Here is a 54,627-nt window from a genome sequence, read left to right on the forward strand (position 1 = left end):
GACGGGGGCGTTATCGCCCTCTGACGTTTCCTCTGTAATCGAAAGGGGCGGGCGAGCGGATCGCCCGCCCTTTTTATTTGGGCGACCGTCTTAGTGAAGGACGCGACGCTCCGCAGGCAGGGCCTGCGATCGCATGGGCTGCGTCAAAGAGCGGCGGTTTCCCAGCGACAGTGCGAGTGCGGCGATAAGCGCCAGTGCAGGGCTCGCGCCCGAGGCGGACTGTTCCTGCAGAGCACCGGGCAGAGCTATGGTCGCCAAACTCTCCCCGTCCTGGCCGCGTGAGAGCAGGAAGCCGAGTGGACTGCCCAGCATCGCCATCAGTGCCGTATCGAATGCTTCGACGTCCACGAGCGCGCGAAGTCGATCAGGCGCGATCGCGTTGACCCCCAGCAGCATATGGGGCTCGGGCGCGAGCATAAGCAGGATAACCAGTTCGCTCAGCCTGTCCTTGGTCGCAGCGACCCCGCTGGCAGAGGCTACCAAGGCGAGTTCGTCCAGGGCACCGCGCCAGACTTTCGCCGAGAGGGCGGTGGTGTTGGGTGTCATCATGATTTCCGCCTCGTTCACGAACGCGGCTTAGGCGGACAATACCTCACAAGCCGCCAAGTCAGGCGTGAGTATTAATCCCAAGCCCCCAGCTCAATGACGGCCAACAGAGTGCCTCGGATAACAAAAAAGCCCCGGCTTGTGGCCGGGGCTGATTTGCATTCCACCTTGGCGGAAACTGTCTCAGTCGACGATTGCCACCATGTGCGGCAGCTTGGCGATCGCGCCGCGCACTTCGGCGGTATCCTCACGCTCGACGACGCGATGCATCTTGCCGAGGCCCAGACCGATGAGAATCTTCTTCTGACTCTCAGGGCGGCGGATCGGCGAACCGATCTGCTTGATCTTGATGGTTGCCATGTCGCTTACTCCGCGATTGCTTCGGCAGCGGCTTCAGCCTCTACCTCGGAAGCACCACCGCGGCCGAGCAGGTCGGCAACCTTCTTGCCACGACGCTGCGCAACCGACTTCGGCGAAGTCTGGCTGGTCAGCGCGTCGAAGGTAGCGCGGATCATGTTGTAGGGGTTCGAAGTGCCGACCGACTTGGTCACCACGTCATGAACGCCCAGGCTCTCGAACACGGCGCGCATCGGACCACCGGCGATGATGCCGGTACCCGCAGGCGCCGTGCGCACATTCACGCGACCAGCGCCGAAGTGGCCCTTGCCGTCGTGATGCAGAGTGCGTCCTTCCTTGAGGGGAACACGCACCATCTTCTTCTTGGCGGAAGCGGTCGCCTTGGTGATCGCCTCAGGCACTTCGCGCGCCTTCGAGTGACCGAAGCCGACACGACCCTTGCCATCGCCCACCACGACCAGCGCGGCGAAACCGAAGCGCTTGCCGCCCTTGACGGTCTTGGAGACGCGGTTGATGTGGACGAGCTTTTCGATCAGCTCCTCACCACCGTCATCGTCGCCACCGCGACCACGACGGTCGTCACGGCCACGGCCGCCACGATCGTTACCGCCACGGCCACCGCCGCGGTTGTCGCCACCACGGCCACGACTACCGCCGCCGCCACGGTTACCACCGCGACCGCCGCCCTGGCCGCCGCCGAAGCCGCCCTGGCCCTGGTAGCCGTTACCGGCTTCGGGCGCTGCGTCGACACCCTGGGGTGCTTCAGCCGCGATCGGCTGCTCGTTGTTGTTTTCGTCTGCCATCATCAGAACTCCAGCCCGCCTTCACGGGCGGCTTCGGCCAGCGCCTTGACGCGGCCGTGGAACAGGAAACCACCACGGTCGAACACGACTGCAGTGACGCCAGCAGCCTTGGCCTTCTCGGCCAGTTGCTGACCCACGCGGGTCGCGGCTTCCATGTCGGTGCCCTTGGCACCAAGCGTGTTGGCGGCAGCGAGCGTACGGCCCTGCGCATCATCGATGATCTGCGCATAGATGTGACGACCGGTACGGTGCACCGAAAGGCGAGGGCGGCTGCCTGAGCGCGCACGAAGCGACGTACGGACGCGACGCTTGCGGCGATCGAAGAGGTTGAGCTTGGCCATTACTTCTTCTTCCCTTCCTTGCGGAAGATGTACTCGCCACGGTACTTGATGCCCTTGCCCTTGTAAGGCTCAGGCTTGCGCCAGCGACGGATCTCAGCCGCGATCTGGCCGACCTTCTGCTTGTCGTTACCAGAAATCTCGATCGTGGTGTTGTCCGGCGTCTTGATCTCGATGCCCTCCGGCACCGCGATGTCGACATCATGCGAATAGCCGAGCTGCAACTTCAGGGTCTTGCCCTGCGAGTTGGCGCGGTAGCCGACACCGGTGATCTCGAGCGTCTTGGTAAAGCCCGTCGTCACGCCCTCAACGAGGTTCGAAACAAGGGTGCGCTGCATGCCCCAGAAAGCACGCGCTTCCTTGGTGTCGTTGGCAGGCTTGACCGAAATCGCGCCGTCGTCGAGCGTGTAGCTGATCTCGTCGCGCATGGTGAGGGTAAGGGTGCCCTTGGGGCCCTTCACCGAGAGGATACCGTCCTTGATGTCGGCGGTCACCCCACTGGGGATCGCGACGGGACGCTTGCCGATGCGGCTCATCAGAACACCTCCGCAAGCACTTCGCCACCGACGTTCTGCGTACGCGCTTCGGCATCCGAAAGCACGCCACGCGGCGTCGAGACGATGGTGATGCCAAGGCCGTTGCGGATCACCGGGAGTTCCTTGGAACCCGAGTAGACGCGGCGGCCCGGCTTGGAGACACGGGCGATGTGCTTGATAGCGGGTTCGCCCTCGAAATACTTCAGCTCAATACGCAGCTGCGGGTGGGCACCGGTAGCGTCATCACTGAAGCCACGGATATAACCTTCGCGCTGCAGCACCTCGAGCACGCGTGAGCGCAGCTTCGAAGCCGGCGAGAGGACGGAATCCTTCTTCGCCTGCTGGCCGTTGCGGATGCGGGTGAGCATATCACCCAGGGGATCGGTCAAAGCCATTTCAAATGATCCTTACCAGCTCGACTTGACCAGACCGGGGATCAGGCCCTTGTTGCCAAGGTTTCTGATCTCGATGCGGTTGATACCGAACTTGCGGTAGTAGCCACGCGGGCGGCCGGTCGTGGCGCAACGGTTGCGAACCCGGGTCGGGTTGGCGTTACGCGGGATTTCGGCCAGCTTGAGGCGGGCGATCAGACGCTCGGTCTCGTCGAGGGAGGTGTCGTCGGCAACGGCTTTCAGGGCCGCATACTTGCCGGCATACTTCTTGACGAGCTTCTTGCGACGCTCGTTCTTATTCACGGAACTCAGTTTCGCCATGGACTTAAGCTCTCTTCATTCGACCGCTCACGCGGCCTGCTTCTCTTCGGCAGCTTCTGCCGGGAACGGGAAACCGAACAGACGCAGCAGCTCGCGCGCTTCGTCATCGGTCTTCGCGCTGGTGGTGACGATGATGTCCATGCCACGCACCTTGTCGATCTTGTCGTAGCTGATCTCTGGGAAGATGATCTGCTCCTTCAAGCCCATCGCATAGTTCCCGCGGCCATCGAACGACTTCGGGTTCAGGCCACGGAAGTCGCGGATGCGGGGCATCGCGATCGTGACCAGACGGTCGAGGAACTCGTACATGCGCTCACGGCGCAAGGTGACCTTGCAACCGATCGGCATGCCTTCACGCAGCTTGAACTGCGCGATCGACTTGCGCGCCTTGGTGATCACAGGCTTCTGGCCGGCAATCGCCTCCATCTCGGCGGCGGCGGTCGTGACCTTCTTCTTGTCCTGGCTCGCCTCGCCCACGCCCATGTTGAGCGTGATCTTCTCGATCCGGGGAACCTGCATCACGTTCTTGTAACCGAACTTCTCGGTCATCGCCTTGGCGATCTCGGCCTCATACTTGGAGCGGAGGCGCGGAGTGTACTTATCAGCCATCGATCGTCTCCCCGGACTTCACGGCCACGCGGACCTTCTTGCCGTCCTTGGTTTCGAAGCGCACGCGTGTCGCCTTGCCATCCTTGGGATCGGCCAGGCCGACCTTGCTGATCGCCATCGGAGCGGGCAGGCGGTCAATACCACCTTGCGGGTTGGTCTGGCTGGGCTTGCGGTGACGGGTCATCACGTTGATGCCCTCCACCACGACCTTGCCATCCTTCGGCATGACCTGAACGACGGTGCCGGTGCGGCCCTTGTCCTTGCCCGAACGAACGACGACGGAGTCGCCCTTCTTGATCTTAGCGGCGGCCATTACAGCACCTCCGGAGCGAGCGAGATGATCTTCATGAAGCCACGGCCGCGAAGTTCGCGGACCACGGGGCCGAAGATACGAGTGCCGATCGGCTCCTCGTTCTTGTTGATCAGCACGGCCGCGTTCGAATCAAAGCGGATCACGCTGCCATCGGTGCGACGCACGTCCTTGCGGGTACGAACGATCACAGCGCGGTGAACGTCGCCCTTCTTGACGCGGGCGCGCGGTTGCGCCTCCTTGATCGACACCACGATGATGTCTCCGACACCCGCGAACCGACGCTTAGACCCGCCCAGCACCTTGATGCACTGGACGCGCTTGGCGCCGCTGTTGTCCGCGACGTCGAGATTGGATTGCATCTGGATCATAGATCCGGTTCCTTCTCAACGGCTTGCCGGAACAAGTCCGGCAGTTCCAAAAATACTTCGAGCCCGGCAAAATACCTGAATGGGCGCCGGGGAACGGCGCCCATAGCAGATTAGCGGGCGTTGTCCACGTCGAGGTTTGCCTCGAGAGCGGTACCCTTGCTCGCCTGCAGGCGATCGAGCACCTTCCACGACTTGGTCTTGGAGATCGGCTTGGTCTCCTCGATCCGGACCCGCTCACCAGTGTGGTAGGCGTTGTCCTCGTCATGGGCGTGGTACTTCTTCGAGCGCCGGATGATCTTCCCGTACAGCGGGTGCTTCACCTTGCGCTCGACGAGCACGGTCACGGTCTTGTCAGTCTTGTCGGAAACCACGGTCCCCGTCAGAATACGCTTGGGCATCGTTGGTCTCCTTACTTCGCCGCGTCGGCAGAGCGCTGCGTCTGCAGCGTCTTGATGCGGGCGATGTCGCGACGGACTTCCTTGATCCGAGCAGGACGCTCGAGCTGGCTCGTAGCCGCCTGGAAACGCAGGTTGAACTGCTCGCGCTTCAGCTCGGACAGATCGTCCTGGAGCTGGTCATCAGTCTTGGCGCTGAGATCCTCGAACTTTGCCATCACTCACCTCCCAGGTGCGACGTGTCGCCAAGGCGGGCGACGACCTTGGTCTTGATCGGCAACTTCATCGCGGCGCGGCTGAAGGCTTCAGCGGCGAGGGGGCCGGCAACGCCGTCCAGCTCGAACAGGATGCGACCCGGCTTCACGCGGGCTGCCCAGTATTCATTCGCGCCCTTACCCTTACCCTGGCGGACTTCGGCAGGCTTCTTCGAAACCGGCACGTCGGGGAACACGCGGATCCACAGGCGTCCCTGACGCTTGATGTGGCGCGTGATGGCGCGACGGGCGGCTTCGATCTGGCGGGCGGTAATCCGCTCCGGTTCCATGGCTTTGAGGCCGTAGGAGCCAAAGTTCAGATCCGTGCCACCCTTGGCGTTGCCGTGGATGCGGCCCTTGAAGGCCTTGCGGAACTTGGTCTTTTTCGGTTGCAGCATGGTGCTTACTCTATCCTACTGCTCAGCGTGCCGGACGGACGCCGGAGGTTTGAGCCTCCATCATCAGCCGGTCCGTCGCCATCGGGTCATGCCCAAGGATCTCGCCCTTGAAGACCCACACCTTGATGCCGATGATGCCATAAGCGGTTAGCGCCTCGGCTTCGGCATAGTCGATGTTGGCGCGCAGGGTGTGCAATGGCACGCGGCCTTCACGGTACTGCTCGACACGAGCGATCTCGGCGCCGCCCAGACGGCCACCGCACATGATCTTCACGCCTTCAGCGCCAAGACGCATCGCTGACTGCATGGCACGCTTCATGGCGCGACGGAACGCGACACGACGGATCAGCTGATCGGCGATACCCTGGGCGACGAGCTTGGCATCGACTTCCGGCTTACGGATCTCGACGATGTTGAGCTTCACGTCGCTCTTGGTCATCGCGGCGAGCTGCTTCCGCAGCTTCTCGATGTCCGCGCCCTTCTTGCCGATGATGACACCCGGGCGGGCGGCAAAGATCGACACGCGGCACAGCTTGGCAGGACGCTCGATCACCACCTTGGAGATCGCTGCCTGAGGCAGGGTCTCGATGATGAACTTGCGCATCTTGAGGTCTTCCTCAAGCATGCCGGCGTATTCACGACCTTCGGAAAACCAGCGGCTGTCCCAGGTGCGGTTGATCTGCAGGCGCAGACCGATGGGGTTCGACTTGTGACCCATGGCTCAGGCCTCCTCGACTTCGCGAACGACGATCCGCAGGCGCGAAAACGGCTTGAGGATGCGAGTGGACTTGCCGCGACCGCGAGCGTGGAAACGCTTCATCGTGATCGACTTGCCCACCGAAGCCTCGGCCACGACGAGCGCGTCGACGTCCAGGTTGTGGTTGTTTTCCGCGTTGGCGATTGCCGATGCGAGAACCTTGCGAGCCTCGTCGGCCATGCCCTTCTTGGAGAACGCGAGAATGTTCATCGCATCCTCGGCGCGGCGGCCGCGAATCAGGCCGGCAACGAGGTTGAGCTTCTGCGCCGAACCACGGATCGTGGTGTTGACGGCCAGAGCCTCCTTGTCACCGACGCGACGGGGTGCTGCTTGCTTGCTCATCAGCGCTTGCCCTTCTTGTCGGCGGCGTGGCCGGGGAAGCTGCGGGTGGGAGCGAACTCACCCAGCTTATGACCGACCATGTCCTCGTTCACCGCGACGGGGATGAACTTGTGACCGTTGTAGACCTGGAACGTCAGGCCCACGAACTGCGGGAGAATGGTGGAGCGACGCGACCAGGTCTTGATCGGACCAGCGCGGGTGCCGGCATCCTGCGCGACTTCGGCCTTCTTGAGAAGGTAGAGGTCGACGAAGGGGCCTTTCCAGACGGAACGTGCCATCGTGACTTACCTCTTCTTCTTGGCGTGACGCGAACGGATGATCATCTTGTCCGTCTGCTTGTTGTGACGAGTGCGAGCACCCTTCGTCGGCTTGCCCCAAGGCGTGACCGGGTGACGACCACCCGAGGTCCGGCCTTCACCACCACCGTGCGGGTGGTCGACCGGGTTCTTGGCGACACCGCGCGTCAGCGGGCGACGACCCATCCAGCGCTTGCGACCGGCCTTGGCGAGAGTCTGGTTGGCGTTGTCGGGGTTCGACACCGCACCGACCGTGCCCATGCAATCGCCGCGAAGGTAACGCTGCTCGCCCGAGTTCAGGCGAACGATGACCATGCCGCGGTCACGACCGACGACCTGCACATAAGTACCGGCCGAACGGGCGATCTGGCCACCCTTGCCGGGCTTCATCTCGACGTTGTGGCAGATCGTGCCGACCGGCATCTGCGCCAGCAGCATCGCGTTGCCGGGCTTCACGTCGGTCTTCTCACCGGCGACGACCTGATCGCCAACGCCCAGGCGCTGCGGCGCCAGGATGTAGGCCAGTTCGCCGTCTTCGTACTTGACGAGAGCGATGAATGCCGTGCGGTTGGGATCGTATTCCAGGCGCTCGACCGTGGCAGGCTGGTCCCACTTGCGACGCTTGAAGTCGATGTAGCGGTACTTTTGCTTGTGACCGCCGGCGATGCCGCGCGAGGTCACGTGGCCCTTGTTGTTGCGGCCACCGGTCTTGTGCTTGCCTTCGGTCAGCGCCTTGACGGGCTTGCCCTTGTGCAGGCTGGACTTGTCGACGAGGACCAGGCCGCGGCGAGCGGGGCTGGTCGGGTTATATTTCTTCAGTGCCATCGGTTAGCCCCGCACGCCTTCGGTGATGTCAATCGACTGGCCTTCGGCCAGCGTGACGATCGCCTTCTTCACGTCGCTGCGGCGGTATTCCTTACCGCGCCAGCGCTTGGTCTTGCCCTTGACGACGATCGTGTTCACGCCGGTCACCTTGACGGAGAACAGCGCTTCTACGGCAGCCTTGATCTCGGGCTTGCTTGCCTTGTCCGCCACTTTGAAGACGACGGCGTTATGCTCGGAAAGCATCGTCGACTTCTCGGTGATGTGGGGCGAGAGGATCACGTCGTAATGACGCACATCCACCTGCTGGTTCTTAGCCATTATTCAGCCACTCCCGTGGGGGCGAAACGCGCCTCCAGCTTCTCGACAGCCGAGCGGGTCAGCACCAGCGTGTCATGCTTCAGGATATCGTAGACGTTGGCGCCCACGGCAGGGAGCACGCTCACACCGACGAGGTTGCCGGCAGCGCGTGCGAAGTTCTCGCTCACGGTGTCGCCGTCGATCACCAGGACCTTCTTGCCCCAGTTCGCCTTTGCGAACTGACCGGCCAGAGCCTTGGTCTTGGCTTCGACGCCGTCCAGCGTGTCGACCACGATCAGGCCGCTCTGGGCCTTGGCTGAAAGAGCCATCTTCAGGCCAAGCGCGCGAACCTTCTTGTTGAGCGAAGGATTGAACTCGCGGCGACGGGCACCGTGAGCCTTACCACCGCCGATGAAGACGGGAGCAGCGCGGTCGCCGTGACGAGCGGTACCGCCACCCTTCTGGTTGCCGAACTTCTTGCCGGTGCGGGCAACGTCGGAACGCTCGCGCGTGGCGCGGGCAATGCCGCGGCGCTTCTCGAGCTGCCAGGTGACAACGCGGTGGAGGATGTCAGCGCGCGGCGCGAGGCCGAACACGTCGTCCGAAAGCTCGATATCGCCGTTGGCGTTCGAACCGTCGAGATTGAGGACCTGTACCTTCATGCGATCAGCCCTCCTGACCTTCGGTGGCCTCAGGCGCAGCGGTCTCTTCCGCAGGCGTGTTGGCAGCCGTGTCGTTGCTGTTGGCGGCCTGCTTCAGGCCGGCGGGGTAGGGCGCTTCCGCGTGACGGGAAACCTTGACGGCGTCCGAAACGGTCAGCCACGCGTTCTTCGAGCCGGGGACAGAGCCCTTCACGAAAAGCAGGCCGCGCTCGTCATCGACGCGCACGATCTCAAGGTTCTGCTGAGTACGCTGGCGGTCACCCATGTGGCCAGCCATCTTCTTGTTCTTGAAGACCTTGCCGGGATCCTGGCGGTTACCGGTCGAACCGTGGGCACGGTGCGAGATGGAAACACCGTGGGTGGCGCGCATACCGCCGAAGCCCCAGCGCTTCATGGCGCCCTGGAAGCCCTTACCCTGGGTGTGGCCAGCTACGTCGACCAGCTGGCCGGGGACGAAATGCGAAGCGGCGATGGTGGCGCCCACTTCCAGCACGGCGTCGTCTGCCACGCGAAACTCCGCCACGCGCTGCTTGAGCGAGACATTCGCTTTGGCGAAATGCTCACGCTGCGGCTTAGCGACGTTCTTCTGCTTGGCTTCGCCCGCACCGAGCTGGACCGCGACATAACCGTCGGTGTCAGATGTACGGACCGAAATCACTTGGTTGTCTTCCAGCGCCAAGACGGTGACCGGCACATGCCGTCCGTCCTCCTGGAAAAGCCGGGTCATCCCGACCTTTTTGGCGATCACGCCAGTACGCATGACCATAACTCCTAACAGAGGCCTGCCGAGACCATCTCGACAGGCGTGTCCAGCCCTGGTTCGATGCGTGCCCCCGTCCGGGCTGGGTGCCTCCTGGAACAGGCCGAAGCCTGCGGAAGCGAGACGGGGGACGCATTCCCGATCCGAAGACCGGAGGTATCCCTTGTGTCCGCGGCGGGTTTTGGTCGCTGCGGCTCTGTCTCGTAGCGCCGTTGGCGCCAGAGCCGGACTCGAGGAGCCCGGAAGGAATGTGGCCCTTAGGCCAAAACAATCGCGTCGGGAAGAGGCTTTATGCCAGCTTGATCTCGACGTTCACGCCGGCGGCCAGATCGAGCTTCATCAGCGCGTCCACCGTGGCAGCGTTCGGCTGCACGATGTCCAGCAGGCGCTTGTAGGTGCGAACTTCAAACTGCTCGCGCGACTTCTTATCGATGTGCGGACCACGGTTGACCGTGAACTTCTCGATCTTCGTCGGCAGGGGGATGGGCCCACGGATCAGAGCGCCGGTGCGGCGGGCAGTGTCGGCGATTTCGCCGGTGGCCTGATCCAGCACGCGGTGATCGAACGCCTTGAGGCGAATGCGGATGTTTTGAGCTTCCATGTCCCTACCGATGAGAAAGAGCAAAGGGGCGATGCCCCAGAAGAAATTCGAAGCGCGCCCTTACGTGCATGAAGGGATTCGCGCAAGGGTTGATCGTGAGAAATGTGGGTACGCCGGCAAGCACCCCGTCTCTCTATCGCTTCAGTATTCCGGAAATAGCGCGCGATGTGATGTCGGCGGGTTAGCCGGACAAGCAAAAAGCCCGGCCTCCTTTCGGAAGCCGGGCCTCTTGTTCGGTATGATCCGAAGAGCTGTGCTTACTTCGTGATCTTGGCGACGACGCCCGAACCCACGGTGCGGCCACCTTCGCGGATAGCGAAGCGCAGGCCGTCGTCCATGGCGATCGGAGCGATCAGCTTGACCGAGATCGTGACGTTGTCACCCGGCATGACCATCTCGGTGCCCTCGGGAAGGATCACTTCGCCGGTTACGTCGGTGGTGCGGAAGTAGAACTGCGGGCGGTAGTTGGCGAAGAACGGCGTGTGACGGCCACCTTCGTCCTTCGACAGCACGTAGACTTCGGCGTCGAAGTCGGTGTGCGGGGTCACGGTGCCCGGCTTGGCCAGAACCTGACCACGCTCAACGTCTTCACGCTTCAGGCCGCGAACCAGAGCGCCGATGTTATCGCCAGCTTCACCCTGGTCGAGCAGCTTGCGGAACATTTCGACGCCGGTGACGACGGTCTTCTGGGTGTTGCGAATGCCGACAACTTCGACTTCCTCGCCAACCTTGACGATGCCGGTCTCTACGCGGCCGGTCACAACCGTACCACGACCCGAGATCGAGAACACGTCCTCGACCGGCATCAGGAAGGGCTTGTCGGTCGGGCGAGGCGGCTGCGGGATGAACTCGTCAACGGCCTTCATCAGCTCAAGGATCTTCTCCTTGCCGATGTTGTCGTCGCGACCTTCCAGAGCGGCCAGAGCCGAACCCATGACGATGGGGATGTTGTCACCATCGAAGTCATACGAAGACAGCAGCTCGCGCACTTCCAGTTCGACCAGCTCGAGCAGCTCGGAGTCGTCGACCTGATCGACCTTGTTCATGAACACGACGAGCTGCGGAACGCCGACCTGGCGCGCCAGCAGGATGTGCTCGCGGGTCTGCGGCATCGGGCCGTCAGCAGCGTTCACAACGAGAATAGCGCCGTCCATCTGGGCGGCACCGGTGATCATGTTCTTCACGTAGTCGGCGTGGCCCGGGCAATCGACGTGTGCGTAGTGGCGCGCATCGGTCTCGTATTCGACGTGTGCGGTCGAGATCGTGATGCCGCGCTCGCGCTCTTCGGGAGCCTTGTCGATGTTGGCGAAGTCAACGGCTTCACCGCCGAATGCTTCGGCCATGACCTTCGTGATCGCGGCGGTCAGCGTGGTCTTGCCGTGGTCAACGTGACCGATGGTGCCGATGTTGCAGTGCGGCTTGTTCCGCTCGAATTTAGCCTTCGCCATTGTTCAAACCTTCTGTTCGCTTGATTTTGGTTCTGTGGGAAATGAGCGACGCCCACCGAAACAGGCGCCGCCCCTAGAATGATTGCGCCTTTTAGGCAAGCTTCTCCTTGACCTCGGCCGCGACGTTTGCCGGAACCTCGTCATAGTGGGAGAAGAACATCGAGTAGTTTGCACGACCCTGCGTGAACGAGCGCAGCTGGTTCACGTAGCCGAACATGTTCGCCAGAGGCACCATGGCTTCGACGACCTGAGCGTTGCCGCGGGTGTCGGTACCCTGGATCTGGCCACGACGGCTGTTCATGTCGCCGATGACGTCGCCCAGATATTCCTCGGGGGTGACGACTTCGACCTTCATAATCGGCTCGAGCAGTTTGATACCCGCCTTCGAAGCCACTTCGCGCATCGCACCGCGACCGGCGATTTCGAACGCCAGGGCGGACGAGTCGACGTCGTGGTACGAACCGTCATAGAGGTTGATGTCGAAGTCGATGATCGGGAAGCCGACCAGCTGACCCGAGGCGGCCGTCTCGCGCATGCCCTTCTCGATCGCGGGGATATATTCCTTCGGAATGTTACCGCCCTTGATTTCGTCGGTGAAGGTGATGCCCGAACCGCGCTCGCCCGGCGTGACCTTGACCTTCACGCGGCCGAACTGACCGGTACCGCCCGACTGCTTCTTGTGGGTGTAGTCGACGTCGACGGGCTTAGCGAGATACTCGCGATAGGCCACCTGCGGCGCACCCACGTTGGCCTCGACCTTGAACTCGCGACGCATGCGGTCGACGATGATGTCGAGGTGAAGCTCGCCCATGCCCTTGATGATGGTCTGGCCCGATTCGTGGTCGGTCGAGACGCGGAACGAGGGGTCCTCGGCCGAGAGACGATTGAGCGCGACGCCCATCTTCTCCTGGTCGGCCTTGGTCTTGGGCTCCACGGACAGTTCGATAACCGGCTCGGGGAATTCCATCCGCTCCAGCACGATCGGCTGACGCTCGGCGCACAGGGTGTCGCCGGTGGTGGTCTCCTTCATACCGGCCAGCGCGACGATATCGCCCGCGAAGGCCTCGTCGATGTCCTTACGGTCATTGGCGTGCATTTCGAGAATGCGGCCGACCTTCTCCTTCTTGTCCTTCACCGAGTTCAGGTAGCCACCCTTGGTGAGCGTGCCCGAATAGATGCGGATGAAGGTGAGCGAGCCGACGAACGGATCGTTCATGACCTTGAAGGCGAGGGCCGAGAACGGCGCGTTGTCCTCAGGCGGGCGGCTGTCCTTCTCGTCGCTGTCCATCTTGACGCCCTGAACGTCTTCGATGTCGAGCGGCGAAGGCAGATAGTCGACCACGGCGTCGAGCAGGGGCTGAACGCCCTTGTTCTTGAACGCCGAACCGCACACGACCGGCACGAACGCGTGGCCCAGCGTACCCTTGCGGATCAGCTTCTTGAGCGTCGCGACGTCAGGCTCGTTGCCCTCGAGATAAGCTTCCATTGCCTCGTCGTCCTGCTCGACCGCCAGCTCGATGAGCTTCATGCGGTACTCGGCAGCTTCGTCGGCCATGTCGGCGGGGATCTCTTCGTAGAAGAATTCGGCGCCCAGCGCTTCGTCCTTCCAGATGATCGCGCGGTTATGCACCAGATCGACCAGGCCCTTGAGGTCTGCTTCCATGCCGATGGGCAGATACAGCACCGCAGGGGTCGCGCCGAGGCGGTCGATGATCGACTGCACGCAGTACTTGAAGTTCGCGCCGGTGCGGTCGAGCTTGTTGATGAAGCACATGCGCGGCACGCCGTACTTGTCGGCCTGACGCCACACCGTCTCGGACTGGGGCTCCACGCCGGCCACGCCGTCGAAACAGGCAACCGCGCCGTCGAGCACGCGCAGCGAACGCTCGACTTCGATGGTGAAGTCCACGTGGCCCGGGGTGTCGATGATGTTGATGCGATATTCTTCACCCTTGCCGCTGTCTGCCTTCCAGAAGCAGGTGGTGGCAGCGGAGGTGATGGTGATGCCGCGTTCCTGCTCCTGCTCCATCCAGTCCATGGTAGCGGCGCCGTCATGGACTTCGCCGATCTTGTAGGACTTGCCGGTGTAGTAGAGGATACGCTCGGTCGTGGTCGTCTTGCCGGCGTCGATGTGCGCCATGATGCCGATATTACGGTACATCGAAAGCGGATGGCTGCGTGCCATGATCTTAGTCCTTGGGTGTGCGGGGGAGGGGAACCGCCCGTTAGATAGGTTCCCGGCCCCTCAATTAAAAGTGTGACGCCGCGATGACGAGCGCACCTTGTCGCCAGGCTCGAGGCCTGGCGATCGGCATTACCAGCGGTAGTGCGAGAAGGCGCGGTTGGCGTCGGCCATGCGGTGCGTGTCTTCGCGCTTCTTGACCGCGTTGCCACGGTTGTTGGCGGCATCGAGCAGCTCGCCCGAAAGACGCGCCGACATCGTGGTTTCGGGGCGGTTGCGCGCTGCGGTGATCAGCCAGCGGATGGCGAGAGCCTGGGCGCGCTCGGGACGCACTTCGACCGGAACCTGATAGGTCGCACCACCTACGCGGCGGCTACGGACTTCTATCTGCGGTGCGACGTTGGTCAGCGCGGAGTGGAACAGCTGGACCGGATCGGCCTTACGGCGGGTCTCCATGGTTTCCATAGCGCCATAGACGATCGCTTCGGCGACCGACTTCTTGCCGTCGTACATGAGGTTGTTCATGAACTTGGACAGGATGAGATCCCCGAACTTGGGATCGGGCAGGATTTCCCGCTTCTCGGGACGACGACGACGTGACATTTGCTTGAACTCCTTCGGAGTGCGGCAAACCCATCTGGGTTCGCCTTGCGGCACCGGCCCGCTCCCCCACCCGGCCTCCCACAGGATGCCCATGCAGGGCGTCCGGGTGGGGAAGCGGGCCGGTGCCGGCCTTAGCGCGGTGAAACCTTACTTCGGACGCTTGGCGCCGTACTTCGAGCGGCTCTGCTTGCGGTCCTTGACGCCCTGCGTGTCGAGCACGCCGCGAAGGACGTGGTAGCGCACGCCAGGAAGGTCGCGAACGCGGCCGCCGCGGATCAGCACGACCGAGTGCTCTTGCAGGTTGTGGCCTTCACCCGGGATGTAGGTGATGACTTCGCGCTGGTTGGTGAGGCGAACCTTGGCGACCTTGCGCAAAGCCGAGTTCGGCTTCTTCGGGGTCGTGGTGTAGACGCGGGTGCAAACACCGCGCTTCTGCGGGTTCTGCTCCATCGCAGGGACCTTTGACTTGGCCTTCTGCGGCTCGCGACCCTTGCGGATCAGCTGGTTGATCGTGGGCATTGCGTACTCTTCTTCCTGAAGTAGGAGTGCGATGGATCCGGTCCGCGCGCCTTGCGTAAGGTAGCGCGGAACGGACCCGTCGCACCCCGGTCCACTGGTGTGGCGGGAGGGGAAGAGAATAGCCGGTATCACGAAAAAGTCGTTGGTCCGGCGCAGCGCCTTCGCGCTTCGATCCGGACGGAACCACCGTCACGTGAGCCGAAAAACACTCCACCCGACGCACCCGCCGGATTACTTTGCCGCACGATCCTGGAAGAATTCCCGCGAGGCGAAACCCCGCAACCGGACGACAATGTTCAGCTCTTGATCCCACGGGCAAGCCCGGATGGGATGGGCGCCATTAGCCGCAAGGTCGGTGCAGGTCAAGCGCAGCGGGCTGGCCTGCCGATCGGCGGCCGACTTAGCTGCGAAAAGTATGGAATCATACGAAGAACATACGGCCAGCGCCGGTTGCTCGTCTCGAATTCCAACGTCGCCAGCGCTCAATAGGGTTCCTGCAAACGACTCGCCTCCCGCCGTGGGGTGCCTTGAGCGTTCAGGAGCATCGACATGCAAGACAGCCTCTGGATCGGCCTCTTCCTTTTCCTCCTGATCGGGAGCCTCGGCTACGCCGCGCTCTGCGATCGGGCCTGAGAGGACACCGGTCATGACAATCGACTTATGGCTCGCGGGCATCACCGCGCTGGGCCTGCTGATCTACCTGGTGGCCGTGCTCGCGCGGCCCGAGCGGTTCTAGGAGGGGCATGATGACCTTCCAGGGGTGGCTGCTGATCGCAGTCTTCACCGGCATTCTGTTGGCACTCGTCAAGCCGATCGGCCTATGGCTTTTCGCGCTCTACGAGGGGCGGCGGACGCCGTTGCATGTGTTGCTGGGGCCGGTAGAGCGGGGCTTCTACCGTCTTTCCGGCATCGATCCGGACGAGGATCAGTCCTGGCGCCGATACGCGGTGCACATGCTGATCTTCAATGCGGCGTTGATGCTGCTGACTTACGCAGTGCTGCGCGCGCAGGCGTTGCTGCCGCTGAACCCGCTGGGCTTTGGCGCAGTGAGCGAACACCTGGCGTTCAACACGGCGATCAGCTTTGGGGCGAACACGAACTGGCAGAGCTATGCCGGTGAGTCGACGATGTCGAACCTCAGCCAGATGCTGGGTTTGACGATCCACAATTTCCTCTCGGCGGCGACCGGTATCGCGCTGGCGTTTGCGCTGTTTCGCGGGTTTGCCCGGCGCAGCGCCACCGGCATCGGTAACTTCTGGGCCGACGTCACCCGGGTGACGCTGTACCTGCTGTTGCCGTTGTCTATCGTCCTGGCCGTGTTCTACATCGCCAGCGGTGTGCCGCAGACGCTGGCCGGTTCGGTCGATATCGCCACGCTGGAGGGCGCGAAGCAGACGCTGGCGCTGGGGCCGGTCGCTTCGCAAGAGGCGATCAAGATGCTGGGCACCAACGGTGGTGGCTTCTTCAACGCCAACTCCGCGCATCCATTCGAGAACCCGACGGCGCTGACCGACCTTGTGCAGATGCTCTCGATCTTCGCGATCGGCGTGGGCCTAACGTATTGCTTCGGCAAGGCCGTGGGCAACACGCGACAGGGCTGGGCGATCCTGGCGGCGATGATGACGCTGTTCCTGGCCGGAACCACGATCGCCTATTGGCAGGAAGCGGCAGGCAATCCAGTGTTGCATGGCCTGGGCCTGCCCGGTGGCAACATGGAGGGCAAGGAAGTGCGCTTCGGCATCGCCGCAAGCTCGCTGTTCTCGGTCATCACCACGGCCGCATCCTGCGGTGCCGTCAACGCGATGCACGATAGCTTCACGGCGCTGGGCGGCATGATCCCGCTGTTCAACATGCAACTGGGCGAAGTGGTGATCGGCGGCGTGGGCGCGGGTATCTACGGCTTCCTGCTGTTCGCCATCCTGGCCGTGTTCGTGGCCGGGCTGATGGTGGGGCGCACGCCCGAATATGTCGGCAAGAAGATCGAGAGCCGGGAGGTGAAGCTTTCCGTCCTCGCCATAGCGGTATTGCCGCTGTGCATCCTGGGCATGAGCGCGGTTGCGTCGATCATCCCGGCTGGTCTGGCGGGGCCACTCAACAAGGGGCCACATGGCTTCTCGGAGATCCTCTATGCCTTCACCAGCGCGGTGGCCAACAACGGGTCGGCATTTGCCGGTCTGACTGCCAACACGCCTTTCTACAACGGCATGCTGGGCGTGGCGATGTGGATTGGCCGGTTCTTCATCATCATCCCGATGCTGGCGGTGGCAGGCGGTCTCGCGGCCAAGAAGCACACGCCGGAGTCCGCAGGCAGTTTCCCGACGACAGGGTTGCTGTGGACCGGACTGCTGATCGGCATCGTGCTGATCGTGGGTGGCCTCACCTTCCTGCCCAGCCTCGCGCTTGGTCCCATCGCCGATCATCTCGCGATGATCCGTGGCCAGCTTTTCTAAGGATAACCGGCACATGGCCCGGAACTCTCAGGCTTCTTCGAAGTCTCTTTTCACCGCCGAACTGATCGTTCCCGCGATCGGCGACGCGTTTCGCAAGCTCAATCCCAAGGAACTGATCCGCAATCCGGTGATGTTCACCACAGCCGTCGTGGCCCTGCTGCTGACCGTCTTGCTAGTGGTCGGCCAGGATGGCCTTGGCATCGGTTTCAAGCTCCAACTGGTTATCTGGCTGTGGCTGACCGTCCTGTTCGGCACCTTTGCCGAGGCTTTGGCGGAAGGCCGGGGCAAGGCGCAGGCCGCATCCCTGCGCGCCACCAAGGCCGAACTCACCGCCAAGCGCGTGAAGGGCGCCATCGACTCCGGGGTGGTTGAGGACGTTCCCGCCAGCGCGCTTCGCAAGGACGATGTGGTGCTGGTGCAGACTGGCGATCTTATCCCTTCCGATGGCGAAGTGATCGCCGGCGTCGCCTCTGTCAACGAAGCCGCCATCACCGGCGAAAGCGCGCCGGTTATTCGCGAGGCCGGTGGCGATCGCTCGGCCGTGACCGCCGGCACCCGCGTCATCTCTGACGAGATCCGCGTGAAGGTGACGGTGAACCCGGGGCAGGGCTTTCTCGATCGCATGATCGCGCTGGTCGAAGGCGCGGAACGGCAGAAGACGCCGAACGAGATTGCGCTCACCCTGCTGCTCGTCGGCCTCACGATCATCTTCCTGATCGCAGTCGGCACGATCCCGGCTTTCGCGACATACGCGGGCGGCAGCATTCCGGTTTCGATCCTGGCCGCGCTGTTGATCACCCTGATCCCGACGACGATCGCCGCCTTGCTTTCAGCCATCGGCATCGCCGGCATGGACCGTCTGGTGCGCTTCAACGTGTTGGCAAAGTCTGGCCGCGCGGTCGAGGCGGCGGGCGACATCGATGTGCTGCTGCTCGACAAGACCGGCACGATCACCATCGGCGATCGTCAGGCGACGGAGTTTCGCCCCGTCGGCGGCATCGACGTGCGTGAACTGGCCGAAGCCGCCTTACTCGCCAGCCTGGCGGACGAAACGCCCGAGGGCCGCTCCATCGTCGTACTGGCGCGCGAAAAGTTCGGCCTCGATCTGGCGGCACTTCCGGCTGGGGCCGAGGTCATTCCGTTCACCGCGCAGACGCGCATCTCGGGCGTCGATACCGGCGGCCGCGTGGTGCAGAAGGGCGCGGTCCAGGCGATCCTGAAGGCCAATCCGGGTGCGGGCAGCACGGCCGCCGCCACCGAACTGCGCCGGATCACCGACGAGATCGCCCGCGCAGGCGGCACGCCTCTGGCCGTAGCGGTCGACGGTACTTTGCTGGGTGCGATCTTCCTGAAGGATATTGTCAAGGCGGGTATCCGCGAGCGGTTCGGCGAGTTGCGCGCGATGGGTATCCGCACGGTGATGATCACCGGCGACAACCCGCTGACCGCTTCGTCCATCGCCGCCGAGGCCGGGGTCGATGACTTCCTCGCCGAAGCTACGCCCGAAGACAAACTGGCGCTGATCCGCAAGGAGCAGCAGGGCGGGCGCCTGGTGGCGATGTGCGGCGATGGCACCAACGACGCGCCCGCCCTGGCGCAGGCCGACGTGGGCGTGGCGATGAACACCGGTACCCAGGCCGCGCGCGAGGCGGGCAACATGGTCGACCTCGACAGTGACCCGACCAAGCTCATCGAGGTGGTGGGCCTGGGCAAGCAATTGCTGATGACTCGCGGCGCGCTGACCACATTCTCCGTAGCCAACGACGTCGCCAAGTATTTCGCCATCATCCCGGCGATGTTCGTGGCGCTTTATCCGGGGCTGGGCGTGCTGAACGTGATGGGGCTGGGCACGCCGGAAAGCGCGATCCTGTCCGCGATCATCTTCAACGCGCTGATTATTCCGCTGCTGGTACCGCTGGCGCTGAAGGGCGTGAAGTACAAGCCGATGGGGGCCGGGCCACTGCTGGCGCGCAACCTGGCGATCTACGGCCTGGGCGGCCTGCTCGCGCCCTTCCTGGGCATCAAGCTGATCGACCTTGCGGTGAACGGCATCGGCCTCGCGTGATCTGGAGACGCACCATGAACAACGATATTCTTTCTTCCCTGCGCCCCGCCATCGTGATGACCGTGCTCTTCGCGGTCGTGCTGGGGCTGCTCTACCCGCTGGCGATGACCGGCATCGGACAAGCGCTGTTCCCTGCCCAGGCAAATGGCAGCCTGGTGACCGAGAATGGCAAGGTGGTCGGCTCCAGCGTGGTCGGCCAGGCCTTCACTTCGAACCGCTATTTTCAGACCCGCCCCTCCGCCGCCGGCAAGGGGTACGACGGCCTCGCCTCATCCGGCTCCAACCTGGGACCTGCATCGCAGGTTCTGGTGGATCGGGTGAAGGCGGACATCGCCGCCAAACAGACTGCTGCACCCGGTCGACCTGTTCCGCCCGACCTGGTGACAACCTCCGCCTCGGGGCTCGATCCTGATATCACCCCCGAGGCGGCCTTTTATCAAGTGGATCGCGTAGCTCGCGTCCGCAACCTCGATCCCGCCATCGTGCGCCGTCTGGTAAGCAACAGCGTGGACCAGCGCTTGTTCGGTTTCCTGGGGGAACCGCGGGTGAATGTGTTCGCCCTCAATCGACGGCTGGATGCAATCGGCGCTAGACAGGCGCAGTGAGCCAGACAGACCGACCATCGCCCGAAGCCCTCCTGCGCGCCGCCGCGCAGGAGGGCCGTGGCCGTTTGAAGATATTCCTTGGCGCAGCTCCCGGTGTTGGCAAGACGTGGGAGATGTTGTCCGACGGTCGGCAGCGGCGCGAGTCCGGCGTTGACGTGGTGATCGGCGTGGTCGAAACCCACGGGCGGCGCGAAACCGAGGCGTTGGTCGAGGGCCATGAGATCATCACCCGGCGCAGTGTCGACCACGTCGGCCACAGCCTGGGCGAAATGGACATTGATGCGCTGCTGGAACGCCGCCCGCAGCTGGCGCTGGTGGACGAACTGGCCCACACCAACGCGCCCGGCAGCCGCCATCCCAAGCGCTATCAGGACGTGCTGGAACTGCTGGACGCAGGGATCGACGTCTATTCCACGCTCAACATCCAGCACGTCGAAAGCCTGAACGATGTCGTCGCCTCGTTCACGCGCGTTCGCGTGCGTGAAACGGTGCCGGACTCGGTGCTGGAGCAGGCCGAGATCGAAGTGGTGGATATTCCACCTGACGAGCTGATCGAGCGACTGAAGGACGGCAAGGTCTATATCCCGCACGAGGCGACGCGCGCCCTGGGGCACTTCTTTTCCAAGTCCAACCTAACGGCCTTGCGCGAACTGGCGCTGCGCCGCGCCGCGCAGGCGGTCGATGCGCAGATGCTGGAGCATGTGCGAGCTCATGCGCTGGCGGGCAACTTCGCGGCGGGGGAGCGGATCGTCGTGGCGGTCAGCGAACATGGCCATGCCGGCGGTCTGGTGCGCGCTGGCAAGCGATTGGCCGATGCGCTCAAGGCGCCATGGACGGCGGTTCACATCGAAACCGCCCGCGACCGCGCCTATACCGACGACGAGCGGCGACAATTGGCGGACAATCTCGCGCTGGCTTCCCGCCTCGGAGCGTCGACCGCCAGCATTCCCGCGACCGGGGCATTCGAAGGCCTGCGCGATTTCGCGCGCGAAGCGCGGGCGACGCAGATCGTACTCGGCAAGTCGGAACGGTCCTGGTGGTTTGAGTGGCGCCACGGCTCGGTGGTCGATCGGCTGGTGCGGGAAGTGGGCGAGGTGGCGATCCACGTCCTGCCCGCCGGTGAAAGCCCCGGCCCATCACACCGCCCGCAGCGCCTGGCGTTGCCCGGTGCCTGGGGTGATCCGGATGACTACTTGTGGTCATTGCTGATGGTGGCGGCGATGACGGTGCTAGGCCGCCTGCTGCTGCAAGTGATCGACCTCAGCAACATATCGCTGCTCTATCTGGTGCCGGTGATGTTCGCCGCGGCGACCTTCAGCCTGCGCGCCGGGCTGTTCGCGGGCATCGCGTCCAGCCTGGCGTACAACTTCTTTTTCCTGCCGCCCACCGGGACGCTGACGGTCAGCAATCCGGAGAACGTGATCTCGATTCTGGTGCTGCTGGGCGTGGCGATCGTCACCAGCCAGTTCGCGGCACGGGTGCGGGCGCAAGCGAACCTGGCGGGATCGAGTTCGCGCCAGAACGCCGCGCTGGCCGGCTTCTCCCGTCAGCTGACGGCGGTAGCGACAGGGGACGAATTGATGCAGGCGATCTGCGCCGATATCGCGCGCCTGCTGGATGTGCGCACCGCGCTGTTGCTGCCATCCACCAACGGCCCGGACTTGCAGGCCGCGTTCCCGCCTGAGGACCGGCTGGGCCAGATCGAGCTGGCAGCCGCGCAGTGGGCGATCGATAACGAGCAGCCTGCCGGTCGCGGTTCCACCACTCTCACCGCTTCGGACTGGCTGTTCCACCCTCTGCGCACGTCTCGCGGGGTGTTGGGCGTGCTGGGCATTGCGCGTCAGGATGCGGGCGAGCCGATCCGGTCGGACCAGATGCCCTTGCTGATGAGCCTGCTGGACCAGGCCTCCATTGCGCTCGATCGGATGGCGTTGCAGAAAGAGAACCTAGAGGCGCGGGCGATCGGTGAGCGCGATCGGCTGCGCTCGGCGCTGTTATCGTCGGTCAGCCACGATCTGCGTACTCCGCTGACGACGATCCTGACAGCGGCGCAGCAGATGAAGGCCCACCCTTCGCCCGATCTGGCCGAGACGATCGAGACCGAGGCGCAGCGGCTGAACCGCTTCGTCGCCAACTTGCTCGACATGGCCCGGATCGAGGCGGGGGCATTGCCGATGAAGGTGGAGCCGACCGATCTGTTCGATGCCGTGGCCAGTGCCGCGCATGACACGCGCATCTCGTTGCAGGGGCACAAGGTGGTGGTCGATATCCCGGCGGACATTCCGCTCGTAAGGGTGGATCCGGTGCTGCTGCACCACTGCCTGATCAACCTGCTGGACAACGCCGGGCGCTATGCGAATGCGGGTACGCCGATCACGATCCGGGGCCGCCGCCTGCCGGATGCCTTGCTGCTCTCTGTGATCGACGAGGGACCAGGCATCCTGCCGGGCGAAGAGCGGCGCGTGTTCGAAACCTTTACCCGGCTTCAGGGTTCGGATCGGGTGCGCCACGGCACCGGGCTGGGCCTTGCGATCGTGAAGGGGTTTGCAGAAGCGATGGGCCTGTCGGTGGAAGCGGCCAACAACCATGATCCCCATGGCGCATGCTTCACGATCCGCCTGCCCGAAGCCTTGCTGCTGACCCAGATCGACAGCGGCGACGTGCCATGAAGAATCGCCCGAAAGTCCTGGTGGTGGACGATGAGCCGCAGATCCGCCGCCTGATCCTCGCCGCGTTGGGGAGGGCCGATTACTTGGCCATCGAGGCGCAGAACGCGCGTGAGGCAATGGCGATGCTGCGCGATCAGCAGCCAGAGGTCGTGCTGCTCGATCTGGGGCTGCCCGATCGTGATGGCTTGGAACTCGTGCCACTGATCAAGCAGAACCCCGGCGTCACCGTGATTGTCGTGTCCGCCCGTGATGCTACGGATGAGAAAGTCGCGGCGCTCGATCTGGGCGCGGACGACTATCTTACCAAGCCGTTCGATACCGACGAACTGCTGGCGCGCCTGCGCGTCGCGTTGCGCAACCGAGTGACGCGGACCGGTGGTTCTCCGCTGCTGACAGCGGGCGATGTCAGCATCGACCTGCTCGATCGCCTGATCACGCGCAACGGCGACGAGGTACATCTGACGCCCAAGGAGTTCGCGATCCTGGAGCAACTGGCGGCTATGCCGGGCCGGGTGATCACGCATAAGCAGATGATGAGCGCGGTATGGCCCCGCCAAACCGAGCAGCGCGTGGAATACCTGCGCGTCCTGATCCGCAGCTTGCGGCAGAAGCTGGAGGCCGATCCGCAGAATCCGCAGCTGATCTGCAACGAACCGGGCATCGGCTATCGCCTGCGTCTACCGGCTGCCGCGAACACCAACCACTGATGCAGTCGGCCAATTCAGGCCGGAGATTCTAGTACGGCCTTGCGGAGGCGGGGTATTAGGCCCGGATCGGCCACGAGGCGATCGGCCTCCTCGTCCAGGATCGCCAGGAACGCGGCCCGCTTGGACGCTTGCAGGTCCGCCCCCGCCATGGTGCGATCCGGTTCCAGCGTGGAGGCGATCAGGTCGATCATCCGCTCGGCACCGTGCAGGCGCCCCCACAGATAGTCGTTCTCCCGGTAGGAGCGGCTGAAGAACGCCCCAAAATTGTAGAACTCGCAACCACGAAGCAGCGGCTCATCGGTGGGGTGAGGGATGGCGTGGCAATCGTCGGGACTGATCCGGTCAACACGCACCGGGTCGAACTCGGTCAGGCTCTCGCTGCGCAGCAACGGCAGGGTCACGGCATCGTAAAACGGGAAGCCCAGATACGTGAACAGCATCCGCCGCCGCAGTGGCGATGGCATCGCGGCCATGGCCTGTGCCAGCAGTTCGTCCACTTCGGCGTCGATCCGCACAAGGTCGCGCTGCCGGGCGACGTGGGCGATCAGCGCGCCGGGATCGGTGAAGACATTGCGGGCCAGCGATGGAAACGCCTCTCCCAGTGCCGCCAGCGACTCCTGCGCCAGGTAGAGCGATAGCGCGTGGTAGATCGCGGTGCGGGCATTGTCGCGATCAAGCTCCGTCGTGTCCTCATCTTCCGTGCCCTCCTGCGTCACCCGGCGCGCCAGCAGGCGCAGTCGGCGGATGCGAAATGCCAGATCGTGCAGGCGGAAGAAGGCGATCATCGCGGGCGAGCGCGCATCGCGCAGGCCGTTCTCGTGATCCCAAATGTGGGCGGCCAGATAAGTGGTGAGTTGCTCCTTGATCGGTGCGGCAGATGGCAACGCCATTTCCGGCGCAGCTTCCAGAACCAGGCCGGCGATGGTGGCAACGATACCGCGAAACTTGCTTTGAGCGTACCCATGGTAGGCATAGCCGGCTTGCTCGAACGCCGCCTGCTGCGCACGGGCGCGCCACGCGGCCAGGCGCTTGGCATTGGGATGATCGAGGAAGAACGTCCGGCCGAACAAGCGATCCACCGTTTCTTCGATTTCCGGGCGCAGCGCCTCGATGATCTGCCGCAAGTTCGCCATGTCGCGTGATTTGCGTTCGATCGCTTCCAGATTGTCGCGGATCGGCTGCTCGCGCGGGATGGCGGACAGCGCCCCGAAGATGACCGAGAAGAACCCGGGCGCCTTATCATCTTTACGCCGTGCGCCGCCGGTCCGATCAGGGGTGGGGTCTATGTAGACGATCCGCCGATCGATCTCACGCGTGGCGGGCCGATCGCGCAGGACGGCCATGGCATCGGCGAAGGGGGCGTTCACCAGCACCGATCCATCGATCAGGGACACGCGATCGATCTCTGCGCGCCGGGCATGTTCGGGCATCGTCCGGCGAAGAAAGCCATCGCGATCCGGCCAGGAAAGGCTTTCCTCTTCGACGAGCTGATCGATCTCATCCACGCGCAAAGCGGGAAAAGCGCCGGGGAAGCTGGCAGAGGCGCGGGCCGCCATCACCAGTTCGGGGATCGCGCCAAAAGTCGCCTTGCCGCCGACTGCGGCGCGAAAGCTGAATGTCAGCCGATGCTCGCTTTCCAGCACCAGTGCGGGAGAATGCAGCCGCAACGTTTCGAGGTGGCCCGTGAAGTCGGTCGCGGTGACGAACAGGTCCAGCGGATGGCCCGCCGGCAGGAGCGGAGCCTGGGCGGGGGCCTGCGCCATCGCCGTCACCGCGCGGCAGAGCAGCCGCGAAAAGCCGATGCCGCTGAACGGCGGCTCGAACCAGCGGGACCGGATCAGCCGGGAGAGCTTCTCCCGCACCTCCGCGCGAGTTTCGGGCGCAACAGTCTCGCTGACGGCGTTGCCCGGCCGATGCAGCAGGTAGTTCACCAGCGGTGTCGCCCAAAACTTCGCCGCGCGCGATCCCGGGCGGGCATCGGGGTCCAGCAGGACATCGACATCGGCCGTTTCCAGCCACAACTCGGTCAGGGGCTCGAGTGATTGTCCGGAGTGAATGGCCTGGGCCAGGAACACGCTGTTGATGCCCCCGGCGCTCGCCCCGGCGACGATATCGGTGAGGACGCGCAGGCGAACCCCATGTTTGGCCTCCAGCGCGCGCAAAAGATCGAGATAGACCGCGATGCTGCCGCCAGGCTCATCGTCGCCAGACCCGAAAGCGCAGCTGGCCTGCAGCGCTTTCCACAATTCCTTGGTGACGCCGTGCATGTAGACGGCAAGGCTGACCCCGCCGTAGCAGACAAGCCCGATCCGCAGTTCCTTCTGCCGCATCGTCGGATTGTGGCAGAGCCCGTCCGCCGACGCCACCACCTATGTCGAACGCGACCTTCGCGGGAGGGGCGAACCGTTAGCCCTCCAGTCGGGCAAGCGCCTCATAAGCCAGGACGGCTCCGGCCACGGCGGCATTCAGGCTATCGGCCCGGCCGCGCATCGGGATGGTGACACGCAAGTCGCACTCCGCCTCGTAAGTCTCGGGCAAACCTTGCGATTCGTTGCCGATCAGGAGGAAGCACGGCGCGGCGTAGGCGGCTTGGCGGTAGTCCGTGGGATCGCGCAGAGAGGCTGCAACGAGTTGCCCCGGGCCGCTGCGAAGCCAGGGTATGAATTCGTCCCAGCGCGCCGTGCCTATCCGTTGCGTGAAGACCGCCCCCATGCTCGCCCGGACGGCTTCTACCGAAAAAGGATCCGCGCAGTCGTCGATCAGGATGAGCCCGCCCGCACCCACCGCGTCGCCCGTGCGCAGCATGGTGCCCAGGTTGCCCGGATCACGCAGCGCCTGTGCCACCAGCCAAATCGGCGCGGCGTGACGATCAATCCCGGCCAAGCGCGTATCGAACTCGGCAAAGACGCCGGCCACGGCTTGCGGGTTGTCCTTGCCCGTGACCTTGGCAAGAATATCCTCGTCCATCTCGATCACTTCGCCGCCACTTGCCACGACAGCGCGCTCCAACTCGTCGAGGAGGGGGTGGGGTGGACGGCCGCTGGCCATCACCAGCTGCTCGGGCAGGATGCCGCAAGCGCGCGCATCGGTCAGCAGGCGCAGTCCCTCGGCGAGGAACTTGCCCTCACGCCGGCGGTGTTTCTTCTCGCGCAAGGAGCGCAGGAACTTGACGGTGGGGTTGGAGAACCCGGTGATCGTGCGACGCAAGGCGGCTCAGTCCTCGCCGAAGCCGTCCTTGACGAGACCGGCCAGTTGACCCAGCACGCGCTCGGCATCGTCCCCTGAAACGGCGATCTCGATCGTGTCGCCCTTGGCCGCGCCCAGCATCATCAGGCCCAGGATGGAGCCGCCCGCGGCCTCTACCCCGTCCTTACTGACGGTGACGGTGCAGCTTGGCGGCAGATCGCTGACCAGGTTGACGAACTTGGCGCTGGCCCGCGCATGCAGGCCGCGCTGGTTAACGATGACAATGTTTTCGCGGCAATCGATCATGCATCCTGCCCCAGATATTCCGACGCAATCGTGATGTAGTTGCGCCCGGCATCGCGCGCGGCCGACGCAGCCTCGCGCACCGACATGCAGCGGCGGGCCTTGGCGAGACGGATCAACATCGGCAAATTGATCCCGGCGATCACCTCGACTGTGCCGGATTGCATCAGCGAAATGGCGAGGTTGGAGGGCGTGCCGCCGAACAGATCGGTCAGGATGACGACGCCTTCGCCTTGGTTAACGTCTTTGATCGCACGCGCGATTTCCGCCCGGCGCTGCTCCATGTCGTCGTTAGGGCCGATGCAGACGGAGACGACCGCGGGTTGCGCGCCGACCACATGCTCCATGGCTTTCACGAACTCGACAGCCAGATCGCCATGCGTGACGAGGATCATGCCGATCATTGGGAAACACCGCTCCGAAAATGCTGTGAACGCAACCGCGCGTCTCTCCTAGTGGTCACGTCGCGGGCTTCCTTCCAGAAGGTCGGCGGCACGTGCGCCCAGGTTGCGGTGCAGCAATGTGGGCGAAAAGCCACGCTCACGCAAGGCCGAGACCATCTGCATCGCGGTGAAGACTGACCGATGACGGCCGCCGGTGCAGCCAAATGCGATATGCACATAGGATTTTCCCTGAGCACTGTAGCGCGGAAGCAACAGCAGCAGCAGGTCGCGAATCCGCTCGAACGCCTCGGCGTAAGCGGGATCGCGCTGGATATGTTCGCCCACGGCCGCATCTTCGCCGGTGAGAGGGCGCAGTTCCGGTACCCAATGCGGATTGTCGAGAAAGCGCATGTCGAACACCAGGTCCGCCACCGGAGGCATCCCGCGTGAGAAGCCGAAGCTGGAGACGGTGATCGTCAGCTCCTTGCTGTCTTCGTCTCCAAAGCGTTCGCGCATGGCGCGCTGCAGATCGTTGCTGGTGAACTCGGTCGTGTCGACGAGGATGTCCGCCCAACGACGCAACGGTGCAAGCAGTTCGCGTTCGGCGCGGATGCCGGTCGCCACAGGGGTGTCTCCGGCCAGCGGATGGCGGCGGCGCGTCTCGTTATAGCGCCGCTCGAGCTCCTGGCTCGAGCAATCGAGAAACAGTGTGGTGATCTCAAGATCGGACCGGGTGCCCAGCTCCTTCACCATTCGGATGATCGCTTGAGGGTCAAAGCCGCGCGTTCGGGAATCGAAGCCGATCGCCAGTGCTCCGCGGGTTTCGCCGGTGGCTTGTCCGAAGGCCTGTGGGGTATCGATCAGCCGATCGAGCAGCCGGATCGGGAAGTTGTCCACCACCTCCCAGCCCAGGTCTTCCATCACGCGCAACGCGGTTGTCTTGCCCGCGCCCAGCATGCCGGTCACCAACATCAGGCGCTGACGTTGGCCAATCTCGCTGCCGGAACCAGTCTTGCCGCTGGAAGTAGACTCGTCTGTCATGGAAACACGCTTGTGCGCCTTGTGGTGCGCGAAGGGAAGACCGCCTTAAGTCCAATTTCCCGGACCGGGACGCCCAAAATGACGCAAGGCCAACTCGACTTTCAGAGCGGGGGGCGCGGGCTCAGGCCAGAGCGACACGGCGGGCACGACGATGCCTTGCCTGTCAACCGCCTGCGCCGCCTCGATGTAGCGGGGAGCATCGGCGCGCAGCTCTATCAGCAGTGCAATCTCAACCGGATCGCCGACCGGGAAGGGCAGGATGCCAAGGTTGCGCACTTCAAGCAGGCCTTCGGTACGGGGATGGGGCAGGGCGATGAGCCGCCCCTCGATGGACCGGAGCAGCACCCCGTCATCACCCACGAGCACCGCTCCTCGATCGATCAGCGCCAGCGCGAGAGCCGATTTACCGCTTCCCGGCGGCCCCTCGATCAGGACGCCTCGTCCCCCGATCGCGACACATGTGGCGATGTGGGGCGTCACTGGCGTTCCCTCCACAAAGGCAGGTTCATTTCCAATCGCGCCCCAGCTTGGCCATCGGTGCGCGATGTGGCGATCAGGCGGCCAAAATGCGCCTCGACGATGGTGCGTGCGATGGCGAGACCCAAGCCACTGTGCCGGCCGAATTCCTCGTTTGCGGGTCGCAACGAGTGAAACCGCTCGAACACCTTCTCGCGCACGCTTGCGGGGATGCCCGGCCCCAGATCGGAAATCGCCACGATCACGCGGTCGCCCTCTTGCGCCAGTTCGATCTCGATCACCGCGCCTTCGGTGGAGAAAGACACCGCGTTATCAAGCAGGTTGTGCAGTACCCGCTCCAGCCGCGCAGGATCGCCCGGCACCACCATGTCGGCGTCGTCCAGGCGGCTAACGATCAAGCGGCAGCTACCGTTTACCTTGCGTGTGTCCCGCTCGGCCACGATCGCCAGGACCAGCCGCAGCATGTCCACCGGCTCGAACGTGGTGCGGCTCAACTGCGCATCGATGCGGCTGGCATCCGCGATCTCGGTGATGAGAAAGTCGACCCGGCGCACATCATCTGTGGCGATGGCCACAAGCTGGCGGCGCAAATCCGGATCGGTCACCCGGTCGAGGTTCTCCAGCGAATTGCGCAAGGAGGCGAGGGGATTCTTCAATTCATGAGAAACATCGGCCGCGAAGCTCTCCACGGCGTCGATCCGCTGGCGCAGCGCCGTGGTCATGTCCGAAATCGCGCGCGCGAGCAGTCCGATCTCGTCGCGACGGTCCGGCAGGCGTGGCACCACCACCTTGCGGTCCCGCCCGAGCCGAACACGCACGGCTGCCCGCACCAGGGTACGCAAGGGATCGACGATCGTGCGAGCAAGGAACAGGGATAGCAGGATCGAGATCACCAAAGCTGCGCCGACGATAATGGCCAGCGTTTGGCGGGCTTCGCGCACATATTCGGTGATATCGCGGGCATTGCGCGTCATCAGCAGGGCTTCACCGCCACTGCCCACCGGCGTGGCGGCAGTGATCACCGGCGTCTGGTCCGGCGCGGCGCGGCGGCGCGAGACGGTACTGGTGGAGCGTAGCGCGTCCCCGATCTCGGGCCAGTTGGCAGCATCACTGTCGGCTGGGTCGCGGTAGGGTGGTGTGGGCGATGCGCCCAGCACGAAGTCCATCGCCCGATCCAAGGTTCGCGCCGCCTTCTGCAAGGGTGGCTCGCGCGCGGGATCGATAAAGGCGAAAGAAGGCGGCGCCAATGCGAAGCTGTCCGCCACCAGCTCTCCCGCCTTGTCGTAAAGACGCAAGCGCAAGTGCTGCATCGCGCCGATCCGCGCCATCAGCAGTTTCTGCTCGGCGCGTGGCTGGCCATTCAAGGCCGCCGCCGTCACCTCCGCCTCGATCCGCGCCAGCCGGAACCGCTCGGCGAACAATTCGCGGCGATAGCTGTCGATGTAAAATAGACTGCCGGCCATCAGCGCCAGAGCGATCACGTTAACAGCCAGGATGCGCGAAGTGAGCGACACACCCCAGGGCCAGCGCCGGGGCACCGTCAGCCGCTGGCGCCAACCATCACCCATCTGAAAACGAATATCCCGCGCCATAGAGCGTATCGATCGCGTCGAACTGGGGGTCCACGGCGCGGAACTTGCGGCGCAGGCGCTTGATGTGGCTGTCGATGGTGCGGTCGTCCACGAAGACGTCCTCGCTATAGGCGGCGTCCATCAACTGATTGCGGCTTTTCACAACGCCGGGCCGCATCGCCAGCGCCTCCAGGATCATGAATTCGGTCACGGTCAGCGAAACTGCCTTTGCATCCCAGGTGATGTGATGGCGGGCCGGGTCGAGCGACAGTCTGCCGCGCATGATCGTGCTGACCTGCTCTTCGCCCGAGCTGGCCTCCCCCAGACTGCGGCGCAGTTCGGAACGGCGCAGGATGGCGCGGATGCGGGCCACGAGCAGGCGCTGGCTGAACGGCTTGGCGATATAATCATCAGCGCCCAGGGCCAGTCCCAATGCCTCGTCCGGCTCCTCATCCTTGGATGTCAGGAAGATAACCGGCAGCGCCGATTGCGCGCGCAAGGCCTCCAACAGTTGCAGTCCGTCCATACGAGGCATCTTGATATCGAAGATCGCCAGGTCGGGCGGATTGTCGAGCAGGGCCTTCAAAGCGGTTTCGCCATCGGTATAGACCCGCGTCGCAAAGCCCTCCGCCTGAAGTCCAATAGAGACGGCGGTCAGGATGTTGCGATCGTCATCGACCAGGGCGATGGTCTGCTGGCGCGGAGATGGGACGGGGCCAGGCGATCCGCTGCTGGGCGCATTATCGGGGCCTTGCAAAGCAGTCATCGATGAAGCCACCGCCGATTAGTTATCAAATTGGAACAGGCGTGTGGGGGGTAACCGCTTGGCGGCCTGCTGACAATGAATCGAATGCAGATGCAGAATCGAGGCATCTGTGGTAAGCACAAGCACAGTTGGTGATATTTGACGGAATGACCCCGCGCGCTTATCGCGCCTGCGATTCTCTAGCAATCACTGCTGCCCGGCGCTTTTCCCCGAGCGCCACACTTATGGAGACGACCTTGACTGCATCGCTCAGCTATCCTCTCGACCGCCAGGGCATTACCACCGACGCGACGATCTTCGCCAACCTGGGCACTGCGCCGCTGGTCGAACATGCCGTGGCCAATGGCGAAGGGATGCTGGCAGCAGATGGTCCTTTCGTGGTGCAGACCGGCAAGCACACCGGCCGTTCCGCCAAGGACAAGTTCATCGTCAAGGACGCCGAAACCGAAAATACGGTGTGGTGGGGCAAGACGAACGTGCCGATGACGCCAGAGCACTTCGCCAATCTCAAGGAAGATTTCTTCGCCGCGCTGGGCGGTAAGGACAAGCTTTACGTCGCCGATCTGTTCGGTGGCTCGCAGCCCGAGCATCGCGTGAATGTGCGCGTGATCAACGAATTCGCGTGGCATAACCTGTTCATCCGCACGTTGCTGGTGCGCCCCAAGGCCGAAGAGCTGGCCAGCTTCACGCCGGAATACACCATCATCGATCTGCCCAGCTTCCGCGCCGATCCGGCCCGCCACGGCAGCCGCTCCGAGACGGTGGTCGCGGTCAATTTCTCCGAGAAGCTGATCCTCATCGGCGGCACTGCTTATGCCGGCGAGATGAAGAAGAGCGTGTTCGGCATTCTGAACTACCTGCTGCCGGTGAAGGGCGTGATGCCGATGCACTGCTCGGCCAACATCGGACCGGACGGCAAGACCGCGGTGTTCTTCGGCCTGTCGGGCACGGGCAAGACCACGCTGTCCGCCGACGCCAGCCGCACCCTGATCGGTGACGACGAGCATGGCTGGTCGGACACCGCCGTGTTCAACTTCGAAGGCGGGTGCTACGCCAAGATGATCCGCCTTTCGGAAGAGGCCGAGCCGGAAATCTTCGCCACCACCAAGCGCTTCGGCACGGTGCTGGAGAACGTGGTGATCGATCCGGAGACCCGGAAGATCGACCTCGACGATAACGCCCTGGCCGAGAACAGCCGCGGTTCCTACCCGATCGACTTCATCCCGAACGCTTCGGAGAAGAACCTGGGTCCGGTTCCGGCCAACCTGATCTTCCTCACCGCCGACGCTTACGGCGTGCTGCCTCCGATCGCGCGCCTCACGCCCGATCAGGCGATGTATCACTTCCTCTCGGGCTACACCGCGCGCGTTGCCGGTACCGAGATCGGCGTAACCGAACCGGAAGCGACCTTCTCCACCTGCTTCGGCGCGCCGTTCATGCCGCGTCACCCCTCGATCTACGGCAACCTCCTCAAGGAGCGTATCGCCAAGGGCGGTGTGAAGTGCTGGTTGGTGAACACCGGCTGGTCAGGCGGCAAGGCCACCATGGAAGGCATCAAGCGCATGCCGATCAAGGCGACCCGCGCGCTGCTCAACGCCGCGCTCGACGGCAGCCTGAACGAGGCCGAGTTCAAGGAAGATCCCAACTTCGGTTTCGAAGTTCCGGTTTCGGTTCCCGGCGTCGACAGCAAGCTGCTCGACCCGCGCGGCGCCTGGGCTGACCCGGCCGAGTACGACAAGACCGCGCAGACCCTGGTCAAACAGTTCATCGAGAACTTCGAGCAGTTCGAAGAGCATGTCGATGAGGGCGTGCGCAAGGCGGCTCCGGTCGCGGCCTGATCTTACGATCGCGATCTTCCCGATGGGGAGATGACGGCGCCGCAGCAATCCTATGGGTTGCTGCGGCGCTTCTGCGTGGATCAGGTGAAGACCGACAGGCGGAACAACAAGGAGAACCGCATGGACCTCGCGCTTTCTATCATGATGCTGGCCATCGTGGGCCTTGTCGCCGGGGCCTGGTTCGCTTTCCGTCGCGGTCAGCGCCGACAGACCTGGCTGATGCTGATCCTGGCCGTCGTCATGGCAGTGAACGTCGGCATCTGGACGATACCGACGCAGAGCGGAGCGACGCTGAAAGGCGCCGCGCCGACGCAATGACATGCGAGCGAGCGAGTGCGGGTAGCCGGGCACATGGCTCTCCCGTCCGGCTCGTCAAGTAAGATACCGCCGAATTCGTCGCACGTGGTGGACAGTCGAACGTGACGCGCTTATCTCCGGCAGCGATGACTAAACGGCTGGTCCTCACACTCCTCGCCCTTTTGACCGGGCTGGCGGCGCAACTTGCGCCTGCCAACGCGCGTGTCTGTGCCGAACAGACCGCCCCAGCCGCCATTGTCGCGCCGGTTGCGCAACGCCTACCGGCCGCGCCCGTCGAGCTGGCGCGCTTGCCAGAGGCGGGGCGTCGTCATGCCCGCATGGTGGCCGATGAAGGTGCGGCTTTCCAAGCTTTTGCGCTTTTCCACCACAGCGTGCTCATCGGAATAGACCGCGCGCGGCAATAAGCCCGAGTCGCTGACCCGTTGAAAAATCCGCCGCCCGGCAGCCCGGGCGCCAGTTGCGCGTTCGTGCGCCTGCACCTCAGATCACAGGAAAACCCACCATGCTTGGGGCAATCGTCAAGTCCATCTTCGGCTCGTCCAACGAGCGTTACGTCAAGTCGCTAGACAAGCAGGTGCGCCAGATCGCCGCTTTCGAAAGCGAACTGCAAGCCATGAGCGATGACGAACTCGCGGCGCAGACGCAGAAGTTTCGCCAGCAGATCTCCGCCGGCAGTACGCTGGACGACATACTGCCCGAGGCGTTCGCCACGGTTCGCGAGGCGGCAAAGCGTGTTTTGGGCATGCGCCATTTCGATGTGCAGATGATCGGCGGCATGGTGCTGCATCGCGGCGAGATTGCCGAGATGCGCACGGGTGAGGGTAAGACGCTGGTGGCGACGCTGGCGACTTACCTCAACGCGTTGGAAGGCAAGGGCGTCCACGTCGTCACCGTGAACGATTACCTTGCTCGTCGCGACGCTGAGCAGATGGGCCAGTTGCACGGCTTCCTGGGCCTCACCGTCGGCGTGATCGTGCCCAATCTCAACGAGTACGAGCGCCGCGAAGCCTATGGCGCGGACATCACTTACGGCACGAACAATGAGTTCGGCTTCGATTACCTGCGTGACAATATGAAGCACGACCGCAGCCAGATGGTGCAGCGGCCCTTCAACTTCGCCATCGTCGACGAGGTCGACTCGATCCTGATCGACGAAGCGCGCACGCCGTTGATCATTTCCGGCCCGACTGATGACAAGTCCGAGCTGTATATCCAGGTCGACGCGATCGTGAAGCAACTCGTGCCCGAGGATTACGAGGCGGACGAGAAGGGCAAGAACGTCACTCTCACCGAGGACGGCGTGGAGAAGGCCGAGCGTATTCTGGAGGCCGCCGGTCTGCTGGAAGGCAACAACCTCTACGACGTCGAGAACACGCAGGTGGTTCACCATCTGGACCAGGCACTGAAGGCTGTGGTCATGTTCAAGCGCGACATCGACTACATCGTGAAGGACGGCAAGGTCGTCATCATCGACGAGTTCACGGGCCGTATGATGGACGGCCGACGCTGGTCGAACGGCTTGCACCAGGCGGTCGAGGCCAAGGAAGGCGTCGATATCGAGCCTGAGAACCAGACGATGGCCTCGATCACTTTCCAGAACTACTTCCGCATGTACCCCAAGCTTTCAGGCATGACGGGCACCGCCGCGACCGAGGCGGCGGAATTCTACGACATCTACAAGATCAACGTCGTCACTATCCCCACCAACGTCCCCGTCATCCGCGTCGACGAGGAGGACGAGTTCTACAAAAACACGCTCGACAAGTTTGCCGCGATCGCCAAGTTGATCCGTGAGCGCTACGAGACCGGCCAGCCGGTGTTGGTGGGCACGGTCTCCATCGAGAAGTCGGAATTGCTGTCGGACTTCCTCACCAAGGAGGGCGTGCAGCACAACGTCCTCAACGCCCGCTTCCATGAGATGGAGGCGCATATCGTGGCGCAGGCCGGGCGACTGAACGCGGTCACCATCGCCACAAACATGGCCGGACGCGGCACCGACATTCAGCTGGGCGGCAACGTCGAGTTCCGTGTCGAGGACGAGCTGCGCGACATTCCCGAGGGGCCGGAGCGCGAAGAAGGTCTGGCTCGGATCAAGATGGAAGTGGCCGAGGAAAAGGCCAAGGTCCTCGCCGCCGGGGGGCTGTGCGTGATCGGTACGGAACGCCACGAAAGCCGCCGTATCGACAACCAGCTGCGTGGTCGTTCGGGCCGCCAGGGCGATCCCGGGTTGTCCAAGTTCTATCTTTGCCTCGAGGACGACCTGCTTCGCATCTTCGGGCCGGACACGCTGTTCTCGCGTATGATGAACTCCAACCTGGCCGATGGCGAGGCGATCGGTTCCAAGTGGCTGAGCAAGGCGATTGAGACTGCGCAGAAGAAGGTCGAGGCGCGCAACTACGAAGTGCGCAAGCAGGTCGTCGAATACGACGACGTGATGAACGACCAGCGCAAGGTCATCTACGAGCAGCGCGCGGACATCATGGATGCCGAGACGGTGGACGATGTCGTCGTGGAAATGCGGCAGGACACCGTCAACGCGATCGTCGCGGATGCCTGCCCTGCCGGCTCCTATCCCGAGCACTGGAACATCGCGCAATTGAAGGAGCGGTCGCAGGACATCTTGGGCATCGACGTGCCGATCGAAGCCTGGATCGAAGAGGACGGCGTCGATCCTGAATTGATCGAAGAACGCATCGCACAAATGGCCGATGATCATATGGCGGCAAAGATGTCGGCAGACGATGCCGGCATCTGGCGTCAGGTGGAAAAGAGCATCCTGCTGGATCGCCTGGATCACTTCTGGAAGGAGCATCTCGCCACTCTGGATGCGCTGCGCCAGGTGGTGTTCCTCCGGGCTTACGCGCAGAAAACCCCGATCAACGAATACAAGCAGGAAGCCTTCAGCTTGTTCGAGCGGATGCTGGAAACGATCCGCGAGGACGTGACTCGCATTCTATCGGTCAGTGAACTGCGCATGCCTGAAACGGCCGATCTGCCCGAGCTTCCGGACTTCCTGACGGGCCATATCGATCCGCTGACGGGCTTCGATGATTCCGCAGATGGGGATGGATCAGCCGCTCAGGCGGCCTTCTTCGGGTCGCTGGCCAGCAGCCCCCAGGCGGCGGTCGGTCCCGGTGCGTCGGGAGAGAACCCCTATGCGGACTTGCCGATCAGCCGCAACGCGCCGTGCCCGTGCGGCTCCGGTAACAAGTACAAGCACTGCCACGGCGCGCTGGCTTGACGACAACACCTTGTATCCCGGGCCGATCGGGCCCGGGACTGATTTGGGCGTTACTGGGATCCAATTAGCCTGAGCGAGCGCACCCGTCAGACTTGCCAGCGCTTAGCGGCTGGCATCTTGCGCTTTCCCTTGGGAATGAGGGGGTATGCCCCAGCTGTCAGTGACCGGCTTCCACGGCGATCCGGATCGCATCGGCGCTGGTCTTGACCCCCAAGGCCCGGAACAACGCGGCGCGGTGCATCTTCACCGTCCGTTCACTGAGACCAAGATCGAACGCGATCTGCTTGTTGAGCTTGCCATCCGCCATCTGAATCAGGATCTCGCGTTGCCGGGCGGTCAGCAACTCGACCTTGCCCTTGGATGACGACAATCCCTCGGTCGAACCGTTGGCATAGCCATTGGCCTTGGAAATCTCGACTTGCGAGCCGAGAAAATATTCCAGGTTGCCCGCGTCATCGAACAGGGGGACGATCATAACCGCGTTCCGGAATGCAGTGCCATCCCGGCGATAATTCATGATTTCCACCAGCACGGGCTTTGGCGCCGCGATAGCCTCGCGCATCTTGTCGACGAGCCAGGGCTCCGTCTCGGGCCCGCGCAGGAATCGACAATTGCGGCCGATCACTTCGTCCCGTTCGAAGCCTGTCAGGTCGAGGAACGCTTTGTTGCATTCGATGATAGGGTTATCAGGAAGTCGGGGGTTACTGACAACAGCTGCAATCGGGCTGTTTGCGATCATGGCGTGCGGAGACATGGGCATACGTTAGTCAACTTCACATCCGGTGTGAAGTTTTCGCTATATTCTCTTTCCACATTCTCTGATCGGCTGACGCAGATATCTCTCAGATGAAATCAGCCGGTTTCGTGAGTGCCTCGCTCGGGGGTATCGTTGATGCATATCTGCGATGGCGCCCAGATCGTGTCGAAAAAGGCCTAAGTGCGCTGTCGCGAATGACACAGACCGCGTGGGAGACTGCTACAGGATCAAGTTAGAGATCCTGTGCAGAATCAAGCTATCCGACTAATTGTCTACCGAAAATCAAATCAAGAGGTGCAAGTATTTCCCTCCTGAGTTGTAGCCTTGGCATTATAAATTGTGATGCATGCAGATCGTGCCTTCACGAACTTGTTGCTGTCTATTTTGATCGGTCCGTTGTGGATATTGGTCGGGATCTTGAGCTGCGTAACTTCACCCAGCACAGTGATGATACCGGTCGCGTAATTGAGGCCGAGGGTCGCCCCGCCATTCTCGAACGTGTTGGCGGTAACCCGGACGTTTATCGCTCCGGCGCCTTCCAGCCAGGGATTGTAGCTGGTCATCATACGAATGGCGACCCAAGGGACGTTACGAAATGTATTGCCCTTCAGCAGGCCGTTCGGGACCTGGATCAACATGCCGCGCCCGGAACTGTTCGCCATTGTGTTGTTCACCACGGCGAAGCGGCGAGGCGTGATGTTGATGTCTCGAGCATAGACAGCTTCGTTGATCGGCTCTCCGGCGGCCAGGCCGAACGCGATTGTGTCGCTGTTGCCGAGGGGAGGGGCGGAACTGATCATTCGCCGGCCGATGTACTCTCCGGTGGCAGTGAAAAACGCTACCTCGTCCCCGACGCGCATCATGCGGGCATCGTTGGATAGCGTGACACTGTTGGGCTTGATGTTCGATACCTTGTGGATGATCGACCGCAAGTTCACCAGATCGTCGCCGGTGTGCGCGAATGCGTTGTTTCGGATCAGGATATTGCCGCCTGCCGAGATGACATGCAACCCGTCGTAGTTGCTGCTGTAGGGTCGACCGGTGCTGGCAGACAGCGTCGAATTCACGACGGCGAAGCCGCGCCCGCGTGTCTTCAGCATCACGGCGATCCCGCGCATCGATCCGATATTAACGCCATCGAAGATGACATCCTCGCTGAAGCCCTTGTTCGTATCGCGGATGAAAATCGCGCGTTTGCCGTACCAGGTGTACTTCACCGACACCATTTGACCGTCGGCCAAGGCCTTGAAGCCGGGCGCGGCGAAGGTCCGATCGTCGATCCGGACGGCCTGGGGATCGGTCGGCGGGATGATGGCCTTGGCCTGGATTTGGGGCCAGGACCGATCGGCGCCCTCGTTCATGGCTTGAACCCAATTGATGCTCAACCCGGCGGGCAGAGGCCTGTCGAGGATCAGCCGCATAGTGCCATCAACAAGCTTCATGCGACCGTAGCCCGACAGTTCGCTGGGGTCCTCCATCACGGCGCCACGAAGGCGGATGCGACGCGAATCCTCGATAAACACGCCGTCGCACCCGGCTTCGAACAGGAGCTTCGCGCCGGTCGCATCTATCTTGACATCGTTCAACTTGCTGATCAACAGATTTGCCAAGCCTGCCTGCTCGGTCTGCCGGCCCGTCTTGAAATGATACTCGCCCGGCAGAACTTTGAGCGTGCCGCCAGCGGATGAGCGCAACTGCGTGAACGCGGCCTGGAACACGGGGGTCGCATCGCCATCGTTGGCCGGCGGCTACGAGATGCTTTGGTGCGATCTGCGATGAAAAGGGCAAGCCGCCCCAACCCAGAGCTAACGAGGCTGGGGCCAAAAAATTAATGGTGAATTTTTGCCGTCGTCATCGCGTTGCGACGGCATAGAGCGCGATGGCGCCGGCATTGCTGACGTTCAGGCTTTCCATCGCCTCGTCGATCGGCAAGCGCGCCAGCGAATCGCAATGCTGCGAGATGTTGTGGCGCATCCCTTCGCCTTCTGCTCCCAACACCAAGGCCACCGGGCCGGCGGGCAGGGCTTCCGCCAGGGTCATCTCGGCTTCGCCCGCCAGACCGATGCGCCAGTATCCGGCCTCTGCTATTTCTTCCAGAGCGCGGGCCAGATTGACCACCCGGATCCACGGCACGATTTCCAGCGCGCCGGATGCCGACTTGCCCAGAGTGCCCGATTCGGGTGGCGCATGGCGATCCTGCGTGACGATGGCCACCGCGTTGAACGCCGCCGCGCTGCGCATCAAAGCGCCGACATTGTGTGGATCGGTCACCTGGTCGAGCACCAGAATCGGCCGTTCAGGCTCGCCTTCCAGCACGTCGGACAGGAACACATCGTCCAGTGGCTCGCATTCCAGCACTAGTCCTTGGTGCGGCGCATCACGAGCGACCAGCCGCGCCAGATCGACGGGCTGGGCCCACTCAACGGGGAAATCTGCGGGAAGTTCGCCGTCAAGTGATGCCACGCCCTCGCGCGTTGCCCATAGCTTGCGATGGGTTCGATCAGGGTTGCGCAAGGCCGCTTCCACGGCATGGCGTCCCCAAAGGCGTACCGCTCCGCTTGAGGCACGACCTGAGCCGCGGCCATTCTTCATGCGGCCTGCACGGCCCCGCAGGGCACGGCCGCCGGCCGGCTTGGAACCGCTGTCTGCCATCATATCTTCCTTTTTGTCGCGCGATTATGTGCGCCTCCTGCCAGTGACCCCATTGACAGGCAAGGCTCGCTTCGTCATGTGCGCCTCCTCTCGGCAACGCAGAGCTTTCGGGCACTGCATCGCGGGGTAACCCGCCAACCGCGGAAACGGTGTGGACAGGTGGCCGAGTGGTTAAAGGCAGCAGACTGTAAATCTGCCCGTGCAAGCGTACGCTGGTTCGAATCCAGCCCTGTCCACCATCCCCTCCCGCCAGCGACACAGTCTTTTCCCGCTTTTCCCCGTCGCGGCGTTGCGGCGCGGGGATGCACAGCCTAGATGGATGGCATGCCCGGAGAAATCTTAGACAATCAAGGACGCGGTGAAGCGGCATGGCGCTGGCCGGCGATCCATCCCGAAGGCCGTAAGTTCGGCGCGATCGCCGCGGCGGTGTGCCTGCTCACGATCATCCTGGGCTGGACCTGGGTGGCTTGGCCGCTGGCGGTGCTGACGATATGCATCCTGGCGTTCTTTCGTGATCCGCAACGTGTGGTGCCACAGGATGAGCGCAGCATCATCGCGCCTGCCGATGGTCTCGTCACGCTGATCCAGAAAGTGCTGCCACCTCGTGAACTCACGATCGATGATGGCAGCGATACCCGGCCGATCAGTGCCGAGCCCGTTACGCGCATTTCGATTTTCATGAGCGTGTTCGATGTTCACATCAATCGCGCGCCCATCGGCGGGATCGTGCGCCGTGTGGTTTATATCCCCGGCAAGTTCGTCAACGCCGATCTCGACAAGGCGAGCGAGGAGAACGAGCGCCAGCACGTGATGATCGAACGTGGCGATGGGCTGCAGTTGTGCTTCACCCAGATTGCCGGCCTAGTCGCGCGTAGGATCGTTCCATTCGTGAAGCCGGGCGATATTATCGCCGGTGGCCAGCGGGTTGGCCTCATCCGTTTCGGTAGCCGTGTCGACGTTTATCTGCCGCAAGGCACGGAGCCGCAGATATTGATGGGGCAAAAGGTTATCGCGGGCGAGACCGTGCTGGCAAAAATCGGATCGGCTGGCGTGATCGAAGGTATTGCCCAGTGACGGCTTTGAAGGAATCCCGCCGTTGACCACGCAAGACGATCAGCGCGCGCGTCAGCGGTTTGACCGTAGCCTTAGCCTGCGTGCCCTGGTTCCGAACGCCATAACTGCTGCCGCGCTATGTTCCGGTCTTACCGGAATCCGCTTTGCGATCGCCGGAGATTTCGAAAAGGCGGTCCAGGCGGTCATTCTGGCCGGCGTGTTGGACGGGATCGACGGCCGCGCTGCCCGCCTGCTGAAAGCGCAGTCCAAGTTTGGCGCCGAACTGGATAGCTTAGCGGATTCGATATCCTTTGGCGTGGCGCCGGCGTTGATCGTCTATCTCTGGTGCTTGCGCGAAGTGCCAAGTTTTGGCTGGATTGCAGCCTTGGCCTACGCGATCTGCTGCGTGCTACGACTGGCACGATTCAACTCGCGGCTCGACAGCCTTGACCAGCCTCACAAGCAGGCCGGGTTCCTGACCGGGGTCCCCGCGCCGGTGGGTGCTGGCCTAGCTTTCCTCCCGATCTACCTGTGGCTCGCCAGCGGAGGTGAGCCGGATATCGCCAATCCTGTCGCTGTCGGCATATGGATGCTGTTGGTTGCGTTCCTGCTGATCTCGAACGTCCCAACGCTGAGTTGGTCGCGGGTGAGGCCGCCCAATCATCTTCGTATCGGCCTGCTCGCGCTGATCGGCATTCTAATGGCCGCCTTGCTGACGGAACCCTGGCTGACGCTGGCGGCGATTACCCTGGGTTACCTGGCGATCATCCCTTATGGCCTGCTGCGATATCGTAGGGTCAGGCTGCGTGGGCCCACAATGGCTTCGGCTGAAGCGACTCCGAGCCGTGAGTCCACGATCTGATTGGTTGCGGGATGATTGTTATCGTCTCGCGTCCAACGCCATTGTCGCTCTCATAACGCTCGAACATCGGGCGATCGGCCATCATCTGATGGTATATCGTGGTAACGTCGTCACGGTGGGTGGCCACTGCGATCCATATAGCGGCGATAGAAGTCGCGGCGGCCAGCGCGAACAAGGCAGCAAGTCCCAGAGCAATCATGGCGAAACTCCTGGCGATGGAACAGGCTGAGGATAGGCTGTGGAAAACCTGTGCCAAAGCTGTTAGTTCCGATTCTGTTCCATCTTTATGTTCATGATTTGTTCCGTTGTCAACAAAATCGAGAGGCTGCTGCCTGCTCGATTTTGCCTCCCTCATGCGACCGACCGTGAATGGTCGAACTGGTGCAGGCGGTGAGTGATAGGTTTGGGATGCGGAACGCGGGTCAGGCGGGGGCGCCGCACGATGGCAACGGGCTCAAGCGCTGGCTCGTTCTGTAGCAGATTAACGGTAATGGCAGTTGTACGATCGAGGCCTTTGATTTGAGAGGCCAGCATTTTCACTGTGCTGATGTTCTGCGAAACGGCATTCCAAATGGTGAAAACCGCCGCTGTACCGGCGAGCGCAAAAATGACAGGCAGTATGGCAGTCATAATGGTTCTCCGCTGGAACGATCGTCCGCGTGCAAGAATTTGATAGGTCCGGGTTTTTCGCCTTGCGGAGTTAACCGCCACGGTGCCCGGAATATATTCTTCAAATACGCATTAACCTTCATAAGTTCCTCTACGTGAACAACAATCATCTGCTTTGAGACGAATGGAAGGGGATGGGCGGCGAGTTGCGGCTGGATTTGTGTTTGGACACAGGCTAAAGCGCGTGCGCCTCGGCACTTTCGTTCGATTCCCGGATGAGAAGGTCGCGGCAATCCACATGGGAAGCGCACATGCCGGTGCCTCGGCGGAAAGAATGGCCCTTCGGGTTGTTCTGCCAGGTTCCAGTTTCCCAGAGGTTGAACCGGAAAGGAAATACTTATGGCGGCTCCTGTCGTCACCATGCAGCAATTGATCGAGGCCGGCGCCCACTTCGGCCACCAGACTCACCGCTGGAACCCGCGGATGAGGCCGTACATCTTCGGCGCCCGCAACGGCATTCACATCATCGACTTGTCGCAGACGGTGCCGCTGATGGCGCGTGCGCTCGACTTTATTTCATCGACCGTCCAGGCCGGCGGCAAGGTGCTGTTCGTTGGCACGAAGCGCCAGGCGCAGGAGCCCATCGCTCAGGCAGCGCGCGCTTGCGGTCAGCACTTCGTCAACCATCGCTGGCTGGGCGGCATGCTCACCAACTGGAAGACGATTTCTGGCTCGATCAAGCGCCTCAAGTCGCTGGAAGAGCAGCTGTCGGGTGACACCACCGGCCTCACCAAGAAGGAAGTCCTGCAGCTGACGCGTGAGCGTGACAAGCTGGAGCTTTCGCTGGGCGGCATCCGCGATATGGGCGGCATCCCCGACGTGATGTTCGTGATCGACGCCAACAAGGAAGATCTGGCGATCAAGGAAGCCAACGTCCTGGGTATCCCGGTCGTCGGCATTCTCGACACCAACGTCAATCCTCAGGGCATCGCCTTCCCGGTTCCGGCCAACGACGACGCCAGCCGCGCCGTGCGCTTGTACTGCGAAGCCGTGGCGCAGGCCGCGACCAAGGGCCGCCGCGAAGGCGTAGCCGATTCGGGTGTCGACGTGGGTGCTCTCGACAATCCGGTTGAGGAAGCCGTCGAGGCTTGAGGAACGGATACCGCGAACCTTCGCGGCACTTCGTCATCGAAATGTCGCGCGCCGGGTCCAATGGGCCCGGCGCGCCTGACCATTCAAGTAAAGAGGAATTGAGCGATGGCTTACACCGCCGCTGATGTGAAGAACCTGCGCGAGCGCACTGGCGCCGGCATGATGGATTGCAAGAAGGCGCTGACCGAGACTGACGGTGACTTCGAAGCCGCCGTTGACGCGCTGCGCTCCAAGGGGCTGGCGGCTGCTGCCAAGAAGTCCAGCCGCACTGCCGCTGAAGGCCTGGTCGGCGTGGCCGTTTCGGGCACTAAGGGCGTGGCTGTCGAAGTTAACTCCGAGACGGACTTCGTCGCCAAGAACGAGCAGTTCCAGGACTTCGTGCGCAACGCCACCGAAGCTGCTTTGGGTATCGGCGGAGACGATGTCGACGCGCTGAAGGCCGCGGCGTACCCCACCGGTGGTACCGTTGGTGACGCGCTGACCAATAACGTCGCCACCATCGGTGAGAACCAGCAGATCCGCCGCATCAAGACGGTCGAAGTGTCGCAGGGCCTGATCGTGCCCTACATGCACAACGCCGCCGCGCCGAACCTGGGCAAGATCGGCGTTCTCGTGGCTCTGGAATCGGAAGCTCCGGCTGAGGTTCTGGAGACGCTGGGCAAGCAGATTGCCATGCATATCGCCGCTGCGTTCCCGCTGGCATTGAATGCTGACGATCTCGATTCCGAGCTGATCGAGCGCGAGCGCAAGGTCGCCGCTGAGAAGGCTGCCGAGAGCGGCAAGCCCGAAGCGGTTCAGGCCAAGATGGTGGACGGTGCGATCGCCAAGTACGCCAAGGAAAACGCTCTGCTCAGCCAGCTGTTCGTGATCGACAACAAGACGCCGATCCAGCAGGTCGTGGATCAGGCCGGCAAGGAAGCCGGCAAGAAGATCGTTCTCAAGGACTTCGTCCGCTACCAGCTGGGTGAAGGCATCGAGAAGCAGGTGACGGACTTCGCGGCGGAAGTCGCCGCTGCCGTCGCGGGCTGATCTTCTTTCAAATCAAAGAAGCTGCGGGCCGGGAGTGAAAGTTCCCGGCCCGTTTTGCGTTTCGGCGATAGGTAAAAAGACCCTAAAGACCGCCCCTGAAGCGAAAGCCAAAGCGGTACGCCTGTGGCTTGATGCCGCCGTCTGCCGGACCGGGCCCGACGGTGACGAGTTCCAGCGTTCCATCGGCGACAGCAATGGGCACGCCTTGCTTCAGCTCAGCGGTGTGGCTGCCACTACCCAAGTCGATTCGAACTTGTACGCGAACTTGCCCCGCCCAAACGCAGCGCACCGACGGCGGGCAGCGACTGTCTTCCAGCAGCGCCAGCGGGGTAACGCGTGGCCCGTTCACGGAAGCGGTTTTGCCGATCGCTGCGTAAACCAGGCCCTCCGTCTGCTGCGAATCGTGGACGGGTTGCGGGTGGGGGACCGCACATCCGGTCATTGCCACCGCGCATGCGGGCAAGAGGAGCAACCTGAGCATCGGGAGATACAAGCCTGTTGATGCTGAATGCATTCCGAATGCTTGGCGCGGTCGAGACTGCGCGCTAGGGCGCAACCATGTCCGATAACGAAGCAACATTACCTGATTGTCAGCTGTACCTGATCTCGCCTCTCGACGTAACGGGATCATTTCCGGAGCGGCTGACGCGCGCGCTGGAGGCAGCGCCAGTCGCCGCCTTTCAACTCCGCCTGAAGGACATCGACCAGCATGAAATCGCTCGCCTGGCTGAGCCGCTTCAGCGGATTTGTGCTGATCGCGATGTTGCGTTCATCGTCAACGATTCGATCAGCCTCGCCAAGCGAATCGGCGCAGACGGCGTGCACTTGGGGCAGGGCGATGGCGATCCGGTGGAAGCCCGCAAGATACTAGGGCGCGGCGCCCAGATCGGCGTGACGTGTCATGACAGCCGTCACCTGGCGATGGAGGCTGGCGAGGCAGGCGCCGACTACGTTGCGTTCGGTGCCTTTTTCCCCACGGTAACAAAGGCGGTGGAGCATCAGGCTGCGCCAGACCTGCTTTCCTGGTGGCAAAGCCTGTTCGAACTGCCCTGTGTCGCGATCGGGGGCATCACGGCTGAAAACTGCGCTCCCCTGGTGCGGGCGGGCGCGGACTTCCTTGCGGTGAGTGGGGCCGTCTGGCGGGACGACGAAGCGGCGGCGGTGACGGGGCTTCATGAAGCGATTGCCAACGCCCGGTTGGCCTGACCATGATTCCAAAGCCATACCAGGCGGTACGACAAAATAAAATCATCCCCAAATACGCGATAAGCCGTTTGCCTGGTGCTGTTTTTAGTCTTGTGCGCCACGCGCTCCCGACCGAAAGATAATACTCGGTACAATAGAGAGCGCAGTCGAGCTGGGGGGCTCGAGTGCGGGGGTAGTCGGCTTATGAACAACTTGGACACGCATCCCACGGGTGACGACGTAGCTTGCCCTTATGCAAAAGTTCTTGTTGGCCTGACCAAAAAGCAGCACGAAGTTTTCGAATTGCTGGCAGAAAATCGCACTAGCAAAGAGATCGCGTGGCGACTGGGTGTGACTGAGGGGGCCATCACTCAGCGCATTGAGGCGGTTCGTAGCCAGACGGGTTTCCCGCCGCGTGCTGATCTGGCTCGGGCTTACGCTCGGCTTCGCGCGTCTGAAGCATTTGCGGTCGTCAAGGAACCGGAGGTCACCCCCTTCGCCTTTCGCCCGGCATGCACCTGCGGTGGTCGAGGGGCTTCGGGGCTAAGTGCTACTGCCCTGCCATTGTCGGGCTTCGATAACGGTCTCAGGCGTTTTGCAGCCATGATCGCCATAGCGGTTGGCCTTCTCGTGGCGGCTTTGGTGGCGTTGAGTGTGGCGCAAACTCTGTCTGACTTTCTCTAAAAGCCCCCCGCTCCTCCTTCTTCTGAAACGGAAATTTCGATGCTCGGTATTGCGAGGGTGGCCGCCCTTGGGATTCTGTGGGCCATCACGGTCGTCCAAGGCAGCAAGCGGGACCGGGCGATAGCCTCGGTTTTTGTGATCGCGACCTTGCTCGAGGATGCGGTGCCTGATGCGAATGGCCCTGGCATGTGGCGCGATCTGCCCGTCATGATCGAGATGATCGAGATGATTGCGCTCTCGGCGCTCGCGATCATCAGCGACCGTCAATACCCGCTGTGGATCGGCGGTGGTCAGATCATCGTGGTGATCTTTGAGGCGATCTCGACGGTGTCTATTGGCAGTTGGGAGGCAGCTTGCAGGATGATCGTGGAGTGGGGTCATGGGGTTCAATTTGCGGCACTGGCGGTCGGTGTCGTCGTCACGTGGAAGCGCAAGAGGTCGATGACGTTGCGCACCGGCCAGGCATGAACCGTTTTTGGCGTCCATTGGGGCGGCATCCCGTATCCCACCAACCATTGGTGCTCTTGGCCAGGCGTGTGTCCAACGCTCAAGGTTGCCCGGATTTAGCCGCTATGCCTGATCAGCGACTTGCCGGGAAAGAACGCAGGCAACGTATCAGCAACTTCACTTGGCGTTCAGCGCGACGCTGGCTATAGACCCCGCCATGCTCGAAAGATCGCGTTTGAAGCCCGTCGTGTTCGCTATCGCCACCGGAGCGATGATCCTGACCGCGGGTTGCGCCGGTCGTGGTGGCGGCAAGAAGGACACCGCCTACGTCGCGCGCGATGTCGACACGCTATACGCTGCGGCACAGAACCGGCTTGAGCGCGGGCAGACCAAGCAGGCCGCCGCCTTGTTCGATGAGGTTGAGCGCCAGCATCCCTACTCGCCGTGGGCCCGCCGCGCCCAGCTGATGAGCGCGTTCAGTTATTACGTCGCGCGTGATTACAACAAGGCGGTACAGTCCGCGCAGCGCTTCCTGTCGATCCATCCCGGCAACAAGGATGCACCTTACGCCTACTACCTGATCGCCGTATCCTATTACGAGCAGATCAGCGACGTGACGCGTGACCAGAAGATCACCCAGCAGTCAAAGCAGGCGCTGACCGATGTCATCCGCCGCTATCCGACCACCAGCTTTGCGGCCGATGCCAAGATCAAGCTCGACCTTGTGAACGATCACCTTGCGGGCAAAGAGATGACGATCGGACGTTATTACGAACGCAGTGGCAAGTGGCTGGCCGCAACGCTGCGCTTCCGCAATGTCGTGGATAATTATCAGACCACCAGTCACGCGCCCGAAGCGCTGTACCGACTGGTGGAGGGTTATCTGGCGCTGGGCGTGGATGACGAAGCGCAGAAAGCTGCGGCCGTGCTGCAGAACAATTATCCCGGAAGCGAGTGGTACGCGCGCGCGTACAAGCTGATCAGCAAGCACGCTCCTGAAGCCGTCGCCTGAAGTTTACCAAGGCGTTCTAGCTACGAAGTTGACATTGCGGCAGCGCCGGGGTTCAGTCCCAGGCGATGCTATCGCAGAAGACCCGCTACACCATTCGTGCGCTTCAGCACTTGTCCGATCGCTACAAGCAGGGAGGGCCGGTCCGGCTGGACGAGATCGCCGCCGCCCAGAACATTCCGCGAAAGTTCCTGACGGTTATCCTGTCCGAACTGGTGCGCGAAGGCATTGTTATATCCCACCGTGGCCGGGCAGGGGGCTATGAACTGGCTTTGCCGCCGGTCGATATCCGTTACGGTGATATCATTCGAATCACGCGCGGTAGCCTGGCGCTGGTACCCTGCGCCAGTCGGAACGCGCACGAGACCTGCGCGAATTGCCTGCCCGAGGTGGAGTGCCGCCTGCGTGGGTTGATGCTTTTGCTTCGCGACGAGATGGCGCAGATGCTGGACCGCATGACTCTCGCCGATCCTATCGCATTGGAGCCCCCATTCGATGGCGAGCCCGAAGCATCGGCGGCAATAGCCGAGTAAAACTCTACCGATCAGGTTGGCTCAACAAAGTTTCGCTTTACCGCAGACAATCTTTCCCTCTCTTGTCTATCCTCATGGTAGAGATATTAGTCGTCAGCGAAGAAGGAGCTGACGATGGGCAACGCCACTTTAACGCACGATCAAAATGAGCAGACGCAGCGAATCGCACCGATCGCCGCGCCTTTGTCGGCCGTGGCCGAGGCGCTTGGCAGACTGCGCTATGGGGCGGTCCATTTGACCGTGCATGACGGCCGGGTGGTTCAGCTCGACGTGACGGAGCGTCAACGCTTCACGTGATCGAGGCGGCGGGGGCCGCTCTTTCAGACAACATTTAAAATCAAACCAGGTGGGGGGCCGGGGGCAAGTTCCGGCAGCTGCCAATTTCCTACGAGGGATTTGGAAATGAACGCGTTCGTCCGTATCAGTCTTATCGCATCGACCGCCTTGGTCGCGCCGACATACGCTGTAGCTGCGGAAGCGCCGGCAGCAGCGGCGGCCGCAGCCGAACAGCCCGCCGCCGGCGTGGAAAACTCCTCCCCGCGGACCACTTCGGGCGATGTCATTATCGTGACGGCGCGCCGTCGCCAGGAAACCGCGCAGGCCGTGCCGCTGGCGATCTCGGTTATCCGAGGTGACAGCATCGAGGCTACCGGCAACTTCAACGTGGTGAAGCTGCAGCAGCTGGCACCGACGTTGCAGGTCTATACCTCCAACCCGCGCAACACGTCGGTCAATATTCGCGGCCTTGGCGTTCCGTTCGGCTTGACCAGTGACGGGTTCGAGCAGGGCGTGGGCATCTACGTCGACGACGTTTACAATTCACGCGTCGCCGCCGCCACGTTCGATTTCCTGGACGTAGCGCAAGTCGAGGTTCTGCGCGGCCCGCAAGGTACGCTTTACGGCAAGAACACGACCGCCGGCGCGATCAACATCACGACCAACCAGCCCACGTTCGATTTCGAAGGCCGGGCGGAAGTCAGCCTGGGCAATCTGCAATATCGCCAAGCGAAGGCGGCTGTCTCCGGGCCGCTGACGGATCAGGTCGCCGTACGCCTCGCCGTCGCCAGCACTAGCCGTCGCGGCATCTACTTCAACACGGCGACTGACCGCTACATCAACGAGCAGGACAATCTGGGCCTTCGCGGGCAGGTCCTGGTGAAGCCCACGGACAACTTGAGCATCACCTTCTCGGGTGACTACAGCCGCCAGAACCCCGAATGCTGCGGCACCGTTTTCGTGCGTGTCGGTCGTACCCAGCGTGCGCTGAACCGCCAGTATGACGCGCTGGTAGCATCGATCAACACGGCCCGGCGCGCCCAGGGTCTGCCTGATTACGCCGTGCCCAGCCGCAATCCGTATGACCGTCTGACCGATCTGGACAGCAGCCTCAACGCGGGCAACAAGATCGGCGGCGCTTCTGCTCGCATCAAGTGGGATGTGGGCGGCGGTACGCTGACCTCGGTCACCGCATGGCGCTTCTGGGACTGGAAGCCCGAGAACGACCGCGATTTCACCGGTCTCTCGATCGTGTCGAAGTCTCAGAACCCTTCGCAGCAGGACCAGTACAGTCAGGAGTTCCGCTACAACTATTCGAGCGATCGGTTCGACGTGGTGCTGGGCCTGTTCGGGTTCAAGCAGCGGATCGACACGCAGGGTACCGAGCAACAGGGTACGGATGCCGCGCGCTGGAGCCTTGCGCCATCGGCCAACCCGCTCGCTCCGGTCAACAATCCGTCCAGCCTGGCGGGACTGACCGCGACCAACACGCAATTCCTCAAGAGCACCAGTGCCGCTCTGTTCGGCCAGGTTGCCTGGAAGGCGACCGACGCGCTGACGATCCAGCCTGGCTTGCGCCTGAACTACGACAAGAAGTCCGGCTTTTATCAACGCGTCGTCACGGATGCGCAGGGGCGTTCGCTGAGCTGTACCCCCGTGCCTACCGCCGGCACCATTGCGGGAACAACGACCCAGTGCGGCGTGTATCAGCCGCAGCAGACCTCGCCCTCCGACAGCGCGTGGAACCTGACTTACGACCTGAACATCAACTACAAGCTGGCGCGCGATGTGCTGGCCTATGCGACCTACGCCAAGAGCTTCAAGACGCTGGGCATCAATCAGAATGGCCTGCCGCTGAACGCGGACAATACCGTCAATCTGGACGCCAGCACCGTGAAGCCCGAATCGGTGAACCACTTCGAAGTGGGCCTGAAAACCCAGTTCTGGAACCGCCGCGCCACTTTCAACGTCACTGCCTTCCGCACCGAGATCAAGAACTTCCAGGCGACCGTGAACGGCGGCCAGTTCGGCACCGTTCGTGGCTACCTCGCCAATGCGGAAAAGGTGCGCTCGCAAGGTATCGAGGCGGACTTCAAGGTGCGCACCAGCGAACGGTTCACCGCCTACACGAACGCGGCCTATACGGACGCCAAGTACAAGAAGTTCACCAACGCGCCGTGCCCGCCGGAGCTTTCGGGTGGCACCTTCGTAGCGGCTAACGGCAGCCAGCAGCCCGGCCCGGCCGGTGTGCCCGGATCGCTCAGCCCGCGCGCCTGCGACATTTCGGGCCAGGGCCTGCCTGGCGTTTCCAAGTGGGCTTTCTCCTACGGTGCAGAAGCGAACGCACCGGTCGAACTGCTAGGCAAGGACGGGCAACTCTACTTCGGCGTGGACGGCAACTACCGCTCTAAGTGGAATTCCAACGCCTCGCCTTCGATCTATACCCAGGTGAAGGGTTATGCCCTGACCAATTTCCGCGCGGGTTTCCGGGGTGACAATTTCGATGTCTTCGGCTGGGTCCGCAACGCTTTTGATGTGAACTACATGGACTTGCTGCAAGTTGCGCCGGGCAACGTGGGCTTGATCGCCGGTCAGCCGGGTGATCCGCGCACCTGGGGCGGCACAATCAAGTATAATTTCTGATCGGGGGATTGCTCATTTCGGCCTTTCCCGTGTGTTCACCGTTACTTGGTAGAAGGCTCGTCGTCGCGGCGGAATGCGCCGCGATTTTTGCAGCAAATGATAAGTTGAGACGTTATAGATAAGTGTTCCGACCGCGCTTCCCCCTTGCCGCGGTTCGGAGACAAGCCGGGTGACGCGTGGCTTGCACCGCGCTAGAACGCGAAGCGAACATGCTCACCCGGCTTTCCATCCGTAACATCGTCCTGATCGAGGCGCTTGATCTTGAGTTCGCGCGCGGGCTCGGTGTGCTTACGGGTGAGACTGGCGCAGGTAAGTCGATCCTGCTGGATGCTTTGGGCCTTGTTCTGGGCAACCGGGCGGATAGTGGCCTGGTGCGCAGTGGCGCGGATCGGGCAAGCGTTACCGCCAGCTTTGAATTCGCGCGATGGCCGATCCCGCTCGACCGCGCCTTGACCGAGGCCGAGATCGAGGTGGAGCCCGGCGAACCCCTGATCCTCAAGCGGCAATTGCGGGCGGACGGGGGCAGCAAGGCGTTCATCAACGACCAGCCCGTAGGTGTTGCGCTGCTGCGCGAGATCGCGCCGGCCTTGGTCGAGATCCACGGCCAGCACGACGATCGCGGCCTGGTCAACGCTCGCGGCCACCGTGATTTGCTGGACCGATTCGCTGCCGGTGATGGCGAGGCTGTCACCGCGGCATGGCGCACCTGGCGCGATGCCCGAGACCAGCTTGAGGCTCTGCGCGTGCAAGTCGATCAGGCCGCGCAGGACCGCGACTTGCTGACCGCCTATGTCGAGGAATTGACGGCCCTCGCACCCGAAGCGGGTGAAGAGGAGGAACTCGCGCTGGTCCGCGCCACGATGCAAAAGGGTGAAAAGCTGGCCGAGGACATGGCCGACCTTGCGCACCTGTTCCATGGTTCCGATTCCGCGCTGGCATCTTTGCGAACGGCGGCGCGCCGTTTGGATCGGATTGCCGCCGAGCATCCGCTGCTCGAGGAAGCCTTGGCGGCACTGGACCGCGCCGTGATCGAGGCGGACGATGCCGAGGATAAGGTGCGCGCCGCGTCCGATGCCCTGCTGTTCGACCCGGCAGAGCTTGATCGGATCGAGACACGCCTGTTCGAACTACGCGCTGCGGCGCGCAAGCACGGCTGCGCGCCTGATGCGCTCTCTGCGAAGCTGGACGAAATGCGCGCCACGCTGGATGCGATCGAGGGGGGCAGTGAGGAGCTTACTCGGCTGCAAAAGGCGGCGGCGGCGGCGGGCGTTGTCTATCGCCAGCGCGCCGAGGCTTTGCACGCCCAGCGCGTCGATGCCGCCGTTCGACTGGACAAGGCGGTTGCGGCGGAATTGGCCCCGCTCAAACTGGATGCCGCGCGCTTCCGGACAGCGGTAACCATCCTGCCGGATGAGCGCTGGGGCGCGCATGGCATGGACGCAGTGGAGTTCCTGATCAGTACCAATCCCGGTGCGCCGTTCGCCCCGCTCGCCAAGATCGCCAGCGGTGGTGAGCTGTCCCGCTTCATCCTCGCGCTCAAGGTAGCGTTGGCGGAAGAGGGCGGCGCGGCGACGGTGATCTTTGATGAAATCGATAGGGGCGTCGGCGGTGCGGTAGCCAGTGCGATCGGTGAGCGGCTGGCCCGGCTCGCCTCGGCCGGACAATTGCTCGCCGTCACCCACAGCCCGCAAGTCGCGGCACGGGGCGACCGGCACTACATGATCGCCAAGTCCAGTGAGGGCACCGTAACGCGCACGTCCGTGACGCTGCTCGATGAGGGGCAGCGCAAGGAAGAGATCGCCCGCATGCTTTCCGGCGCGGAGGTGACCGATGAGGCCCGGGCGCAGGCGGATCGGTTGTTGGAGCGGGCCTGAGCGATTTGCCGACTGGCTTTCGCACGGCAGCGCGTTAGGAAATCGCTTATGCCAGACCTCCCCGATCAAGCGCAGGCCGCCAACGAACTGATGCGGCTGGCCAAGGCCATCAACCGGGCCAACCGGCTTTATCATGTCGACGATGCGCCCGAAATCGCCGATGCGGAATACGACGCGCTGGTCCGCCGCAACGCGGAACTGGAGGCCGCGTTTCCCGATCTGATCCGACCGGACAGCCCGACCCATAAAGTCGGCCACGAAGTCGCATCCTCCCCGCTCTCCAAGGTGCGGCATGAGGTTCGAATGATGAGCCTCGACAATGCGTTCTCGCCAGAGGAAGTCGCGGAGTTCCTCGCGCGGGTGCGGCGATTCCTGGCGTTGCCTGAGGATGCCCCGGTCGCCGTCACGGCGGAGGACAAGATCGACGGCCTCTCCTGCTCGCTGCGTTATGAGCATGGCAAGTTGGTACGCGCGGCTACGCGTGGTGATGGCCAGGTGGGCGAGGATGTGACTGCGAACGTGGCGCATATCGCCGACATTGCGCAGCAGCTGCACGGCGACGTGCCCGACGTGTTCGAAGTGCGGGGCGAGGTCTACATGGAAAAGGCCGCGTTCCGGAAGCTCAACGCCGATCTGATGGAAGAGGCGCGGGCGGCAGCGGAGGCGCGGGGCGAGGCATTCGACGACGCCAAGGTGCGCCAGTTCGCCAACCCGCGCAACGCGGCGGCAGGCTCGCTACGGCAGAAGGACGCGTCGGTCACCGCCCGCCGCCCTTTGCGGTTCTGGGCCCATGGCTGGGGCGCCGCCAGCGCGGTTCCGGGCAAGACCCAGCATGACATGGTGCGGATTATCGAGGGCTGGGGCCTGCCGGTTTCGCCCGATTTCCGGCTATGCCAATCGCTCGACGAGATGCTGGCAGCGTACGAAGCGATCCGGGCGGGCCGGGCGGGCCTGCCGTATGAGATCGACGGGGTGGTCTATAAAGTCGATCGGCTGGACTGGCAGGGCCGGCTGGGCTTCGTCGCCAAGGCACCGCGGTGGGGGCTGGCGCACAAGTTTCCTGCCGAGCAGGCCGAAACCACGCTGGAGGCCATCGACATACAAGTCGGGCGCACCGGCAAGCTGACCCCGGTGGGCCGATTGCGCCCCGTGCTGGTGGGCGGTGTCACTGTCACGAACGTCACCTTGCACAACCGCGACGAGATATCCCGCCTTGGCGTCCGCCCCGGTGACCGCATCGTGCTGCAGCGTGCCGGCGACGTGATCCCGCAAGTCGTCGCCAATCTGACGCGCGATGATGCCCGTCCTGCCTACACCTTT

63 protein-coding genes and 1 tRNA gene (2 of these 64 only partly in view) are annotated in these 54,627 nt (G+C 62.9%); 25 read left to right on the forward strand and 39 right to left on the reverse strand.

The features are described 5' to 3' along the window. Positions 1-24: the final stretch of a PhoX family protein gene (locus tag GGR39_RS05560; RefSeq protein WP_183616229.1), read on the forward strand. 2,445 nt of this gene lie to the left of the window's left edge; 24 of the gene's 2,469 nt are visible here — the last part of the coding sequence; its start codon lies beyond the left edge, outside the window; the stop codon is at positions 22-24. Between the two features lie 66 nt (positions 25-90). Here GGR39_RS05560 and GGR39_RS05565 read toward each other — a convergent pair whose 3' ends face one another. The 26 genes from GGR39_RS05565 to GGR39_RS05690 all read right to left on the reverse strand — a co-directional run bounded on the left by GGR39_RS05565 (position 91) and on the right by GGR39_RS05690 (position 15,570). Then, positions 91-549 carry a hypothetical protein gene (locus GGR39_RS05565; RefSeq protein ID WP_183616230.1) on the reverse strand — a complete coding sequence of 153 codons (459 nt, stop codon included), beginning with the start codon at positions 547-549 and terminating at the stop codon, positions 91-93. A gap of 180 nt (positions 550-729) precedes the next feature. After that, positions 730-906, reverse strand: coding sequence for a 50S ribosomal protein L30 (gene rpmD / locus GGR39_RS05570; RefSeq protein ID WP_183616231.1), 177 nt, complete (start codon positions 904-906; stop codon positions 730-732). A gap of 5 nt (positions 907-911) precedes the next feature. Next, positions 912-1,706 (reverse strand): 30S ribosomal protein S5, encoded by a 795-nt coding sequence (rpsE, locus tag GGR39_RS05575; protein WP_246388361.1) that lies wholly within the window; start codon positions 1,704-1,706, stop codon positions 912-914. 2 nt (positions 1,707-1,708) lie between these two features. After that, positions 1,709-2,047, reverse strand: coding sequence for a 50S ribosomal protein L18 (gene rplR / locus GGR39_RS05580; protein ID WP_159870564.1), 339 nt, complete (start codon positions 2,045-2,047; stop codon positions 1,709-1,711). After that, complete coding sequence (gene rplF / locus GGR39_RS05585; RefSeq protein ID WP_183616232.1) at positions 2,047-2,580, reverse strand: 50S ribosomal protein L6; 534 nt, start codon at positions 2,578-2,580, stop codon at positions 2,047-2,049. The genes rplR and rplF overlap by 1 nt, the downstream gene beginning before the upstream one ends. After that, the gene (gene rpsH, locus GGR39_RS05590; RefSeq protein WP_058737557.1) at positions 2,580-2,975 is read right to left on the reverse strand and encodes a 30S ribosomal protein S8; all 396 of its coding nucleotides are present in this window, start codon (positions 2,973-2,975) and stop codon (positions 2,580-2,582) included. Before rpsH ends, rplF begins: the two co-directional genes overlap by 1 nt. 12 nt (positions 2,976-2,987) lie before the next feature. Then, positions 2,988-3,293, reverse strand: a complete 306-nt coding sequence (gene rpsN, locus GGR39_RS05595) for a 30S ribosomal protein S14 (RefSeq protein WP_058737556.1) — start codon at positions 3,291-3,293, stop codon at positions 2,988-2,990. A gap of 27 nt (positions 3,294-3,320) precedes the next feature. Beyond that, positions 3,321-3,902 (reverse strand): 50S ribosomal protein L5, encoded by a 582-nt coding sequence (rplE, locus tag GGR39_RS05600; RefSeq protein ID WP_183616233.1) that lies wholly within the window; start codon positions 3,900-3,902, stop codon positions 3,321-3,323. After that, a complete protein-coding gene (rplX, locus tag GGR39_RS05605) occupies positions 3,895-4,215 on the reverse strand; it encodes a 50S ribosomal protein L24 (RefSeq protein ID WP_058737554.1) in 321 nt (106 codons plus the stop codon). Before rplX ends, rplE begins: the two co-directional genes overlap by 8 nt. Further along, entirely contained in the window at positions 4,215-4,583 is a 369-nt protein-coding gene (gene rplN, locus GGR39_RS05610; RefSeq protein ID WP_008828228.1) for a 50S ribosomal protein L14, read from the reverse strand. The genes rplX and rplN overlap by 1 nt, the downstream gene beginning before the upstream one ends. Before the next feature lie 110 nt (positions 4,584-4,693). Further along, positions 4,694-4,981, reverse strand: coding sequence for a 30S ribosomal protein S17 (rpsQ, locus tag GGR39_RS05615; RefSeq protein WP_058737553.1), 288 nt, complete (start codon positions 4,979-4,981; stop codon positions 4,694-4,696). Between the two features lie 11 nt (positions 4,982-4,992). Continuing rightward, the gene (gene rpmC / locus GGR39_RS05620) at positions 4,993-5,196 is read right to left on the reverse strand and encodes a 50S ribosomal protein L29 (RefSeq protein WP_183616234.1); all 204 of its coding nucleotides are present in this window, start codon (positions 5,194-5,196) and stop codon (positions 4,993-4,995) included. Next, a complete protein-coding gene (rplP, locus tag GGR39_RS05625; RefSeq protein WP_058737551.1) occupies positions 5,196-5,630 on the reverse strand; it encodes a 50S ribosomal protein L16 in 435 nt (144 codons plus the stop codon). Before rplP ends, rpmC begins: the two co-directional genes overlap by 1 nt. A gap of 22 nt (positions 5,631-5,652) precedes the next feature. Then, the gene (gene rpsC / locus GGR39_RS05630; RefSeq protein WP_058737550.1) at positions 5,653-6,348 is read right to left on the reverse strand and encodes a 30S ribosomal protein S3; all 696 of its coding nucleotides are present in this window, start codon (positions 6,346-6,348) and stop codon (positions 5,653-5,655) included. 3 nt (positions 6,349-6,351) lie between these two features. Beyond that, on the reverse strand, positions 6,352-6,729 hold the full coding sequence (gene rplV / locus GGR39_RS05635) for a 50S ribosomal protein L22 (RefSeq protein WP_058737549.1): 378 nt from the start codon (positions 6,727-6,729) through the stop codon (positions 6,352-6,354). Next, the gene (rpsS, locus tag GGR39_RS05640) at positions 6,729-7,007 is read right to left on the reverse strand and encodes a 30S ribosomal protein S19 (protein ID WP_058737548.1); all 279 of its coding nucleotides are present in this window, start codon (positions 7,005-7,007) and stop codon (positions 6,729-6,731) included. The genes rplV and rpsS overlap by 1 nt, the downstream gene beginning before the upstream one ends. Positions 7,008-7,013: 6 nt before the next feature. Next, positions 7,014-7,850 carry a 50S ribosomal protein L2 gene (gene rplB / locus GGR39_RS05645; protein ID WP_058737547.1) on the reverse strand — a complete coding sequence of 279 codons (837 nt, stop codon included), beginning with the start codon at positions 7,848-7,850 and terminating at the stop codon, positions 7,014-7,016. Positions 7,851-7,853: 3 nt separating this feature from the next. Continuing rightward, positions 7,854-8,168 carry a 50S ribosomal protein L23 gene (locus GGR39_RS05650; protein ID WP_058737546.1) on the reverse strand — a complete coding sequence of 105 codons (315 nt, stop codon included), beginning with the start codon at positions 8,166-8,168 and terminating at the stop codon, positions 7,854-7,856. After that, on the reverse strand, positions 8,168-8,809 hold the full coding sequence (gene rplD, locus GGR39_RS05655; RefSeq protein ID WP_183616235.1) for a 50S ribosomal protein L4: 642 nt from the start codon (positions 8,807-8,809) through the stop codon (positions 8,168-8,170). The genes GGR39_RS05650 and rplD overlap by 1 nt, the downstream gene beginning before the upstream one ends. A 4-nt stretch (positions 8,810-8,813) precedes the next feature. After that, complete coding sequence (rplC, locus tag GGR39_RS05660; protein WP_058737584.1) at positions 8,814-9,569, reverse strand: 50S ribosomal protein L3; 756 nt, start codon at positions 9,567-9,569, stop codon at positions 8,814-8,816. A 289-nt stretch (positions 9,570-9,858) separates the two neighbouring features. Next, positions 9,859-10,170, reverse strand: a complete 312-nt coding sequence (rpsJ, locus tag GGR39_RS05665) for a 30S ribosomal protein S10 (RefSeq protein WP_007011873.1) — start codon at positions 10,168-10,170, stop codon at positions 9,859-9,861. Positions 10,171-10,427: 257 nt separating this feature from the next. Then, positions 10,428-11,618 carry an elongation factor Tu gene (gene tuf / locus GGR39_RS05670; RefSeq protein ID WP_058737544.1) on the reverse strand — a complete coding sequence of 397 codons (1,191 nt, stop codon included), beginning with the start codon at positions 11,616-11,618 and terminating at the stop codon, positions 10,428-10,430. A gap of 91 nt (positions 11,619-11,709) precedes the next feature. Then, entirely contained in the window at positions 11,710-13,803 is a 2,094-nt protein-coding gene (fusA, locus tag GGR39_RS05675) for an elongation factor G (protein WP_058737543.1), read from the reverse strand. Between the two features lie 129 nt (positions 13,804-13,932). Beyond that, a complete protein-coding gene (rpsG, locus tag GGR39_RS05680; RefSeq protein WP_183616236.1) occupies positions 13,933-14,403 on the reverse strand; it encodes a 30S ribosomal protein S7 in 471 nt (156 codons plus the stop codon). Between the two features lie 147 nt (positions 14,404-14,550). Beyond that, a complete protein-coding gene (gene rpsL, locus GGR39_RS05685) occupies positions 14,551-14,922 on the reverse strand; it encodes a 30S ribosomal protein S12 (RefSeq protein WP_058737541.1) in 372 nt (123 codons plus the stop codon). Positions 14,923-15,153: 231 nt separating this feature from the next. Continuing rightward, positions 15,154-15,570, reverse strand: coding sequence for a hypothetical protein (locus GGR39_RS05690; RefSeq protein WP_183616237.1), 417 nt, complete (start codon positions 15,568-15,570; stop codon positions 15,154-15,156). Here GGR39_RS05690 and kdpF point away from each other — a divergent pair. From kdpF to GGR39_RS05720, 6 genes are read left to right on the forward strand one after another with little or no spacing between them, the layout of a single operon-like run. Beyond that, the gene (kdpF, locus tag GGR39_RS05695; protein ID WP_058737539.1) at positions 15,569-15,658 is read left to right on the forward strand and encodes a K(+)-transporting ATPase subunit F; all 90 of its coding nucleotides are present in this window, start codon (positions 15,569-15,571) and stop codon (positions 15,656-15,658) included. The two genes, GGR39_RS05690 and kdpF, sit on opposite strands and share 2 nt — an antisense overlap. 10 nt (positions 15,659-15,668) lie before the next feature. Continuing rightward, positions 15,669-17,372 carry a potassium-transporting ATPase subunit KdpA gene (gene kdpA / locus GGR39_RS05700; RefSeq protein ID WP_183616507.1) on the forward strand — a complete coding sequence of 568 codons (1,704 nt, stop codon included), beginning with the start codon at positions 15,669-15,671 and terminating at the stop codon, positions 17,370-17,372. Between the two features lie 13 nt (positions 17,373-17,385). Beyond that, positions 17,386-19,437 carry a potassium-transporting ATPase subunit KdpB gene (kdpB, locus tag GGR39_RS05705; protein ID WP_183616238.1) on the forward strand — a complete coding sequence of 684 codons (2,052 nt, stop codon included), beginning with the start codon at positions 17,386-17,388 and terminating at the stop codon, positions 19,435-19,437. A 14-nt stretch (positions 19,438-19,451) separates the two neighbouring features. After that, a complete protein-coding gene (kdpC, locus tag GGR39_RS05710) occupies positions 19,452-20,042 on the forward strand; it encodes a potassium-transporting ATPase subunit KdpC (RefSeq protein WP_183616239.1) in 591 nt (196 codons plus the stop codon). Beyond that, positions 20,039-22,711: a DUF4118 domain-containing protein gene (locus GGR39_RS05715; RefSeq protein ID WP_183616240.1), complete on the forward strand. Its 2,673-nt coding sequence runs from the start codon at positions 20,039-20,041 to the stop codon at positions 22,709-22,711. Before kdpC ends, GGR39_RS05715 begins: the two co-directional genes overlap by 4 nt. Beyond that, a complete protein-coding gene (locus GGR39_RS05720; RefSeq protein ID WP_183616241.1) occupies positions 22,708-23,418 on the forward strand; it encodes a response regulator in 711 nt (236 codons plus the stop codon). Before GGR39_RS05715 ends, GGR39_RS05720 begins: the two co-directional genes overlap by 4 nt. Before the next feature lie 14 nt (positions 23,419-23,432). Here the strand turns inward: GGR39_RS05720 and GGR39_RS05725 are convergent, their stop codons facing one another. The 8 genes from GGR39_RS05725 to GGR39_RS05760 form a co-directional block, all read right to left on the reverse strand. Then, the gene (locus GGR39_RS05725; RefSeq protein ID WP_183616508.1) at positions 23,433-25,748 is read right to left on the reverse strand and encodes a patatin-like protein; all 2,316 of its coding nucleotides are present in this window, start codon (positions 25,746-25,748) and stop codon (positions 23,433-23,435) included. Between the two features lie 76 nt (positions 25,749-25,824). After that, on the reverse strand, positions 25,825-26,625 hold the full coding sequence (locus GGR39_RS05730; RefSeq protein WP_183616242.1) for a TrmH family RNA methyltransferase: 801 nt from the start codon (positions 26,623-26,625) through the stop codon (positions 25,825-25,827). A gap of 6 nt (positions 26,626-26,631) precedes the next feature. After that, positions 26,632-26,910, reverse strand: coding sequence for an HPr family phosphocarrier protein (locus tag GGR39_RS05735; protein WP_058737533.1), 279 nt, complete (start codon positions 26,908-26,910; stop codon positions 26,632-26,634). Then, positions 26,907-27,311 carry a PTS sugar transporter subunit IIA gene (locus GGR39_RS05740; RefSeq protein ID WP_058737532.1) on the reverse strand — a complete coding sequence of 135 codons (405 nt, stop codon included), beginning with the start codon at positions 27,309-27,311 and terminating at the stop codon, positions 26,907-26,909. The genes GGR39_RS05735 and GGR39_RS05740 overlap by 4 nt, the downstream gene beginning before the upstream one ends. A gap of 48 nt (positions 27,312-27,359) precedes the next feature. Beyond that, positions 27,360-28,331, reverse strand: a complete 972-nt coding sequence (gene rapZ, locus GGR39_RS05745) for an RNase adapter RapZ (RefSeq protein WP_058737531.1) — start codon at positions 28,329-28,331, stop codon at positions 27,360-27,362. Positions 28,332-28,376: 45 nt separating this feature from the next. Next, positions 28,377-28,811 (reverse strand): HPr kinase/phosphorylase, encoded by a 435-nt coding sequence (locus GGR39_RS05750; protein WP_343055790.1) that lies wholly within the window; start codon positions 28,809-28,811, stop codon positions 28,377-28,379. Then, positions 28,808-30,376, reverse strand: coding sequence for a sensor histidine kinase (locus GGR39_RS05755; protein WP_183616245.1), 1,569 nt, complete (start codon positions 30,374-30,376; stop codon positions 28,808-28,810). The genes GGR39_RS05750 and GGR39_RS05755 overlap by 4 nt, the downstream gene beginning before the upstream one ends. Further along, positions 30,369-31,145 (reverse strand): response regulator transcription factor, encoded by a 777-nt coding sequence (locus GGR39_RS05760; protein WP_183616246.1) that lies wholly within the window; start codon positions 31,143-31,145, stop codon positions 30,369-30,371. The genes GGR39_RS05755 and GGR39_RS05760 overlap by 8 nt, the downstream gene beginning before the upstream one ends. Positions 31,146-31,369: 224 nt before the next feature. Between GGR39_RS05760 and GGR39_RS05765 the strand changes: the two genes are divergently transcribed. The 4 genes from GGR39_RS05765 (at position 31,370) to secA (ending at position 36,542) form a co-directional block, all read left to right on the forward strand. Further along, positions 31,370-32,983, forward strand: coding sequence for a phosphoenolpyruvate carboxykinase (locus GGR39_RS05765; protein WP_058737528.1), 1,614 nt, complete (start codon positions 31,370-31,372; stop codon positions 32,981-32,983). Positions 32,984-33,013: 30 nt separating this feature from the next. Further along, the gene (locus GGR39_RS05770; protein ID WP_246388362.1) at positions 33,014-33,301 is read left to right on the forward strand and encodes a hypothetical protein; all 288 of its coding nucleotides are present in this window, start codon (positions 33,014-33,016) and stop codon (positions 33,299-33,301) included. A 101-nt stretch (positions 33,302-33,402) separates the two neighbouring features. Then, entirely contained in the window at positions 33,403-33,705 is a 303-nt protein-coding gene (locus GGR39_RS05775; RefSeq protein WP_242867194.1) for a hypothetical protein, read from the forward strand. A gap of 98 nt (positions 33,706-33,803) precedes the next feature. Next, a complete protein-coding gene (gene secA / locus GGR39_RS05780; protein ID WP_183616247.1) occupies positions 33,804-36,542 on the forward strand; it encodes a preprotein translocase subunit SecA in 2,739 nt (912 codons plus the stop codon). 157 nt (positions 36,543-36,699) lie between these two features. Here the strand turns inward: secA and GGR39_RS05785 are convergent, their stop codons facing one another. The 3 genes from GGR39_RS05785 to GGR39_RS05795 all read right to left on the reverse strand — a co-directional run bounded on the left by GGR39_RS05785 (position 36,700) and on the right by GGR39_RS05795 (position 39,951). Further along, complete coding sequence (locus GGR39_RS05785) at positions 36,700-37,296, reverse strand: response regulator transcription factor (RefSeq protein WP_183616248.1); 597 nt, start codon at positions 37,294-37,296, stop codon at positions 36,700-36,702. Between the two features lie 290 nt (positions 37,297-37,586). After that, a complete protein-coding gene (locus tag GGR39_RS05790) occupies positions 37,587-39,017 on the reverse strand; it encodes a hypothetical protein (protein WP_183616249.1) in 1,431 nt (476 codons plus the stop codon). Between the two features lie 133 nt (positions 39,018-39,150). Further along, a complete protein-coding gene (locus GGR39_RS05795; RefSeq protein ID WP_246388363.1) occupies positions 39,151-39,951 on the reverse strand; it encodes a TrmH family RNA methyltransferase in 801 nt (266 codons plus the stop codon). A gap of 153 nt (positions 39,952-40,104) precedes the next feature. Between GGR39_RS05795 and GGR39_RS05800 the strand changes: the two genes are divergently transcribed. The 3 genes from GGR39_RS05800 to pssA all read left to right on the forward strand — a co-directional run bounded on the left by GGR39_RS05800 (position 40,105) and on the right by pssA (position 41,866). Continuing rightward, positions 40,105-40,190: transfer RNA gene (locus GGR39_RS05800), tRNA-Tyr, on the forward strand. 85 nt (positions 40,191-40,275) lie between these two features. After that, positions 40,276-41,025: a phosphatidylserine decarboxylase gene (locus tag GGR39_RS05805; protein ID WP_183616250.1), complete on the forward strand. Its 750-nt coding sequence runs from the start codon at positions 40,276-40,278 to the stop codon at positions 41,023-41,025. A gap of 22 nt (positions 41,026-41,047) precedes the next feature. Then, positions 41,048-41,866: a CDP-diacylglycerol--serine O-phosphatidyltransferase gene (gene pssA / locus GGR39_RS05810; RefSeq protein WP_183616251.1), complete on the forward strand. Its 819-nt coding sequence runs from the start codon at positions 41,048-41,050 to the stop codon at positions 41,864-41,866. A gap of 351 nt (positions 41,867-42,217) precedes the next feature. Here pssA and GGR39_RS05815 read toward each other — a convergent pair whose 3' ends face one another. Continuing rightward, positions 42,218-42,496: a hypothetical protein gene (locus tag GGR39_RS05815; protein ID WP_183616252.1), complete on the reverse strand. Its 279-nt coding sequence runs from the start codon at positions 42,494-42,496 to the stop codon at positions 42,218-42,220. Between the two features lie 378 nt (positions 42,497-42,874). Here GGR39_RS05815 and rpsB point away from each other — a divergent pair, with 378 nt between their 5' ends. Together rpsB and tsf are read left to right on the forward strand one after the other, a co-directional pair. Next, positions 42,875-43,627 carry a 30S ribosomal protein S2 gene (gene rpsB / locus GGR39_RS05820; RefSeq protein WP_183616253.1) on the forward strand — a complete coding sequence of 251 codons (753 nt, stop codon included), beginning with the start codon at positions 42,875-42,877 and terminating at the stop codon, positions 43,625-43,627. 105 nt (positions 43,628-43,732) lie between these two features. Further along, complete coding sequence (gene tsf / locus GGR39_RS05825; RefSeq protein WP_058737521.1) at positions 43,733-44,656, forward strand: translation elongation factor Ts; 924 nt, start codon at positions 43,733-43,735, stop codon at positions 44,654-44,656. An 82-nt stretch (positions 44,657-44,738) separates the two neighbouring features. Here tsf and GGR39_RS05830 read toward each other — a convergent pair whose 3' ends face one another. After that, positions 44,739-45,098: a hypothetical protein gene (locus GGR39_RS05830; protein ID WP_183616254.1), complete on the reverse strand. Its 360-nt coding sequence runs from the start codon at positions 45,096-45,098 to the stop codon at positions 44,739-44,741. Between the two features lie 116 nt (positions 45,099-45,214). On the opposite strand from GGR39_RS05830, the gene thiE reads away from it, so the two are divergent. The 9 genes from thiE to ligA form a co-directional block, all read left to right on the forward strand. Next, entirely contained in the window at positions 45,215-45,862 is a 648-nt protein-coding gene (gene thiE / locus GGR39_RS05835) for a thiamine phosphate synthase (RefSeq protein WP_183616255.1), read from the forward strand. Positions 45,863-46,045: 183 nt separating this feature from the next. Beyond that, a complete protein-coding gene (locus tag GGR39_RS05840; protein WP_183616257.1) occupies positions 46,046-46,525 on the forward strand; it encodes a helix-turn-helix domain-containing protein in 480 nt (159 codons plus the stop codon). Positions 46,526-46,564: 39 nt separating this feature from the next. Then, a complete protein-coding gene (locus tag GGR39_RS05845; protein ID WP_183616258.1) occupies positions 46,565-46,993 on the forward strand; it encodes a hypothetical protein in 429 nt (142 codons plus the stop codon). 196 nt (positions 46,994-47,189) lie between these two features. Further along, a complete protein-coding gene (locus GGR39_RS05850; protein WP_058737517.1) occupies positions 47,190-47,984 on the forward strand; it encodes an outer membrane protein assembly factor BamD in 795 nt (264 codons plus the stop codon). Positions 47,985-48,049: 65 nt separating this feature from the next. After that, positions 48,050-48,514: an RrF2 family transcriptional regulator gene (locus tag GGR39_RS05855; protein WP_183616259.1), complete on the forward strand. Its 465-nt coding sequence runs from the start codon at positions 48,050-48,052 to the stop codon at positions 48,512-48,514. Positions 48,515-48,628: 114 nt separating this feature from the next. Further along, positions 48,629-48,811, forward strand: a complete 183-nt coding sequence (locus GGR39_RS05860) for a YezD family protein (RefSeq protein ID WP_058737575.1) — start codon at positions 48,629-48,631, stop codon at positions 48,809-48,811. A 105-nt stretch (positions 48,812-48,916) separates the two neighbouring features. Continuing rightward, positions 48,917-51,433 (forward strand): TonB-dependent receptor, encoded by a 2,517-nt coding sequence (locus tag GGR39_RS05865; RefSeq protein WP_183616261.1) that lies wholly within the window; start codon positions 48,917-48,919, stop codon positions 51,431-51,433. Between the two features lie 209 nt (positions 51,434-51,642). Beyond that, the gene (gene recN / locus GGR39_RS05870; protein ID WP_183616510.1) at positions 51,643-53,307 is read left to right on the forward strand and encodes a DNA repair protein RecN; all 1,665 of its coding nucleotides are present in this window, start codon (positions 51,643-51,645) and stop codon (positions 53,305-53,307) included. A 48-nt stretch (positions 53,308-53,355) separates the two neighbouring features. Beyond that, positions 53,356-54,627 carry the 5' portion of an NAD-dependent DNA ligase LigA gene (gene ligA, locus GGR39_RS05875; RefSeq protein ID WP_183616262.1) on the forward strand. Its footprint extends 873 nt past the window's final position, so only the first 1,272 of its 2,145 coding nucleotides appear in the window; the start codon lies at positions 53,356-53,358; its stop codon lies off the right edge, out of view.

It is taken from the genome of Novosphingobium fluoreni (genome assembly GCF_014196615.1).
Classification (GTDB): domain Bacteria; phylum Pseudomonadota; class Alphaproteobacteria; order Sphingomonadales; family Sphingomonadaceae; genus Novosphingobium; species Novosphingobium fluoreni.

Excerpts from the sequence above, each read along its gene's own strand:
- GGR39_RS05565 (WP_183616230.1), bottom strand. The coding sequence starts at position 549 with ATGATGACACCCAACACCACCGCCCTCTCGGCGAAAGTCTGGCGCGGT.
- rpmD (WP_183616231.1), bottom strand. The coding sequence starts at position 906 with ATGGCAACCATCAAGATCAAGCAGATCGGTTCGCCGATCCGCCGCCCT.
- rpsE (WP_246388361.1), bottom strand. The coding sequence starts at position 1,706 with ATGGCAGACGAAAACAACAACGAGCAGCCGATCGCGGCTGAAGCACCC.
- rplR (WP_159870564.1), bottom strand. The coding sequence starts at position 2,047 with ATGGCCAAGCTCAACCTCTTCGATCGCCGCAAGCGTCGCGTCCGTACG.
- rplF (WP_183616232.1), bottom strand. The coding sequence starts at position 2,580 with ATGAGCCGCATCGGCAAGCGTCCCGTCGCGATCCCCAGTGGGGTGACC.
- rpsH (WP_058737557.1), bottom strand. The coding sequence starts at position 2,975 with ATGGCTTTGACCGATCCCCTGGGTGATATGCTCACCCGCATCCGCAAC.
- rpsN (WP_058737556.1), bottom strand. The coding sequence starts at position 3,293 with ATGGCGAAACTGAGTTCCGTGAATAAGAACGAGCGTCGCAAGAAGCTC.
- rplE (WP_183616233.1), bottom strand. The coding sequence starts at position 3,902 with ATGGCTGATAAGTACACTCCGCGCCTCCGCTCCAAGTATGAGGCCGAG.
- rplX (WP_058737554.1), bottom strand. The coding sequence starts at position 4,215 with ATGGCCGCCGCTAAGATCAAGAAGGGCGACTCCGTCGTCGTTCGTTCG.
- rplN (WP_008828228.1), bottom strand. The coding sequence starts at position 4,583 with ATGATCCAGATGCAATCCAATCTCGACGTCGCGGACAACAGCGGCGCC.
- rpsQ (WP_058737553.1), bottom strand. The coding sequence starts at position 4,981 with ATGCCCAAGCGTATTCTGACGGGGACCGTGGTTTCCGACAAGACTGAC.
- rpmC (WP_183616234.1), bottom strand. The coding sequence starts at position 5,196 with ATGGCAAAGTTCGAGGATCTCAGCGCCAAGACTGATGACCAGCTCCAG.
- rplP (WP_058737551.1), bottom strand. The coding sequence starts at position 5,630 with ATGCTGCAACCGAAAAAGACCAAGTTCCGCAAGGCCTTCAAGGGCCGC.
- rpsC (WP_058737550.1), bottom strand. The coding sequence starts at position 6,348 with ATGGGTCACAAGTCGAACCCCATCGGTCTGCGCCTGCAGATCAACCGC.
- rplV (WP_058737549.1), bottom strand. The coding sequence starts at position 6,729 with ATGAGCAAGCAAGCAGCACCCCGTCGCGTCGGTGACAAGGAGGCTCTG.
- rpsS (WP_058737548.1), bottom strand. The coding sequence starts at position 7,007 with ATGGCACGTTCCGTCTGGAAAGGCCCCTTCGTCGACCTCTACCTTCTC.
- rplB (WP_058737547.1), bottom strand. The coding sequence starts at position 7,850 with ATGGCACTGAAGAAATATAACCCGACCAGCCCCGCTCGCCGCGGCCTG.
- GGR39_RS05650 (WP_058737546.1), bottom strand. The coding sequence starts at position 8,168 with ATGGCTAAGAACCAGCAGGTGGATGTGCGTCATTACGACGTGATCCTC.
- rplD (WP_183616235.1), bottom strand. The coding sequence starts at position 8,809 with ATGAAGGTACAGGTCCTCAATCTCGACGGTTCGAACGCCAACGGCGAT.
- rplC (WP_058737584.1), bottom strand. The coding sequence starts at position 9,569 with ATGCGTACTGGCGTGATCGCCAAAAAGGTCGGGATGACCCGGCTTTTC.
- rpsJ (WP_007011873.1), bottom strand. The coding sequence starts at position 10,170 with ATGGAAGCTCAAAACATCCGCATTCGCCTCAAGGCGTTCGATCACCGC.
- tuf (WP_058737544.1), bottom strand. The coding sequence starts at position 11,618 with ATGGCGAAGGCTAAATTCGAGCGGAACAAGCCGCACTGCAACATCGGC.
- fusA (WP_058737543.1), bottom strand. The coding sequence starts at position 13,803 with ATGGCACGCAGCCATCCGCTTTCGATGTACCGTAATATCGGCATCATG.
- rpsG (WP_183616236.1), bottom strand. The coding sequence starts at position 14,403 with ATGTCACGTCGTCGTCGTCCCGAGAAGCGGGAAATCCTGCCCGATCCC.
- rpsL (WP_058737541.1), bottom strand. The coding sequence starts at position 14,922 with ATGCCCACGATCAACCAGCTGATCCGCAAGGGTCGCGAGCCGCAGAAG.
- kdpF (WP_058737539.1), top strand. The coding sequence starts at position 15,569 with ATGACAATCGACTTATGGCTCGCGGGCATCACCGCGCTGGGCCTGCTG.
- GGR39_RS05690 (WP_183616237.1), bottom strand. The coding sequence starts at position 15,570 with ATGACCGGTGTCCTCTCAGGCCCGATCGCAGAGCGCGGCGTAGCCGAG.
- kdpA (WP_183616507.1), top strand. The coding sequence starts at position 15,669 with ATGACCTTCCAGGGGTGGCTGCTGATCGCAGTCTTCACCGGCATTCTG.
- kdpB (WP_183616238.1), top strand. The coding sequence starts at position 17,386 with ATGGCCCGGAACTCTCAGGCTTCTTCGAAGTCTCTTTTCACCGCCGAA.
- kdpC (WP_183616239.1), top strand. The coding sequence starts at position 19,452 with ATGAACAACGATATTCTTTCTTCCCTGCGCCCCGCCATCGTGATGACC.
- GGR39_RS05720 (WP_183616241.1), top strand. The coding sequence starts at position 22,708 with ATGAAGAATCGCCCGAAAGTCCTGGTGGTGGACGATGAGCCGCAGATC.
- GGR39_RS05725 (WP_183616508.1), bottom strand. The coding sequence starts at position 25,748 with ATGCGGCAGAAGGAACTGCGGATCGGGCTTGTCTGCTACGGCGGGGTC.
- GGR39_RS05735 (WP_058737533.1), bottom strand. The coding sequence starts at position 26,910 with ATGATCGATTGCCGCGAAAACATTGTCATCGTTAACCAGCGCGGCCTG.
- GGR39_RS05740 (WP_058737532.1), bottom strand. The coding sequence starts at position 27,311 with ATGATCGGCATGATCCTCGTCACGCATGGCGATCTGGCTGTCGAGTTC.
- rapZ (WP_058737531.1), bottom strand. The coding sequence starts at position 28,331 with ATGACAGACGAGTCTACTTCCAGCGGCAAGACTGGTTCCGGCAGCGAG.
- GGR39_RS05755 (WP_183616245.1), bottom strand. The coding sequence starts at position 30,376 with ATGGGTGATGGTTGGCGCCAGCGGCTGACGGTGCCCCGGCGCTGGCCC.
- GGR39_RS05760 (WP_183616246.1), bottom strand. The coding sequence starts at position 31,145 with ATGACTGCTTTGCAAGGCCCCGATAATGCGCCCAGCAGCGGATCGCCT.
- GGR39_RS05765 (WP_058737528.1), top strand. The coding sequence starts at position 31,370 with ATGGAGACGACCTTGACTGCATCGCTCAGCTATCCTCTCGACCGCCAG.
- GGR39_RS05770 (WP_246388362.1), top strand. The coding sequence starts at position 33,014 with ATGACGGCGCCGCAGCAATCCTATGGGTTGCTGCGGCGCTTCTGCGTG.
- secA (WP_183616247.1), top strand. The coding sequence starts at position 33,804 with ATGCTTGGGGCAATCGTCAAGTCCATCTTCGGCTCGTCCAACGAGCGT.
- GGR39_RS05785 (WP_183616248.1), bottom strand. The coding sequence starts at position 37,296 with ATGTCTCCGCACGCCATGATCGCAAACAGCCCGATTGCAGCTGTTGTC.
- GGR39_RS05795 (WP_246388363.1), bottom strand. The coding sequence starts at position 39,951 with ATGGCAGACAGCGGTTCCAAGCCGGCCGGCGGCCGTGCCCTGCGGGGC.
- GGR39_RS05805 (WP_183616250.1), top strand. The coding sequence starts at position 40,276 with ATGCCCGGAGAAATCTTAGACAATCAAGGACGCGGTGAAGCGGCATGG.
- GGR39_RS05815 (WP_183616252.1), bottom strand. The coding sequence starts at position 42,496 with ATGACTGCCATACTGCCTGTCATTTTTGCGCTCGCCGGTACAGCGGCG.
- rpsB (WP_183616253.1), top strand. The coding sequence starts at position 42,875 with ATGGCGGCTCCTGTCGTCACCATGCAGCAATTGATCGAGGCCGGCGCC.
- tsf (WP_058737521.1), top strand. The coding sequence starts at position 43,733 with ATGGCTTACACCGCCGCTGATGTGAAGAACCTGCGCGAGCGCACTGGC.
- GGR39_RS05830 (WP_183616254.1), bottom strand. The coding sequence starts at position 45,098 with ATGACCGGATGTGCGGTCCCCCACCCGCAACCCGTCCACGATTCGCAG.
- thiE (WP_183616255.1), top strand. The coding sequence starts at position 45,215 with ATGTCCGATAACGAAGCAACATTACCTGATTGTCAGCTGTACCTGATC.
- GGR39_RS05840 (WP_183616257.1), top strand. The coding sequence starts at position 46,046 with ATGAACAACTTGGACACGCATCCCACGGGTGACGACGTAGCTTGCCCT.
- GGR39_RS05845 (WP_183616258.1), top strand. The coding sequence starts at position 46,565 with ATGCTCGGTATTGCGAGGGTGGCCGCCCTTGGGATTCTGTGGGCCATC.
- GGR39_RS05850 (WP_058737517.1), top strand. The coding sequence starts at position 47,190 with ATGCTCGAAAGATCGCGTTTGAAGCCCGTCGTGTTCGCTATCGCCACC.
- GGR39_RS05855 (WP_183616259.1), top strand. The coding sequence starts at position 48,050 with ATGCTATCGCAGAAGACCCGCTACACCATTCGTGCGCTTCAGCACTTG.
- GGR39_RS05860 (WP_058737575.1), top strand. The coding sequence starts at position 48,629 with ATGGGCAACGCCACTTTAACGCACGATCAAAATGAGCAGACGCAGCGA.
- GGR39_RS05865 (WP_183616261.1), top strand. The coding sequence starts at position 48,917 with ATGAACGCGTTCGTCCGTATCAGTCTTATCGCATCGACCGCCTTGGTC.
- recN (WP_183616510.1), top strand. The coding sequence starts at position 51,643 with ATGCTCACCCGGCTTTCCATCCGTAACATCGTCCTGATCGAGGCGCTT.